Raw genomic sequence first — 57,671 nt, 5'->3', positions numbered from 1 at the left:
GGGCGCAGACCGGAGGGAAATCAGAATATATATCGATATCGCCGATATATCCTTTATTGTTTAATTGATAGTCGCCATTATAGTCGAAGTTCCAGGTGCCATCCATGACGCCTTGCTCTGTTTTGTTGGCTTCTGTAACTGTACTGCTAATTGGAACACCCTGCGCCCCATAAACAATATCAAAATCAGGAAGTGCAGGCGTTACATTATCAAATGATGTTCTGATAACATTGGACGATGCCCATATCATTTGCTCTTTATTGGCACTATTCACCATACCGTTCATATACCCATAATCTACTCCGCCAGCTGCATTGGTTTGGGTCAAAAAAGAGCCAACAAAAAACTCTTTGTTCAGTGTCCAGCTGGATCCGCTTTTTACATATTCCAAAGGCCGGGAAGAGTGTGCCCGTTCTACCCAATCCCATATCATTGACTTTCCTGACATGAGCATCTTGCCATCAGATGAAAACTCAATGTCTGTGATTGGATCCGCCACCCAGGCAGTGCCATTACCACCATTTCGGGCCGTATAACCATTAACAAATGGGACAGTAATTTCTAATTTATCACTACCCGCAACAAAATCACCCGAGGCATTCAGGGCGACAGAGCGAATAGTATTTTGGGTGGTAGAGCCGATCTCCTGATTCCAAACCGCATAGTATACACGGTTATCAATATGATTATAGCCAATGCCCCAGATCCTTTCTCCCAAAGGTGCATAACCGGCAAGGCCATCATCAGCCGACATTGGATCAAAATTGCTTAAAATGGTGCCTGATGTGCTGATACGATAAATTTTGCCATCCTCAAGGTTAGTTACAAATAGTTGATTATGAATATAATCGTAATCGATATTGCCTAGACCCGGACCTGTTTTGTTCGTTTGATGATAGTACCAAACGACGGTTGATCGTCCGTAAGGGTCCGTAAACGGGGTTCCCGCTCCACAGCAAGCAACTGAGCTTGCCGGGTCAAATAAAGGAATGGACGCACTTTGAGGGAGTGTGGCCAATACGGTAACGGCTTCTGTGTTTGCGTCAATCTTATAAATAGCACCTGGTCCTCCTTTTCCTGGATTGTCCGAACCTTTGGGGTAGAAACCATCAGTAGGACGGGGATAAGAAGCTTTCACCGTTGCGGCCCCAGCGGCCCCACCAGTCGCCCATACACCCCATCCAGAATAGTGGGTTGTATAGATATTTTTTTGTTTATCATAAGTAATGCCAAAAACAGTACCCAGTTTATCGGTCCTGCCGGTTGCGTCATTTACGGTACCATATAACCAGTCTGAAGCCATGTAAGCACTAGGTTCAAACGGAGCCGGGCTTGCTGAAGGAAGGCTTCTAACATCCTTGATACCGATTACAGGATCATTAGGGTTTGATGGCTTAATCGTATATACATCACCAGTACCGCAGGTAACGATCGATTGCCCCTCGACCAAAGGAAGCTGGGCATATGTTTCCTGCTTTATAGTAGTTATTAAGACCATACCAACAGAAAAAATAATAGTCCTGAAGATCCATCGGAACAAAGATTGATCCAAGTGGATTTTCGTTCCCTGGGTCTGAAGGGAAATCAACTGAAGGTGATAGAGAAGCGTCATAGTTACAGTGAATAAAAATGCTTACAGGGTAAATAGTGGAGTGCCAGCCCGTAGCCTTAAAGGGTCCGTGCCAGTTTGAAAATTCAGTGCTCCTGAATGAAAAGTGACCAAGGGAGAGCGCTGACTCTACCATCGTTAATAGTCAGAGCAGGCATAAATCGGCATCTAGGCACTCCTTAACCGCACTTGATCGATAAGCAGTAGTAAATGGTGGTACCGTGAGTAGAAATAGTCATAGATTTTGATTAAATTCTGTCCGCTGAGGGTATTAATCAAGATGTATGCCTTGGCGATGAAAAAAAATGTGCTAAGCTTTTAAGGCTTCTATAAACTATAGAAAATGGTATGAAAATACTTTTTAGCACTATGAAACCATCGCTCGTCTCATGCGAAAGCTGACCTGGAAAAGCAAATAAATTACAATTGGATAGCAATTTGCTTATGACAGTGGGCGAGTGTGGGTCAAGGAAGTATTTATCCTTAATCGTTTGATGAACACGAGCTCGATTTATCCGTGGTTGGATAAGACATCAATTCAGTCATGTCTCTTAACACGTGACTTCTGGAATAGCAGGCTTAAAACTGACATTGGTTGGCGCTGAGCTAAAGTGATTACCTGATCAGTAGTAGATAATGGCAAAAAGGCTGATTTGGGCGATTCTAAGATTGCTACGATGCTCTTCTTGTTAAGATAAACAAGCCGCCAATTCCTTCCTAAGGAGTTCTAAAAAGGTTATGAATCAAATTCGATAGCTGAGAAACAGTCGTCACAGGCCGTTACCGACTAGTTGCGAGTCAGGGCAGTAGATTTAATCTCCAGATCGTGAATTGATGCTCACCATTTAATTAGCATCAATTTCGATTATAGTTTCATATGGCGCTGAAAGAAGGCTACCGTTTTAGCCATACTATCCTTATTATTAGTCTCACTAAAGCCATGGCCATCCAGATATTCGTAATATTCATTAGGTACTTTCTTTGCTATTAATTTTGCCTTGAGCCACTGGCTCTGGTAAATGGGTACAATCATATCCAGCGTGCCATGAAATACTATCGTCGGTTTGTCCTCCGTATTCAATTGAGTGTAAGGGCTATTGGCATGATAAAGCGCCACATTTTTTTCCCAGGTAAATCCATTATACTGGGTAAGAACATCTTTAATCTTGAGGCCAAGAAAAGCGTTAAAACTATTGTACCAATCCAAATCATCGATCACGCAGGGGGCATATAGATCTGATACACATTTAACATAGTCATTGTTGTTCTGAGTGTAGGTATATAACAAGGCAAGTTGGGCTCCTGCACTAGCTCCTACCATACCCATTGTATCCGAGATCTGGAAGGATACTTTATTGGTAGCTATGAAGTTTACCGCGGCTTTAATATCGGACATGATCTCTTCACTATGAACATTATTACTGTTAGCCAGCCGATAATTGATATTGGCTACTGCGCAATCAGGCCACTTGGCTCTAAAGGCTGCTATCAGGTTATTCATTTCCGTTTTATCCCCGCCGATCCAAGCCCCGCCGTGAATCATTACCACCAGTTTAGTAGCAGCCGTCCGGTTTGCGGGTAAATACAGGTCCAACTTTTGACTGACATGCGTGCCATAAGCGGTATTCAACATAATACGCTCGGGCAGAGTAGATGTTGCTGAAGTGGTTGGCGTTGATGTGGTAGTAGGGTTACACGCATTAAAAAGGGAAAGCAAAACCAGTGCCCATAGGGGCACATAGAAGGTATTTTTTTTCATAAGAGTTGTTAGTCGAACTAGCACGTGAAGAGCAAATTATACCTGAGTTGTAGCCTGTTCAATGCTGTACCCTGCGAATTAGATAAATTCCCTCATCGCTATAATTCTTTTTTAACAACCAGGGGAAATAGCTCTCGTACAAACTCACGATAGTGCAGGCCAATGGGAATCCGCGTATTCTCAATCCAGACTGCCTTAGCGTCCAGCATAGAAACTTTGGTGAGATTAATGATAAACGATTTTTGTATTCGCTGAAATTGCCAGACAGGCAACTGTGCTTCTAAGGCCGAAATGGGTGAGTTGACAATGATTGTTTGTCCAGGCATATGGATTTTGGTACTTGCACCAAAAGCTTCGAAAAAGAGCAGATCATCCAGAGTGAATTTATGTAACTTTCGTCCACTATAGAGCAGGATTGATTGATTTGCGTCCTGCTTTTTGTGGTTAACCGGAGATGCCAGGGCCCGAAAAATAGCCCTAAATAATCGAGGCAAAGTAATAGGTTTAAGCAGGAAATCGGCAATAGGTAAGTCGAAACATTCGACCGCATAGTGAGCATCAGTACTGATGACGATAGTTACGGGAGGAGCGGGTAACTGGTGAAACCAGCTAAGTCCAGACTGGTCGGCTAAATGTGTATCTAAAAATACAACATCATACTGATTAGCCTGGATTAACTCGATTGCTTCTCCAATAGTATGTCTGCAATGGATCTTATTCGTGAGAGGAACCTGGGTCAACAATTGGTTTAAATGTTGTAGATCGGCCTGATTATTACCCAGAAGCAAATAATTATAATTTACCATACCGCTGTACTAATCTACGTGGATTAGCAACGTTTTTCAAGTTAAGTTAACAGTGGTTCACAATCGAATAGAACTCAATAAAGCAGTCGTTCGACTGATAGTAGCTTAGTTATATCTACGTTTTAGCCTGCTACTTGTGCTATCCGATTGGAATGATAAGCATTAGACGAATGGCATTTTCTATAGTAACAAACCGGCTAGTAAGTACACAAGGAATTTTTGTATAGGAGCCAACCTAATCATCAAACAACAATTTAGCTTATGCAGAATAATATGCTAACGGTACACAGTATACGTATTCAATAGAATAGGCCTATATTGGCGGAAAATTTGAATCAGAAATAGTAAGTGAGATTATATGTAAGGTGAAAGCCTGAATCATAGGCAAGCTTTTTACAAATCTAGGCTAATTAAAAGTTTTAAATTGAGGTAATCTTGTTTGTTATTTAGTACCTCCTGATCGTTTATAATACTAATTACTCTTAATAGCTAGGCCCTTTACAAACCAATGTATATATCCTTACTATTGTTAAAATCAAATTTTCAGCCATTGTTCTTATACTTTTAAATTTTAGTTTAATTCTTCAAAAATTCAACATATAATCTAGTATTAAAAGCGCATTTATCCGCGTTATAACCTCATCTAGGCCCCTTAGCACTTATTAAAATTTAATGGCGGTAGGTAAGACGGTTTGAAAAGCAGGCATAATTGCAAAGCGGGATTGTTACAGTTAAGCTAAAACGACGTATAATTGACGACTGACAACAAAAAGTAGCTTATATAAAAGTAGTTATAGAAGGTAATTAACAGAAAGAAAAGTAATTAACTATTTATAATTAATAAGAAAGTGTATCTTCGTATTAGTAAACCAAACGAAAGTTATAATCAACTGTTTTGCTGAAATAACCTGTAGGATTGATGGATAAACCAAATATTTTGGTTGAGAAGACAATGGAAAAAGTCTCCGATAGTTATTTGTTAGAACAGTTAAGGGCTGGTGATCAAAAAGCATTTGACTTACTTTTTGTGAAGTACTATAAGCTGCTTTTGGCTAGTGCATATTCATTGCTTTTAGATGAGAACGAAGCTAAGGATATTGTTCAGAATTTCTTTGTTGACCTTTGGGAGAGAAAAATTTACTTGGATTTGCAGGGCAGCGCTAAAGGTTATTTCTTCAAAAGTATACATAATCGCTGTATCAATAATCATTCTAAAACAACATTAAATAAGAAAAGACCAACGCAGCTAGTTGAAGTTATAGTAAAGAATGAGGATGAAAATGGTTTTTCTGAGCAACTTCACATCAATTTGGAAAGCGCTATGGCAGTGTTACCTGCCCAAAAAAGAGAAGCATTGAAGCTTGTTTATATGCAGGATAAAAAATATGTAGATGCAGCTCAGGCTATGGGGATAAGTGTTAATTCCCTTAAAACGCATTTAAAATCAGGTCTTAAAATATTGAGAAAAAAGCTAAAGGGAAATTAGGTCACTCGACTTTATCCTGAATTTAATATAGATGGAAGCAGATTATAAAAAAATGAGGCAATTGTATCTAGAAAAGATAACAGGCTTATTAGAGCCAGAAGTTGAACAAAAGTTACTTGCATTGTTGAAAATTGATCCGAATGCGCGAGATTATTGGGAGTCACTCGAAGCCGAAAATGAGTCCATTGGTCTTTCTAAAGTAATTGATTCGATAGATGTAAATTCAGAACTTGAGACTTTTAAAAATATTGAATTAACCCCTTTTACAGAACACAGTGTAAATTGGAAATACTATTTTGCTGCTGCTTCAATAATTTTAATGATATCCCTTTTTCTAATATACCTGAATTTGGATACTGTAAGCAAGCGTAAATCAGCTCATATTTTCAATGTAGTTGATATGGAAAAAGAAGAAATTCTGTTATCCGTGGCAGGATGTAAACGGTTTAAGTTATCTACGATAAGCCCTCAACAAATAATTATTGGTACAGTTAAACTTAATAATACTGGGAAAAAACTCGTTTTTTCCGGAAACATACAAAATGCGACTGCATTTAATGAGCTTTCGGTACCAGCTAAGAAATACTATGAGATCATACTTCCTGATGGGACTAAAGTTTCGATCAATTCGGTAACTAAATTAAAATTCCCTTTTATTTTCTCAGGTTTTTATCGCGAAGTTTACCTGGAAGGCGAAGCTTATTTTGAAGTAACTAAAAATGTCAGAAATCCATTTGTTGTTCACACTAAAAATGTAGATATATTGGTGAAAGGTACGCATTTTAATGTGAATACTTATAACACTAAAAATACAGAAACATCACTATTAGAAGGAAGCGTAGAATTGACAGCAAGGGGTAAAAATACTGCAGCATTAACTCCTGGAATGCAAGCTCTTTATTCAGATGAAACAGGTTTTTCATTTAGATCGTTTGAGTCAGATGAAATAACTTCATGGCGACGTGGAGCATTCTATTTGAACCATACGTCGCTTGGTGAATTAAAAGATTTATTTTTAAGGTGGTATGGAGTTATACTTGTTTTTGATAACAGGTCAATAGCAAACCATCAGGTTAGCGGGATTATGGAAAGAGACAAACTTAACGACTTCCTTGCTAATCTAAGATTATCCACAGGTTTTAAGGCAAGATTTGAAGGAAATACATTGCATTTAACTGATTGAAACATTGTGGTTAAAGCTAATTATTTACTTAATAATCTTTTCCCTCAGCACTTCTTTTAACCGAAGCTTCCCAGATATTCCAATCCAATATCAGTTTATTGAATAATTCTGGGTATTCTGTTGATATATTTTTAGTTTCGCCTGGATCTGACAGAAGATCAAACATTTGCCAGGCGGAATCAGTATTAGGCCGGTAAATTTTGTATCTCATACCAATATGTGCAGCCTGACCTTCCAACAAAAAGGAAAGATAACGATCAGATTTAGGTTTAGCCCCATTGGCCTGTATTAATTCAAGAATATTTGTACCATCATAAGGTCTATTGTATTTATTAATATCAACATTCAATATTGTAGCGATTGTTGGAAAGTAATCTGAAGTAAAAACAGGAGTATTCTCTACACTTCCAGGCTCTATTTTTCCAGGCCAAAGCATAATGCCCGGAACTCTTATTCCACCTTCTTTTAAACTTCTTTTTCTACCATCCAGCCCATAAGTTTGCCCTTGTGTCCTTTTAATTGGCGCTTTCCCTTCGGGACCATTATCACTGGTAAACGTAATGATCGTGTTTTTATCGATTCCCAATTGCTCTAGATGATTTCGTAACCTACCAATTTGCTCATCCATGGCTGTGATTGCTCCATAATATTGTCTTTGATCCTCTAAAAGCCCATCGTAAATATTTTTATATTTTTCTCCGGTCAATACTGGCAAGTGCGGAGTATGAAACCATATTACACTGACAAATGGTTTTTTCTCTTTTAAGGCATTGTCAATAAATGGTAATACCCGATCCATAATGATTCTCGAATCGTCTCCTTCCAGGTTCTTTGTTTCCACTTTCCCTGCACCAACCCAATAACTCGTTCCCCAGGAACTCCCTTGCTTTTTCCTGTCGACATCCATTGACAAAGTATCTGGAGTTAGCATTGGATTCCAGGTAGGCACTTTTGATTCTGTAACAAAACTTACGTCGACTCCATGCTCCCAAGGAGGAGCATAATCCAGTTCAAACTGGGGATTTCCTCCCCGGTTGGCATCAAGTGTTGCTTTTGTGAGAGTGCCCAGATGCCATTTTCCAAAATGTCCTGTTGTATAGCCCTGCGGTTTAACCATTTCATATATTGAGATTTCCTCTTTTTTTAAATGTCCGCAATTCGCGTTGCATACGCCAAACCTTTCAGGATTTCTACCTGTTAAAAAACTTGCGCGTGTAGGGGAGCAGACTGCAGAACCGGCATAGGATCGGGTAAACCTTACACCATCTTTTACCATACGATTTAAGTTTGGTGTTTTCAAATAAGGATGCCCGTTGTATGACACATCACCCCAACCTTGATCATCTGCCATTATTAGTATAAAATTTGGCTTTTCCTGGCCAAAAATAGCAGGCTTATAAATGATCGGTATGCCAAAAATTAACGTGAAGAGACATATATATATTTTCATAATCTGTACGAGTAAATTATTGAACTAAAAGCTGAGATGATTTATCCTATATAATAATCACCAACCCGGATTTTGAATCAGATTTGGATTGAGAATGATTTGTGTATTTGGAATTGGGAATAATAACATATAATCCTCAATAATAGCGCCTTGTGCCCGCATAGTTTTCAGAAACAGACCTCTTCTTTTCAAATCCCAGGCTCTTTCTCCTTCAAAAGCCAATTCGAACCTACGCTCTGATAATACTGCAGTTCTGAATTCATCTTGAGAAAGATTGGCTAGATCTGGCAAATCATCTTTGATTCCATTGCGAGCGCGCTCTCTTATTTGATTAATCCATTTATACTTATCGGCATTTTGAGGATCAATCTCATTTATCGATTCGGCAGCAATTAGCAGGATATCTGCATAGCGTATGACATTAAAGTTTTCCCCGGATTGTAATTCAGAGGCCCTGTCGTCGAACTTGCTGATGTAGTAAGGAAATTTCCCTTTGTACACTTCATTCATTGTTATTACTTTTCCCGTGCCATTTATATCTAGATAGCTATTCGCTATTGTAACACTTTTTCGATAAGACTTGGGGTTTTCATTTACAAATGATTGTTCTGGTTCATAATTTCCTGAAACAGATGTTTTGGCCCAAAATGTACCATTATATGGACCAGCGGGTGATCTTGGTCCAAACGCGCCAGGAATCCCCGAATTTTGCTCACCAGACAAATATTGTATTTGAAAGATATGCTCAATGCCATTTTTTTTATCTGGCTTAAAAGCATCTGTATAATCATTGAAAAGTTTATACTTACCACTATCGATGATTCTCTTTGCACTAGCGAAGGCATTTTTAAAGTCGCTTCGGAATAAGTAAATTCTTGCTAAAAGCGCCGTTGCAATATTGGAATTAATCCGCCCGGCTATACTTGATCGTGGTAGCACATTCTCGGCATTTTTTAAATCTTCCACTATTAGCGTATACACCTCTTCTTGCGTTGACCTTGGATTATTAATATTTTCGAATCCTAAGGTGGGTGTCTTGTATATTGGGACTCCTCCCATGGCGCGAACAAGATTAAAATAATAAATTGCCCGCAATGCTCGTGCTTCAGCAATTATAATCGCTTTTTTATCTGCAGGAGCTTTAATTCTATCTGTGTAATAAATAACTTCGTTGGCTAAATTTACGCCACTAAAAGAATTTTGCCAGAATGAAGCAGTTGATTCATTACTAATAGAAAACATATCAAAAATGTTGCCTGTATTTACGTAAGAGCCTTTAAGGTTATCGGCATTTAATTCACCGTATTCTATATACGAATTATTGTATATGTTATACAATTGCGAATATGCGCCGTACAATCCAGATAAAGCGTCAGCTTCATTTTTGTAAAAATTAACACTACTTATATTGCTTGACGGGTTTTCAATCAATATATGCTCGCAACCTGTAAGTAAAATTATATTAATTAGCGACAAAAAGCGTTTGGCACTTTGCAGTTTCATGATATTTCTGTGATTAAAATCCTAATTTTATTCCAATTCTTATGCTTTTCGATGAGGGGTAGGCCCCATTGTCTACACCAAGCTGGACATTACTTGACGAATAGAGATCTACTTCAGGATCAAACCCTGAATACTTGGTTATTGTAAACAAATTATCAATAGCGATATAGATTTGCGAACGTTTGAGCCATTCAAACCCAAAATTGTTTTTTGAAAAATCATAAGATAAACTCAAGGTTTTGAATCGTAAATAAGAGCCATCTAAAACGTCTCGGTCGCTAAAGTTCTTCCATTCTGCTCCGTGAGAAATTGGAGCTTCAATAGTGTTACTTGTTCCAGGTCCTTTCCATCGTTGATCAAAATATTCCTGCAATACATTGTGTTTTTGAGGTTGTGCTAATAACCCCATTCTATTTAAATTAGCGATTTCATTGCCATAGCTACCATTTATGAAGATCAGCAAATTCCAATTTTTATAGGCGAGTGAATTCGAGAAACCAAAAATGAATTTGGGATTAGGGTTGCCAATAACTTCTCTGTCGTCGGTATTTTGTTTGAAACCATCACCGTTCAAATCTTTATACCGTACCATACCTGGATTGAAAAGTCCGCCCACTTTATATCCGGCGGCTATTATTTCTTCCTTTGTTTGCCATATTCCATCAAAACGGTATCCATAAAACATGCCCAATGGTTTGCCAATTTCGGCAATAGAAAAGCCCGCCGATTCGCCTTGTCCAATATCGAAAATGAGTTTATTAGGTCCCGTCGCCAGGACCAGTACTTTATTCCGATTAAGTGAAATATTGACGTTAGATGTCCATTTAACACTTCTAAATTGATTATTCAATCCTAAACTGAATTCAAAACCTTTATTGGCGATTACCCCGATGTTTTGTACGGAAGATCCATACCCTGACTGATTAGGTATCGAAACATTTAGTAGAAGATCTGCCGTTTTTTTGTAATAATACTCTGCGGTAAAAGTAACCTTACCGTTAAAGGCTTCCAGGTCGAGGCCAACATTAAACTGCGAAGTTTTTTCCCATTTCAAATTTGGGTTAGGAATCCTATTAGGAGCTAATCCTACTACTGGAATCCCACCAATAATAGGTTTGGACGTGTTATATAAAGCTAGTGAAGAATATGCACCAATACTTTCATTCCCTGTGAACCCATAGCTTGATCGTAACTTCAGGTCATTGATAGCTGAGATGTTGGCCATAAATGGCTCTTTATTAATGCGCCAGGCTAAAGCAGCTGATGGAAAGACCCCCCATTTATTGTTAATTGCAAACTTTGAAGAGCCGTCTCTCCGGATAGTTCCTGTAAAAATATACTTGTCGCGATTAATAAAAGTTAGCCTACCTATATACGATAAGAGCCCTGTTTCAACCGCACTGCTACTGGATGGCCTTATATTTGCCCCGATCCCTAAGTTGTTATATGATAACGTGTTGGTAAAGAAGTCCTGGACGGTAGTTAGTGAATTTTCTGTTTTTCTTTCCTGATAAGTATATCCCCCCATTGCTGTAATCCTATTATTATCACCAATAGAGCCTGAATAGGTAAGCGTGTATTCAGCCAGTGCATTTAGGCTTTGTAGAGCACCTATCGATGCAATTCCCAAATTAGGAAGGGCCTGTGTTTGAGCGGTATTAGGAACGTAAGTATTTCTTTTTGAATTTATTAGATCGGTACCGAATTTTACCCTGAAAACCAAATTTTTCAAGATATCAAAATCTACAAATGCTGTTCCCAGGGTTCTATTAATAGTCGTAATGTCGGTTCTGGTCTTTGCAATTGAAACCGGGTTTTCTAAAATTTTAAAGGTTTCAATGTGATTATGTACATAATTCCCGGCCTCATCGACAACAGGTATAACAGGTGTTGTAGCCAACGCATTCCACAAAGGAGAATCATTCTGAAAGCCACTACCATCACTCGGAATCGCATGATTGATGGATCGATTGAGGTTTAAGCTTATTCCGGCTCTAATTCTTTTGCCAAAATTTTGATCCAGGTTAAATTTTAATCCCCCTCGTTTGAAGTTGGATTCTATAATGATTCCATCCTCATTCAGATAGTTACCCGAAATCAAATATTTGGTAGTAGGAGTTCCTCCCGATACTGATAAATTATAGGTGTTAGTTTGGGCAGTTCTAAAAATTTGATCCTGCCAGTCAGTGCCTTCCCCAAGTTTAATAGGTAGTGGTTTGTTAATGCCATCATAGATCAGTGGCACATTTGTATTGGTTGCCCATTCATTAGTTAGTATTGCCAATTCCTCTGCATTGGCCAAATCAAGCTTCTTTCTTACTCTGGCAATTTTTAAACTATAGTCGAATTCTACAGTTGGTTTACCTTCGGTTCCTCTTTTTGTTGTAATAATAACTACACCATTGGCCCCCCTGGCACCATAAATAGCCGTTGCCGAAGCATCTTTAAGGATTTCGACGGAGGCAATTGAACTAGGGCTTATCGATGATAATGGATCGGCTGGCTGTGCCGTACTACCAGCCGCATCAGGTGATGTACTAATATTGTCAATAGGAAAACCATCTATAACATACAGGGGCTGACTCGAAGCATTAATTGAGTTTGTGCCTCTTATTCTAATTCTCATGCCCCCACCCGGTGCATTGGAAGCAGCACGAATGTCAACACCACTGGCCCTGCCTTGCATAGACTGAATTAGGGTATTCGAGGGCGTACTAGTTAAATCATTACCCTTAATGGATGAAATTGCTCCTGAAATATCACTTTTTTTCTGAGTACCATAGCCTACTACAACCGCTTCATCCAAAACGTTTAGACTTGATTCCAGAACAACATTTATTGTTGTTCTGGAATCGACGGGTACATCCAATGACTTAAAGCCTACAAAGGAAAAAGTGAGTATATTGCTGGAACTATTTACGGAAATACTAAACTTGCCATCCTTATCAGTGATTGTACCTTTAGTTGTACCCCTAATCACGATGCTTACCCCAATAAGTGCTTCCCCTTTTGAATCAGAAACAGAACCTGTTATCAATATCTCATTCACTTGCAGAATAATAACTTGTGTTTCTTCGCGTTTTTTTTCAGGCAGTTTTGTTAGGGTGATAACATTACTGCTCGTTACTTTATAGCCAATATTCTTATCATGCAAAATATAGTCAAGAACCTTGCTGACCGTCTGATTCTTAAAATCGATATTCACTTTTGCTTTATCATTTAGTAGCTCATTACTGTAAAAGATTGTCAGGCCAGTCTTTCGTTTAATTGTTTGAAATACCTTCTGAATATTGATGTTATTGCCGGAAATTGTCAACTTTTGCTCCAATTCATTGGCCTGAACGTTTGCATAGCAACATACTAGACTCATCAAAAAAAACATTCGAGTTAATTTTTTCCAATGGATAAGTATCCAATTTGTAGAGATTTTGAAATTATTCATATAGTACAATAATTACGGCTCTTATTCACATAGTACTACAAGTGATTTATCAAAATGGGTGAATAAATGTTTATTTAAAATTAATTTTTATTTATTATTTAATAGACTACTATGTCTATAAAGAATCGTTGCATTGACAGTATGCAGTAGATTGAAATGGAAAATGTACCCTTTTATAGATAAATACCTTTTCCGATTTTGGGTATTATGGAAGGCTTAACTTCTGTAATACTGTTCTTCAACGTGCGTATAGATTCAGCATAAAGTTGAGAGAGTTGCCTATGTTAATTCACAACTTGTTGTGTAACGGAGCTACTTATACGTCGTTCGCTTGGTGGTTTTAATCCGGTTTATTTGCTCATTCTTTTGCAATAATCGCAGGGGCTGGCCTTGAGTTTTCAAAGCTCTATTTGGAGTTCAAGGCGGCTTAAAGTAAAAAGTAACGTTGTGATAAAACAAACGGATCTAAGAAAGACCTAGATCCGTAAAATAGCAACTGAATGCGCAATGAGTGGGTCGGACAAGCTATAGCAGTAATTATACCAGTTTAAATTTGGGTAAATGCATATGCGCCTGGCATTGGCAGTTATCACATTCGACCATCCACAAATCTACCAGCCTAGTGCCAGCGGAGCGCGTTAATATTATGGCCTATTTTAGCACCTTCAGCCAAGCCAACTTCATTATCGTATCGGGTATGGATACCACCTAACAATCGCGAATCGGCACACTCCTGAGCAGCCGCCCAAAACGAAGTGTAGTGGCGGGCTTCAAACTTTAATGTATGCGTGGAAAAGTTTGGAAGTAGATAGATATTATTGGTAGGATTTGGATTATCGGGCAACGGCCCCTGAATATAATACGTCAGTTGGGGGCGGTGAGAATGTGTATTATCAGTAAATGAAAAACCAGGACCATACAATTCGGTCAGAACCGTGGCTGTGGCAGCCGATTGTACCGCATGGCCCGAATAAAAGGAAGGAAAAGGGGGTTCCAGAAAAAAAGGTAACCACGAATACCGCTTGTTCGTAGTGGTAGAAATCCGGGCTTTAATAAAGGAAGAAGGACGTTCTACCATAAAGGTAAATTTAGCTTTCCAGCAGCAGATAAACGCATCAGCAACGGCCATTCCCACTCGTGCATAGGTTTCGGCGGCTTTTACCAGACCGGCATCACTGTTGCGAATCGCAATCGTAGCCAGATTGTACGAGTGACCAGGAGGAGAGCAAGTCTCAATTGGGTCATCGCCCCACCACATCACAATAGCTCGGTCTGAATCCGTAAGCGACTTATGTCGATCAAATACTTCTTTGTATTGCCGAAAATACTTACTCGTCGTATCAGTCGAATAGACCAGTGGTTTAGGCAATGGCAGTTGGGCATTGCGGAAAGAAAACGGTCGATTCTTACCCCAGGTAGGGTGCATTGGAATTTTGGTATTTGACTGGCCAATTACAGGGGGTACCCACAGGCCTGGACCCTGGGCGCGTTCGTAATCTTTAGGGAAATTGTAAAGGTATCCTTCATGTCCCCCATCGCTCTTCGACCATTCGTAAATCTTTGTGGCGATGGCTTTGCCAAATTGTTCCGATCGATCAACTACCTCTGGTGTAAGGCTTGCTGCATAGCGATGGCGGATAGCTTCTTCCAGCGAGTCAATCGATAGCGTTCTATTCGTATAGGCATAAAAGGCTTTTAGCATATAAGCTTGCCCGGCATTGAGGGCGAGTTCCCAGCAGTAGGCTTTCTGAAGATCGGGTTTTGGTAACGTAAGCGTGTCAGCCAATTTTCGCATCACTGAGCGATGCTTCGGAGAGGAATAGACCACTGTTTCGTACATGGTCAGGCCCAGATAGCCAATGGCTCTGGACCCGTACGTTGGTGTGTTTTTAGGTGCTTTTGTCATGATCCGCACGGTCATATCGGCCCAATCTGTAGCGATTGACGTAGCTGGCTGATTGCTGATGGGTTGTTGGGCTTGCGAGTAGCCACTTAATAACAAACAGATCTGTAGAAGCAGACTTCTGGATAAGTTGTTTATCATTTTTCTTGTAACTAGTTGATAGATGCACAGTTAAGCTAGAACCCTCTTGCTCCAAATCGAAATCGATCAGGTGACGACAATAAATCAGTAAATACTTTATAACCGCTAATCTTCTTCAGGGGTAGCTGTAGATCATATGGTTAATGAGTTGTTATACTCACAAATTGCTTTACGTATTCAAAAGCGATGATTGTTACCCCTAAATGAAGAAAGTGAAAAAGGTATTTTGCTGATAATCAGGGACTAAATCGGAAAAAATCCAATCGGTATTAGCACTTAGAACGTTCTGGTACTGATAGTTTGACGGAATGAAAACAATTCTGATGCCACACAATTTTGATAATCGCTATTTATCTCAAAAAGCAGCAAATGGCTAACCAAATGGTCGAATACCTATATGAAATGAATTGTCTAGTTGAAGGGTAGAAATTATCAGCCAAAACCCGGCATATAGTTTGCTGACCAACTATATGCAATAGCCATATTTCATTTCCGAGCCAATAAATTTACTGCCTGCCAAATGTTCGTTGTCAGAAACCTTGTTCGTTGGTTGGTCTTTTATGCAGCAGATGTTACAGGATTATATTAACTGGGGAACAACAGCTCAAAACTTTGAATGGCAATTTCCAACTCTTCGTTGGTTGGAATGACTAAAATTTTGACTGCAGCACCAGCGCGGCTAACATCCCGAATCTCACTCGAACTAGTGCTGTTTTTGGAGGAATCAAGATGGATATTCAGTACATCCAGGGAACTGCAAACCTGTTCACGCATGGCGCTGTCATTTTCACCGACGCCTGCCGTAAATAGCAAGGCATCCAGACCATTCAGAACGGCGGCATAAGCGCCAATGTATTTCCGGATTCGGTAGGCATAGATATCAAGGGCAAGGGCGGCTGCCCGATTACCAGCTTCCAGCGCTTTCCGAATATCGCGCATGTCATTCAGTCCTGTAAGCCCCTGCATGCCCGACTGTTTATTGAGCAGATCATTCACCTCGTCAGGGCTGTAGCCATTTGAAACTAAATGGAAAATAATGGCGGGGTCAATATCGCCCGAACGGGTTCCCATAACTAAGCCAGCCAATGGGCTAAATCCCATGCTGGTGTCGATCGATTTGCCTGCCTGAACAGCGGTAATACTACAGCCATTTCCCAAGTGCAGGCTGATAAGTTTAGCATCAGGTTTGCCTAACCAGGCCGATGCTTTCTCGCTGACATATTTATGACTGGTGCCATGAAATCCATAAACCCGGATGCCATCTTCTGCGTACAATTCTTCCGGAATCGCATAGCGGAAAGCGTATGCAGGCATCGTCTGGTGAAAAGCTGTGTCGAAAATCGCAATTTGTCGGGCATTGGGAAATGTCTTTTCTGCGATTTCGATGCACTTGTAATTGACAGGATTGTGGAGCGGAGCCAGCGGAAACAAAGCTTTTATCGCTTCTTTAACGGCCGGTGTGATCAGTGTAGCGCCAGCAAAGCGTTCTCCCCCATGAACGACCCGATGGCCAACGGCCTGAATTTCGTCGGCCGAATGAATTATGCCAATCTGAGCATCCGACAACAGGTATACCATCTGCTGAAGCCCGGCTGTATGGTCGGCAATTGTGGCTTTCCGTTCAATGGTTTGCGCAGGAACAGAAGTCAGGATTTTATGCCGGATGAATGCCTCATCCGTACCAATTCGTTCAATGAGCCCCGAACAAAGTGGTTTGTCGGAAGGCATATCAAAGAGCTGGTATTTTAGGGAGCTACTGCCGGCGTTTATAACTAAAATGTACATGCTTGTCTATTTTCTGGCAAGATTAACGCGTTTTCCTGATTCCAATCCTGAACCCTGTTAATCGACTTAAAAATACTACATACTATCCTGACACTGAATGGCTGTGATAACAACCGTATTGAACACATCATCTACCGTGCAGCCCCGGCTCAAGTCATTAATGGGTTTGTTGAGGCCCTGAAGCATGGGGCCAATAGCAAGCGCACCCGTTTCCCGCTGAACCGCTTTGTAGGTGTTGTTGCCCGTATTTAAGTCAGGAAATATCAACACACTGGCCCGACCGGCTACCTCAGAATTCGGTAACTTCTGGCTGCCCACCAGTGGGTCTACGGCTGCATCATATTGAATAGGCCCTTCAATTTTCAAATCCGGTCGTTTTTCCTGAACGATGGCGGTTGCCTGCCGTACTTTCTCTACGTCTTCGCCTTCCCCCGACGTTCCCGACGAATACGAAAGCATGGCAATACGCGGCTCAATGCCAAAACGGGCGCTGCTTTCGGCAGAGGATATCGCAATTTCGGCCAGTTGTGCGGCCGTTGGATTTGGATTCACGGCACAGTCACCAAAAACGGATACGCGGTCGGGCAGACACATGAAAAAGACCGAAGATACCAGTGACACGCCCGGTTTGGTCTTGATAAATTGCAGGGCGGGCCGAATGGTGTGCTGGGTCGTGTGAACCGCCCCCGACACCATGCCATCAGCGTGTCCCTGGTAAACCATCATCGTACCGAAGTACGATACATCCAGCATCATATCCCGCGCCATGTCGAGGTTCACGTTTTTAGCTTTGCGTAGTTCGTACAACGTAGCCGCGTATGAATCGTAGTTTTCCGATAGGGCCGGGTTAATAATAGACACAACACTGGTGTCGAGGGTTAAGCCCAGCCGTTTGGCGGATGCCAAAATTTCGGCCTCATCGCCCAGAATGGTCAGGTCTACGATGTTTTGTGCGACCAGTCGGGCGGCTGCTTTCAGAATTCGGTCGTCATTTCCTTCTGGTAAAACGATGTGTTTTTTCTGGCTTCGGGCCGCTTTGACGAGCTGATACTGAAACATATGCGGGGTAATTCCTTCCGAATGAAAGGTTACCAGCCGGTTATCCAGCGCTTTGGTGTCCACATTCTTCTCGAATACGTCGATCGCCAGTTCGATTTTCTTCCGGTTATCGGCGGTAATGCGGGAATGAATGGCCCCAATGGCTGTTGTTGTACCAAAGGTGCCCTGTTGAACGGCCAGAATGGGAATGACTGTCTGAAGCCCCGCAATCAGGCGGGTAATGGGTTCGTCGGGTTCTGTACCGGCCGTCAGCACAATCCCCGCAACTTTGGGATAATTGGCCGACAGATTTGCCTGCAAAGCCCCGATGATGATATCACCCCGGTCGCCCGGCGTTACGATCAGCACGTTTTCCTTGATGTAATTCAGGAAGTTCGGCAGCATCATGGCACCTGTAACAAAATTATCGACCTGGTTAGTAAGAAGGCTTTCGCCCACGAGTACCCTGGCTCCCAGGGCGTCCCTGATTTCCTTCATGGTCGGACTTTGCAGCTGTTTTTCCCACGGAATGACGGTCAGCATCATGTCGGTGGGTAGCTGCATTCGAAGCAGTTCCCGTACATCCTCCACTTGCTCGGGTTTCACCCGATTGGCAACCAAACCAAGCACCTGTACCTCCCGGCTTTCGAAGCCCTGTAAGGCGCTCAGGGCTGAGCTGATGATCTGTGCGGTAGATTTACTTTCGCCGGTAATGATAATGAGGACGGGTGCGCCCAGGTTTTTGGCAATGGCAGCATTGGACTCAAACTCGAACGCGATGCCTTCACCCAGAAAATCACTCCCTTCGATGACCGTAAAATCACAGCTTTCTTCCAGTTTCTTATACTTGCTGATGATGGTATTGAGCATTTCGCCCCGGCCTTCCGACTCCATATGTTGCAGGGCTTCCTGCTGGGTAAAGGCGTAGGTATCCTCGTAGCTGATCGGTAACGCGAAATAGTCCAGAATGGCTTCAATGTGAATTTCTTTCTGACCAGGCGTTTGCTGCGTAATAATGGGTTTGAAATAGCCCACTTTCTGCGTTTTTCCCAGCAGACTATTTACTAAGCCCAATGCCAGTAATGATTTTCCTGTATACGGCTCTACCGACGCGATGAATATGGATTTCGTCATAATATGCTTTCCAACAGTTTCTTCGGCAGGATTGGCAAATGGTTTCCCCTGCTGTCAATCCTGCCGGAAATTTCCTCAAATACCCCAGGTCCAGTTGCGTACCTCGGGCATATCCTGGCCGTACGTATTGATGTACTGCCGATGTTCAATTAGCTTGTCCTGCATCTGCTGCTTCAGGTAGGCCATCCGATTCCTGAGCTGAGGTAACCGATCGACGACGTCCTGGACAAGGTGATAGCGGTCCAGCTCATTAAGTACGGTCATGTCAAATGGCGTGGTAATGGTGCCTTCCTCCTTGTAGCCCCGAACATGGATATTTCGATGATTGGTCCGTTTGTAAGTCAGTCGGTGAATCAACCATGGATATCCGTGAAAAGCAAAGATTACGGGTTTATTTTCCGTGAAAAGTAAGTCAAAGGCCGTATCGTCCAGGCCATGCGGGTGTTCACTGGCCGATTGGAGCCGCATCAGGTCAACCACGTTCACCACCCGAATTTTTAAATCTGGCAGGTATTGGCGCAGGATGGACACAGCCGCCAGAGTCTCCAGCGTAGGCACATCGCCAGCGCAGGCCATCACCACGTCCGGTTCGTAGCCGGTATCGTTGCTGGCCCAGGTCCATATCCCGATACCCCTCGTGCAATGAGTCACAGCGGAGGGCATATCCAGCCATTGGGGAGCCGGATGCTTACCGGCTACCACCACATTGACATAATGCCGTGACCGCAGGCAATGGTCCATCACCGAGAGCAAACAGTTGGCATCGGGGGGTAAATATACCCGCACAATTTCCGATTTTTTGTTGACCACCAGATCAATAAAGCCTGGGTCCTGATGGGTAAACCCGTTGTGGTCCTGCCGCCAGACGTGCGACGCCAGCAGGTAATTAAGGGAAGCTATGTTGCGTCGCCATGGGATACCTCGTGTTACTTTCAGCCACTTGGCATGTTGATTGAACATCGAATCCACGATATGGATAAATGCTTCATAGCTGTTAAACAGACCATGTCGGCCTGTCAGCAGATAGCCCTCCAGCCAGCCTTCGCACTGGTGTTCGCTGAGCATTTCCATCACGCGACCGTCGGGAGCCAGAAATTCATCCGTTGGAATTTGCTCGCCTTCCCACTGGCGATTGGTGGCTTCAAAAACCGCATTTAGTTTATTCGACAGCGTTTCATCGGGGCCAAACAGCCTGAAATTCCGTTGCGATTCATTGAGCCTGATGATGTCCCGTAAAAAACGTCCCAGCACGGTTGTATCCGATTCATGAATGCTACCCGGTTTTTCAAGCGGAACGGCGTAACTGCGAAAGTCAGGCATGTGCAGATCCTTCAGTAACAGACCTCCATTAGCGTGAGGGTTTGCACCCATCCGTCGATTTTCCAGCGGTGCCAGGGCTTGCAGTTCGGGAATTAATCGACCCGCTTCATCAAACAGCTCTTCAGGACGGTAACTTTTCAGCCAGGATTCTAATTGAGCCAGGTGACCTGGATGGGTAGCCGGGTCGGTAATAGGCACCTGATGCGCCCGAAACGTACCTTCTACGGGCAGACCATTTACCTCTTTGGGGCCCGTCCAGCCTTTTGGTGAACGCAGGATAATCATTGGCCAGCGTGGCCGCTCGATTTTATCCTGCCCGCTTGCTTGTTGTCGAATAGCGTGAATAGACTGGATAACCTCGTCCAGTGTCTTGGCCATTGCCTGGTGCATGATTTTGGGATCGTCACCCTCGACAAAGTAAGGCGTCCATCCGTAGCCGAAAAATAACTGCTGAAGCTCTTCATGGCTAATGCGGGCCAGAACAGCCGGGTTGGCAATTTTGTAGCCGTTCAGGTGAAGAATGGGCAGTACAGTACCATCGGTTACGGGGTTCAAAAACTTGTTCGAATGCCAGGCAGTAGCTAATGGCCCGGTCTCGGCTTCACCGTCACCCACAACGCAGGCGGCAATCAAATCCGGGTTGTCGAAGACGGCCCCAAATGCATGGCTCAGCGAATAACCTAACTCGCCCCCTTCGTGGATAGAGCCTGGACATTCGGGTGATACATGGCTAGGTATGCCTCCCGGAAACGAAAACTGGGTAAACAACTTTTTCATACCCGCTTCATCCTGGGTGATGTTGGAATACACTTCGCTGTAAGTTCCTTCCAGATAGGTGTTGGCCACCAGCGCCGGACCTCCATGCCCTGGGCCGGACAAGTAAATCATATTCAGGTCGTGTTCCCGAATAAGCCGGTTCAGGTGGGCGTAAATGAAATTCTGCCCTGGTGTAGTTCCCCAGTGACCCAGCAGCATTGCTTTAATATGCTCAGGCTTTAGCGGTTCTCTCAGCAACGGATTGTCGCGCAGGTACATCTGTCCCACGGACAGGTAATTAGCCGCCCGCCAGTAAGCGTCAATAGCCTGTAGGCTATCTTCTGTGTGGGTGTAATGGGTTTCGGTTGAGTTCTCAGTCATCGCATTATCAGAGGAAGGTGAATTTATTTGGCGTTGTCGGACCGGCTGCAGTTATTCGTACCGACACGTTTACAATTTACTATTAAGTCAATAAGTATTGGTTGGATCTGCCGTGAACCACCACACACCATAACAGCGTAAGCGACAACAATTTAACAACCTCAAAAAATACATTTGGGTTTTACCGGTCGTGCGAGTTTTGTTGCCGTCACGCGTATCGATACCATGTATCGGTTATTATGGTACCGGCAAAGATGGGGTCAGGTGGAGGCCCGGATTGTGAGAAGGATCAGTCCATGGTCTGATAATCATCAAGGTGTAAGCGTATCAATGGGCTGAAGCAGATGAAAAAACCAGTCAGATGGCAAGCTATTTCGGGGAGCGGAGGGTGGGTTGCCTGACCGTGTAGTAGGCAAATGCGCTAGGCAGATATAAGGTTCTGTCAGAGATTGCCCGAAGGTTATCCTATTGAGCCCAGCTATAGATTAGATTGGTGTGAATGATATGAAACAGAATAAAGTGAGAGTCTACCGAGTGAAAGTACCAGCGATGGAACGAAAAGTTGAGGTAAAATGAATGTTTTAAAAAGCCATCTGGTCGATAAAGCTGAGGGTAAAATGTAAGCTAAACAGCAAGAGTTGCTGTTAGTTAAAGCTCAATAATCCGTTTGGTTCACGTTGAAAGAGTTTATATATTTGTATCGTAAACGATATAATCGTAAACGATTAAAATAGAATTCAATGAAAACTGTATATCAAACAAGGGTTAATGCTACGGGTGGACGGGATGGTCAGGTTGCCAGTGATGATGGTGTCTTAACGCTTGACGTGCGTGTTCCTCAGACAATGGGAGGACCCGCGGGTGCCTTTACCAATCCAGAACAACTCTTTGCGGCTGGGTATGCGGCCTGTTTTGATAGCGCCTTAAATCTGGTAGCCCGGCAACAAAAGCTGAAAATTAATTCTACAGTTTCGGCTACCGTCAGTCTTCAAATGACAGACCCGACAAATTATAATCTGGCAGTATCGTTGGCCGTTCGCATCGAAGGAATCGATCAGATCACCGCTCAGGCGTTACTGGACAAAGCCCATGCAACCTGTCCCTACTCGAAAGCAATCCGGAATAATGTGGAGGTTAACCTGACATTAATTGACGAACTCCTTGATCATGCCCACAACCAATAACACGCAACAAACGACCATCGCTCAGCATATTGGGCGGATAGTACTTGGCCTGGCTCTAAGTTTTGCCGGAACGAGCCATCTAAGCTGGTCACGGGATGAGTTTCAGGCTCAAGTGCCTAACTGGATACCAATAAACAGCGATTTGGTGGTTATTCTGTCAGGTCTTGTCGAGATAACACTGGGCCTGTCATTGCTACTTTGGTCACGGCAGCGGGTTGTTACTGGCTGGGTGGTAGCGGCCTTCTTTGTGTTAATTTTTCCGGGCAACATCGCTCAACTCGTCAATCATACCAATGCCTTTCATTTAAATACCGATCTGGCCCGTACAGTTCGTTTGTTCTTTCAGCCACTTCTGGTCATCTGGGCTTTATGGTCTACGGGGGCCTGGAAAGCATGGCGGAGTAGAAAGCAGCTTACCCATTAATCGATCTGCCTTTAATCGGTATATTTACCACTCAGTTCTGAGCGTTGACGATTTAGCCAATGACATTAAACCAACTTAAGCTACAAAACCAGGTATGCTTTCCCGTGTATACGGCCTCTCGGCTGATCACCAGAGCGTATCAACCCTATCTGGATAAACTGGGCTTAACCTATCCCCAATATCTGGTTCTGCTGGTTCTATGGGAAACCGATGAGATTCCCATTAATTCGATTACTCAACAATTGCTGTTAGATACCAATACGGTAACTCCGTTGCTCAAACGAATGGAAACATTAGGCCTGCTGGAACGGCAGCGCTCAAAAAAGGATGAGCGGAAAGTGATTGTCAAATTAACTGAAAAGGGCCATCAGCTACAGGCTGATGCGGCCTTGATCCCGGAGTCTTTGGTCGGTGGTCTATTATCTGAGGAAATGAAACTAGACGAGCTGATCGGTTTGCGGGATCAATTACAGGGCTTGATCCGTCATTTATCAGCAAAGCATTAAACGGAATAGCTAAAGTATTCAGAAGCTATGGCCGATCTGTTTAAACGTTGTTGTCTCATACCCCGAGACGCCTGTATTTGTCCAAAACTATCTAGTTCATTAATCGCTCTAATGTCTTCTTCCCATTTTGATTGTCGGGGTTCAGCTCGACGGATTTTCGATACATACTGATCGCTTCGGCTTTGTGGCCGTTTTTCAACAGGGCTTCCCCCAGACTGTCATACGCATTCCAACTATCGGGATAGAGCCGAACGATTAGCTTGAACACTTCCAGGGCATGCTGGGCGTTACCCCCGCCATTCATCATCCGGTATCCCCAATCATTCAGATCATTCTCTGTGGGCCAGCTACTTTTGTCCTTCTGTTTTAATTCATCAGCAATGGAAAGAGCCTGTGTAAAGCCACGCGTCTGTAGTTGCATCCGCAATGCCGTGATGGGATCGGCCAACGGAATTGCGGGATTAAAGTACCCCGCCAGTTCGTCCAGAAATTCCTCCGGATAAGACCCCGACCGATTGGTGAGGGCGATGATGGCCAAATCATCCTCAGGGTACACAAAAATAGCGGACACCGATCCGCCGGTGATCGTCACTGCCCTATGGGTTGGGCGAGGCTTGGTTACCCAGCCTAAAGCCCATTGGGTAGGCTTTCCATTGTTGTATGTACCTGCCGTCCATAACGTATTGAGCGCTGCTTTTGTCTTAAAAAGCTTACCCTGTTGGAGGGCTATCACCCAGTGCGCAATATCTTCGGCGGTGCTATTGAGGCCCGAAGCGGTGCGCTTAAAGGGCGGATGTTCGCCGTAGGAATGGATTAGTTTTTCCGAACCAAGGGCCTTTCCATCAAGCCGGGAAACGTACCGATACGATTGCACGATTTTGGGAATGATATCCCGTGAATCGCCAAAGACCGTTGAAGGCATACCGGCCAGGTCAAATTGCCGTTCTTTATAAATCTGGGTAAACGGCTTTCCGGTAAATTTATCGATGATTTTTCCCATTAAGATATAATTCGTCTGGTTGTAGGAAAACTGTTCACCAGTCGGGAAATCCATGGGCATGGTCTGGATTTTTGCCCAGGCAGCTTCTTCGCTATCAATTCCCTGTAGCCCATAGGTGCTGGGATTTAAAATTCGATTCATATCGGGCAGACCCGAAACATGGGTTAATAATTGCCGAATCGTCACCGGCTGCCAGGCTGTGGGCAGCCCATCCAGGTACTGCGAAACCGGAGCGGTCAGATCCACCTTTCCTTCTTCGACCAATTGCATCATGGCTACTCCCGTAAAAGCTTTGGTACAGGAATAAATGGGGAAAATGCTTCGATTGGTAACCGGCAGGGAGTCTTCCACATTCGCCAGACCAAAGGATTTAAGTAGCGCAATTTTTCCGTGCTGAACTACGGCCAGCTGTAACCCCGTAATCCGGCGTTCTTTCATCTTATTTCGCAGAAACTCATCGATGGTCGTTGACGCGGGCGTCGGCTGGCTGTATACAAATGAGCTAACAAGCCGGATAAGCCAGGCTGTCAGGCTGAGCGTAAGAGGAAGTTGTTTGCTGGTCATGAGTTGAAATTTTCCTGGAAACTTCAACTTGTCAGGATGGTTACCGAATGTATAGAAAAATTTGATCCTCTCAATGTAAGCTCAGATGAACGACTTTCTGCCGTCCATCGATAGCATGAGGAATATCAAAACACGCTGGGGGATTTATCCATGTTTTAAACACCGGTTGGCTCTCCATTTTACTGTCCAAACATGGACAGCGATTTGTCCGCTTCTGGACAGTGCTAGCCACCTGATTATGGCTATGAGCACCTCAGTGCTGGTTTTTAGCGATGGCACTAAATTTGATTTATCCCTTTTAAGCTAACTACCTCAAAATTGACCTTCGCAGCTTCTGGAGGAATAAGTCATTCCCGACGATTACTATTCTGGACTTTGCTTTAGGCCTGATCGGTAGTCTGCTGATTTTCCAGGAGTACGTGACGTGCTAATTATGGATCAGGTGAATACGCCGATCGGAATGTAATATACTTCAGGCTGCGTCGCGCGAAGCAGACCTACAGGTTCGATGCCTTCAGGTTCTTCAGAATTTAGCCGTTATAAAGACCAAAATCAGTCAACCTTATTTTCAACTGGATCATGATCGGAAGCTACTTTAAAACATCGGGACGCAACTTAATGCGTAACAAACTGTTCTCGGCCATCAACATTGTTGGCCTTGCCATCAGTATGTCCGTCGGGTTACTGCTGATCGCGTTCGTGCTGGACCTGCGTTCGTACGACAGGTTCAATAAGAATGGAGAGAGGATCTATCGCATCACCAACGTTACGACTACCAAAGGTGAGCAAGGTGGCAAGTTTGGGACAACATCCATAAAGACCGGAAAGCTTATTCGGGAGAAAGTGATTGGCATTGACCGGTTCGCCGGCGCGGAAGTGGCTATTATGCGTAATGACTTTTCGCAGGATGCCAGGGTTGGCTCTACTGTTATTCCTATCAAAGGCTACTGGGCTGACCCATCGCTATTCAGGATTTTTACATTTCCCATGCTGGAAGGCAATCCCGAAACAGCGCTGAAAGATCCTTACTCGATCGTTCTGACGGAGACGGCAGCGAAAAAACTGTTCGGCAACGAATCCGCGATCGGCAAGGCAGTCAGATTCGATACACTCAATTACCAGGTGACTGGTGTCATGAAGGACGTTCCCTTCTTTTCGCATATCAAGTTTGAAGCGTTGGTATCGCTGTCGACAGCCGAACAGCTCAACAGGAACGATAAAAACTTCGAAAAATGGACAAGCATGTGGTCGAACTACGTGTATCTTCTGCTCCCGGAAAACGCCGATGTAGCTTCAATCCAGTCGCAACTCGATGCAATTGCAAAGGAAGAAAACCTCGCCGAAGAAAACACCAAGATCCAGCTTGAGCTTCTTCCTTTATATAAGATTGTGGTAGGAGAGGAGCTCCGTCGGCCCATGGGTCCAGTTGGTCCTCACGTGCCTCCGATAGTTCTTTGGATACTCGGTGGGCTCGCTCTCGTTGTCATACTGTCCGCGTGTTTCAACTATACCAATCTTTCAATAGCACGTTCTATGCGCCGGTTTAAGGAAGTAGGACTTCGCAAAGCGGTCGGTGCCGGAAAGAGACAGGTACAATTACAGTTCCTGGCGGAGGCAATCATGATCTCCCTGGCATCCCTTTTACTTGCCTATTTCCTGTTTCTAGTATTGCGGCCGCAGCTGATCAACATGGCTCCGGAGATGCAGCGCACGGTGAAGCTCGACCTCACTCCATCAATGGTTGTGGCCTTCATCGTCTTTTCGGTCACCGTCGGGGTTATTGCCGGCTTCATGCCAGCCCTGTTCTTTTCGAAAGTCAGTGCGATTAATGCACTCAGGAATGTGTCGTCGGTGAAAGTATTCCAGCACCTATCACTCAGACGAGCGTTGGTGGTGATTCAATACACGGTCACACTGATCTTTATCACAGCAACTGCAGTCGGCTATGTGCAGTATAAAAACATACTGGCCTTCGATCTGGGATTCAATACGGAAAACATTCTGAACATTAATTTGCAGGGTAATAAACCCGATGCATTTCTTAAGGAACTAAGCGAAATGCCGGAAGTAACTGCACTATCCCGGTCGATGATCATCACCAGCGTTGGTAATGCCTGGGGAGGTCATATGAAATACAAAGATTCGCGCGACTCTGCTCTGGTCCTGACTAACAACGTCGACGAAAACTACTTATCACTGCATGGATATAAGCTCATTGCCGGAGGGAATTTTATTGCGCGACCCACAACATCGGAAGCTGTCAGCGAAGTGATCGTTAACCAGACGTTCCTAAAACGATTTAACATCGGTAACAACGACCCCGAAAAAGCAATCGGACAAGAGATCACATTCAGTAATTTTAAAGTGAATGGACGCAGGATGACCATTGTTGGCGTGATGAAAGACTTTCACTATGGGAAGGTCGATAACCTCATCGGGCCAGTAGCATTCATGTCCTGGACACCCGAAGACAGGGCGATCATCAATGCCAAAATACAAAGCACTGACATGCCGGCAACCATGGCGAAGATCGAATCAACATGGAAGAAGATCGATCGTGTCCATCCATTTAGCGCTGAATTCTATGATGAAGCAATAGAAGAGGCCTACAGCGAATTTTCCGCGATGATCAAGATCATTGGCTTCCTTTCATTCCTCGCCATTTCCATCGCATCGATGGGATTGTTCGGCATGGTGGCATTCACTACTGAAACCAGGCTGAAGGAAATCAGCATCCGCAAAGTGATGGGCGCAAGTTCCGGCAACCTGGTCTACTTACTGAGCCGCGGTTTTCTAATACAGCTGTCGCTGTCGGCACTCATCGCTCTGCCCGTAACGTACCTGTTCTTCGAAAATGTCGTGCTCACAAATTTCCCCTACCATACACCCGTACAGATCGTCGAGCTATTCGTCGGCTTGCTGGCGGTCTTACTGATCGCATTCATTCTGATCGGATCGCAGACGATGAAAGCAGCGAAGAGTAATCCTGCGGAAATCCTGAAGAGCGAATAGGGGTTACGGATTATTAAAAAAAGAGTAAGTACGAGCCTATTGGTTCCGATAAGGTAGCCCTGTCACATGATGAGCTGGGCTACCGTACAACGGACCACAACCACAATTTTTTTGACAATTGACCAGAATTTTTAAGCGGCTAATCCGCATTGAATTCGTGGCCAGATACCGTTCGGTAAGAATGCCTGTCTTTTTCCCGTACCTGTTGGGCGAGTAGTTCCTCATTAAGCTTGACCAGCAGATCCCAGTGTTTCAACCGAGAGGCCTGATTGCTGACCAACCGGATCAGTTCGGTTAATTCGTCGACGGTAAATGACATATGAGACGAATCCCCACGGGCCCGTCGCAGTTCAGTCAGACACATCTGATCGATGTATTTTCGCTCATAGGTCAGGTACTGAGTAAATGAACGGTCTTCGTTCTGTGACGTATAGGCAACGGACGAAGTCGTAAATACCCGAATCCGTATAATATCAATGGTCGGCTGAATTTGGCCTAACCGGACCAATTCATCATAAAACTCATTCCAGCTCTGAAAATTGACGGGCAACTTGGTGTCATACATGGTTTGTTGCTTAAGAAGATGCATAACTGACTGTATTTCGTTTTAAAGAGTGAATGATGGGAAATTAAAGAGAGGTCGTTCAGTGGGTTTTCCAGGACTTGCGCAAGCCCAGATAGCCCCCAATCTGCTCGGCACTAGCCAGTAACTGGCCCTGATCATAGCCTGCGGCAAACAACAGCGAAGAACCACCAAACCAGCGAATTGACCGGGTTAATGAGGTCATCATCGATAGCTGCATCGTCTCGGCTGGAAACGGGATCGCGAACATGCCGTAATTCTGGCTATAGGACGCTTTAAGCAGATAGTGCCAATCGGAGCCGAGCCAGCCCGAAACGGCCCCATATAGTGCTCTGACCCGGTTGTTATTGATGCCATGAACGCCTTCGATCAACGTATTGTCGAGCGTGTAACCCGAAAAGGGCAGTCGCGGTAAATCTGCTCGTGTATCGCTGGCCTGGCTGATAAAGGGTGTGCCCAGCGTGCGCCCCTGATACGACCAACTCTCGGGATATTGGCCATTGGTGAAGTAATTCTCCGCTTCCCCACCCAGACTTTTGCCAAACTGAAGCACGCCCTGATTCCCCGAATTGAACAGCTCCAATACGACTTCCTCAAAAAAGGGCCGGGCCTTGTGATTCACCAGACGTAGCCCATACAGGCCATCTTCAATGTTGCGCAGGTTATATAACTTCCGGCCCAGATCATAGAAATGCTGCTGATAGGCATAGAGGGACGTCTGCCCCAACTTAATTTCCAGCGATAACTCCGCAGAACCCCGGTGATCGCCCACCCGGTTCTGATCGAAAGTGGTAAACTTGGCCCGGTTCTTCAGCGCATCCGTTTTCATCGGTAACACAACATTGAGGTAGGCTTCCATACTTTGGGCTAACTGTCCATCAAAGGAGCTGGTTGGGTCCCGTTCGAGAAATGGAGCAAACCCGCCCCACTGAGCCAGATGGGTAAAGGCTCCATAGAGTCTGACCCTGGCGGTGGGTTTACCCAGCCGCAAATAGATTGCTTTCTGATGCAGGAACGATTTCTGCACGTAAGGGCCGTTGCCAAACCAGCCATGGGAATAAAGCCCTTTAAGGGCAATAAAGCCCCGACTAAAGCCTAACGGAATGTAATCGGGTATACTGAGCTGCACTTGCGGGACAGGCAGGGCATTCCCCGACCAGATGTAGGAACCCGAAGACAGTGAGCTTTCGGCCAGCCCAATGATCTGTCGGCGTCGCCCCGCCATCACTTCTATCTTGCCCAGTCGCCCCTTCAGATAGCCCTCTGACAGTAAAGCCTGGTTTAGGGTTCCTGTCCAGCCAACCACTTCGACACCATAGCCCCAATCCACTTTAGGGATTTTGCTGCTTGTAGCTGCCTGGTACTCCCGGTGAACGGTCACTTTCATAAGACCTGTCGGCGCTAGCTTGGGCACGGTACCAAACTGATTGGTCTGAAGCCAGAAAGGGACAGTGCCGGAAGAGGATGCGAAGCCGCCTGCTTCCGCCTGCCAGCTCGTTCGATCGGTAAACCCGGTTTTCTTTAACCAGGGTGCTGCTTCAGATCCAGGCAAGGTTCGGGGCAAGGAGTCTAGAGACGTATTCGGTAAGCGCTGCCCAGGGCATGTGTGAACGATCAGCACGAGTCCACTGAGTACTTGAATTAAGGATGACCAACGATGAGTCAGAGAGTGAGTTGAGAAAAACATAGCAATCGAAACCAGAAAAGAAATAGAGATTTGCAGCCTGATCGTCCTATCGCCTAAGTAAAGAGGATAGCCATGCCCAACAGCCATAGCCTAAGAGCTACCTGCTGCGCCAATTGATGGGTAAGCGTTGCCTAACGATCAGTCATGTACGTGCATACCGACAGCGCTGAAAAGGCTCAGGCATAGCAAAGCTGCCGTCGCTCATTCAGGACAGGATTCGACTGACTGAGAACCTGAAGGCCCCCTGCAGTTTACAGGTAAAAACGAGATTGGCTACCCCTGGAGTCGGGACGGGAAAGAGAAGTGTGCTAAGTGCTCATAGACGCCAGACAGCGTTCAGCACATGCAGTGACCTGTGTTTATGCCGTCTATGTATATAAAAAGCCAGCAGCGGCAGGGAGGGAATAATTGACCAATAGGCAGGAAAAGCGAACAGTGGTTTAACGGGCTGCACAACAGCCACAATTGACTCACTTTTGCGTTCATGAATAACCGTTACCGGATTTGGATTGCCAAGTGGTTTACTGTGAACATACGTATCGAAGACATCCCCAAAGCCATCGCCGGTTTCCCCCGGATCAACTTCCAGCACGGCTAACGAGTAAAAAACGCCGATGAACATCACCAGCAGTTGAAGGCCAAGCTGACGGAGACGGCTGTATTGAACTACGCCTGACTCCTGAATCAACGAAATACGTCGATTTTTTTTTAATCGCGAACAGGCAGTTTGCATGGTCGTAAGGATACTGTAAAATGACCGACTTTATTGGCAAAAGGACTTCAGGTAGATTCGTAGCACTTCCCACTGGGTAACGGCTATTGTTTGACTAGCCTTGATGCAGTGAATCCTGAATAGTCGATGCATCCAGGGAAATTAGTTGGATAGGTCGGTGCGGGACATTTAAAGAGGAGGAGGCCGGATGTCGTTCCGCAGTATGGACTAAACGGGCATTAGTCCTGGTAGCCCTAACAGGGGTGGCTGGTTTAGTAGTCGAATAGGCTTCCAGTGAAGGGAGCCACATCAAACCAATCAGGCTGGCGATAGCCAGAGAAAAAAGGAAAGCAGGGGAGTTATTGAACAGGGGCGTCATCAATAGAATTCTACCCGTAAGTCCTGTATGGGGGTGGGGCTGGATGAGCGCATACGTCAGTAGTAAACTGACAAAAAAAAGTAATGTGAGAACCAGCGGTGCCCAGGAGCCGTAGATGCGCGAAATACTGAGCTTGCGTGAGCGACGCTGTCGATCTTTGGTGTCTGATGAGCTACGCTGTCGGTCCTCTCCGGTCAGAGAGTTTTCCTGTTGATCCTTGGTTTTCATAACTGTTGCAGGCCTAAAAATGGTAGTAAAGCTTAGCCAGGGATAGTATCTCCGCTAGTACATGTCAAACATAACCATAAGCCAATCGTTTTATTTTTATGATCAAGCGGTTATAATCATTGACAATGTCAACTAAAAGCCTTTCATTATTGGCCTGATTTACAGCGTAATTAATGGCCTAAGGGCCTTAAAATGGTTAAGCTTTGTGATTTGCTAAATTCGAGCGCTTCTTCGACTTCTACCGCTCTACTTTTAAACTGAAAGGAATAGTATAACAGCTACGCCCTGATTTCTGGTAGTCCAGCTGCCTGTCTACCCATTTTTTCTAGACGATATTATTCTAACGAGAAGCCCTGCTAATACACTCTGTGGCCATTGGTACATCGTTTATTTTCCGTAAAAAGAAATTTATAACCCGAACTGATATTGTTTGAAACATTACTTTTGGCTTTTCGTTGACCTTATTGATAATGTATCTAAATAAAGAGGCAATACATTGCCATGACTTTTGACCCAACCCAAGGCAATTTACTGATCGTCGCAAACAATTTTGACACGTTACAGCTCTTAAATAAGGTTTTACCTATGGCCTTACCGGAGGTAAAGTATGTTTTTGCTGCCCTTACTTCAACCGGTATGAGTTTTCTAGACGCTTTAACTAGGGAGGGAATGGTGCCTCGGTTGATTTTGCTGGACTTATACCTACCCACCCGAGCAGACAGCATCGACTTCCTCCGTCTGTTGAAACAACCCGGTTCAGTTTATCAATCTATTCCGGTTGTGATGATGAGTTCGACCGAACGAATGGAAGATATCCTTGAGGTAACCCAATTAGGGGCGGAGGCTTACTGGGTTAAACCCACTACAACAGAGACATGGATAAAAAATCTGGAAGGTTTACGGGGCTACTGGCAAGCCTAAATGAGCCTGATTATTAAATTTATTTTGTCTAAATAAGTGAGCTGAAAAATGAGTAATTATGTATTGGTAACTGCTTTAACCCATTGATAACATGTTACTTATAAATTAAAGCTTAAGAAAAACAGCGATGATCACACCACAAAACGAAAAAAAAATTTTGGTAAAACCATTAGTACAAATACTCAATATTGCCAGAGATACCTATTCATCGCAAGGGCATGGAAGTAGGGAAGTAGGCAAGGGAGGGGGCGCTAATCAAACTAAAGATATACCCTCCTGAGGAATGTAGTCTTATAGTATACTGGACGAACTTTACTAGGCTGTGTCAGGCTAGTTCATTTATTGGAAGGACTACTATATTTGCCCACCTGCGTTACAGAAAATCATCGTTTTGTGAACGCAGGTGGGCATTAGCTATTTTTAAAAGCCATTTATCCTTTCTCGAAAAACACCCTTGCCTGCGGTCCGTCGCACGATTACACACCAAATTTAGAGTGAAACAAAGCAGCGGTTTGACTCCCAATGAACCAGGTCCGAGCCCTGAAAACTCAATGATTCAAACGTTTGAGGGTTTGGCGGAGCTGGCAAAATAAGCCAAAAGTAGTTGTGTTACAGGCCGTTTTTTTCCTTTTGCCAGGGCGATTCGCGAGTAAAATTCGATTTTTGGGCAATTATCAAAATAAGCATAAATACTTATTGATTTAGCTCTTGACAGTAGACTATACGCCACCGTTTAAATTTACCGGAAAAACATGAAATTACTCCTGCTTACCGGGTTCGCCTGGTTGGTCGCGCTGTCCTGTATAGCTCAAACGAAAACAACAACGACGTTGGAAACCGAAGCTGTATTGAAAAAGAAAATCGCTCTGGCCTGCAGGCTCACGGACAAAGATCAGATCAAGCGAATGAATGAACTGCACCAAACCCTTTTTAAAAAGGTGACTCGTGCCGTTGAACATCCGGCGAGCTACGAGCTGGTGTTCGAGAATTCAGATAATACCATCATTGGTGATCTGGCCGAATTTGTCAAATTCGAGCGACTATGTTGCCCGTGGCTGGTGTTTCACCTGACTTTCCAGTCCGAAGAGGGCCCAATTTCTCTGGAAATGGGTGATTCCACCGAAACGAAGGAAATGGTTTATCTGGTGATGGAACTCAACAAACTCCAACAACCGGCATCTAAGTAAGCTTTACTTAGTTTCGTGGGGTGTAGTAACTAATACAAACGCCGATCTAAGCTTTGGCTCCTGTACTCTCTTTACTACCGTGCTCAAAATTAGGTGATTGGGCTATGATTTACTTGATTTTCTAAACGGAAACTTGCCAGGATAACGCGTAAATGTATGCGCTCATTTCGGGTGTTTGATAGAGGATGGCATCTGTAAACCAAATTATTTACGTCGTGTTTACGTTAATCGGGTATGGAAACGACACTGCAAACCCCCGTCGATAAACGATGGACTATTGCAACTGGCCTGGCTTTATTCACCGTCCTTTATAACATTGGGGAAGGCATTGTATCGCTTTACTTTGGTGTCCATGATGAGGCTTTAACGCTGGCCGGGTTCGGCATAGATAGCTTTATTGAAGTAGTATCTGGTTTAGGTATTTTGGCCATGATTGCCCGGTTGCGCCGTTTCGGGAGCAAGAACCGGGGAAACTTCGAGCGGTTAGCCCTTCAGATTACGGGCGGTTGTTTCTATGTGCTGGTTGCTGGCCTGATTCTGGGAGCTATATTCAGCGTTTGGGAAAATCAGAAACCCGAAACGACCGTGGCTGGAATTGTGGTCTCAGTGCTTTCGATTGCCATCATGCGCGTTCTGGCCTGGTGGAAAATTCGCACGGGTGAACAACTCCAATCAGCGCCAGTTATCGCCGATGCGAAATGTACAATGGTTTGTGTTTACATGTCGGTCGTTCTGCTGGTTTCAAGCGTGCTCTATGAATGGCTGCATTTTCCCTTTATCGACGCTGTAGGCATGATAGGACTCGCCTGGTTTGCCTTTAAAGAAGGTCAGGAAAGTTTCGAGAAAGCCAACGGTATCGAAACTTGCTGCGGTCACTGTTGATCTTATTGAGAGCAGACAACATCGACTTCCTCCGCCAACTGAAACAAACTGGTTCATCCTACCAATCAATTCGGGTTGTAATAATGAGTTCGACTGAACAAATGGAGGTTGTGCCCTAGGTAACCCAACTTTGGGTGGATGTTTATTAGGTTAGGCCAACCACAACAGAGTCATGGATAAAAAATCGGAAAGGATTTTCAGAATAATTAGCAAGTAGAAAAGAAGAAAATAATAAGGTATATTCTTTCTAAATTAAATAAATATAGGTAATTGTTTGTGAATAAAAGCTTTAGACTAATAAAATAAATAACTTCACTAAATCTTCATAGGAACAGTAATGGATACATCTAAAAAAATTGAAAAGAAAGTTTGGGTAAAACCTGAAGTGCAGCAACTCAATATTAACAAAGATACCTACTCATCGCAGGGAAATGGAACTAAAGAAGTAGGTCAGGGAGGGGGGCTAATCAAAATAAAGACATACCCTCTTAAGGAAAGCAAGCTTGCTGAGATTCGACTAAAGTTTTGAATTGATGAGGTATAGAAACGAAACGCCTGGCCATTGGTCGGGCGTTTCTGATTGATAGGCTGCCTAGAATTGTGTATACCCTGTAAACGCTGAAGGACTACTGGGATTTATGGTGTCTTTGGTTATAGGCATCACATCGATATTATTCACGATTACAGGGTAGTATCGATGTGATGCAAACTATTGGCTTAGTCCTACTGCTTATAAAATCAGAAGCGAACATTCATTTTTACAAACATGAGCTATAAGGGTGGGTCATCCCCTTCTTTTTCAGTCTTATAAAGTCCATATGTGCCATATACATTTAATTATTCGGTTAATAATTGTTGCTTTGTAAATAAAAACACGTTTGATAAGCTACCGTACGAATTGGCACAGTCATCAACGTCTCTCGTCGAAGAACAGGAACTTTGGCATCGTTTCCGACACGGCGACGAAGAGGCATTTTCTATACTGGCTAATCGACATTACCGTAAGTTATTGCATTACGGGCAGAAGTTTTCGTCTAATACCCAATTCGTTGAAGATGCCCTTCAGGAGTTGCTAATTCATTTATGGCTTCACAGGGCCACTCTAAACGATACTCCGTCCGTTACATTTTACCTACTGAAAGCGTTTCGTCATCAGTTAATCAAAGCCTTAAAAAGACGGGCGTACGAACAACTGCTCGATGGACAGGCAGATGCAATCTCATTTGACTTCTCAATCGAGCAGAACTACATCCAGCAGGAAACCCATAATCTGCTGGAACGTACTGTTGAAGCGGCACTTGCCCAATTGCCAGCCAGGCAAAAAGAAGTCATTTACCTCCGCTATTATCAGGGTCTTCGGCCAGAAGAAATTGCTTCTCTCTTAGATATTAAACCCCAGTCAGTCAGTAATATACTACAGCGGGCTTTAACCAGGCTTCGCGAAAACTGGCCTTCGATTCTGCTGATTGGTCTGCTATTTTTATATAAGTAGTAAAAAAAATGTCTTCTACTGAGTATCTGCAGCCAGCTTCAGGGATAATAGCACCGGAAGTGTTCTATCTATTCTATGAGTAATCGTACCGATGCCTTGCACGAGCTGCTGGAAGACCCTCGCTTTATTGCCTGGGCAACCGGTAATGCTGATGACTTGGAGGACTACTGGAACAACTGGGCAGCCGATAATCTGGCGCGCCGGGAAACGCTTGACCAGGCCCGTAGTCTGGTAAAAGCAATGGAGGGGAAGCCCATACCAGTTTCGGACACGCACATCAAGCGGTCAGTTGAGCGGGCGCTTCAGGAGGCTAAACGGCAGGAGATAGCCCAACCCCAATGGCAACGTCCGGTTATTATTCGCCCTTTATATCAACGATGGTGGGCCATAGCTGCCAGTGTGCTCCTCATAATCGGACTGGGTTGGTGGACCTTTACGACCCGAACACCCCGTTCGATTTATGACCAAAAAGTAGCCCAGGTAAATCATACGGGCAGATTGATGATTGAGGTTAGGAATGATTCTCGGCCAATTCAACACGTACAATTGCCAGATGGGAGTTCGGTATTGCTTCAGAAGAACAGCCGGATCAGTTTTCCTCAGAAATTCAGGCTGGATAAACGGGAGGTCTACCTGACAGGCGAAGCGTTCTTTGAAGTAATGAAAAATCCTACACAGCCCTTTCTGGTCTATGCAGATGAACTGGTCACCAAGGTGCTGGGAACCAGTTTTGGTGTGAAAGCCTACGCCAATGACTCGGCTATTACGGTAGTCGTAAAAACCGGGAAAGTATCTGTGTTTACGCAGTCAGACCGCCAGTTCACACACTTAGAGGACAGTCGAACGCTGACGGGGCTGGTACTCTCGCCAAATGAACAGGTAACCTATGAACGAAAAGAAAGTCGCCTGACCCGTGCCCTGGTTGAGAAACCGACCTTACTGAACATTCCGATTGAAAAGCAGCTATTTATCTATCAGGAGACGCCCATCGCGACCGTATTTGCCGATCTTGAAAAGGCGTATGATGTTGATATTGTCTTCGATGCGGATGTAATGGCGCACTGTAGCATCACCGCAACCCTGGGCGATGATCCACTTATGCAGAAACTAACGTGGATTTGTAAGGTGCTGGAGGCATCCTATGAACTTAAGGAAGGCCGAATCATTGTGTCGGGCAAATCCTGCCAATAATCCTAACTTTTTACCCTTTAACCCTCACTAACCATGAATTAATGCAGAGATAAAAAAAGGTGAACGATGTTCCAGCATCGTTCACCCCTGAAGTTAAATCCCTTTTATATCGTGGCTAAACGAACGTCCTGAAAAGGATGAAGGGATCTGTTTTGCCAATTTTTCCCAACTAGCAAACATTCAAAAGTATGAAATTTATTATACCCTCGCCTTTACTTCTGCGAAGAATTATGAGAATCGGGCTTCTTCAATTTATTCTGTGCGTTTTTGTCGTCAGCATTGCGCTGGCTCATGATGGCCAGGCGCAGGAAGTTCTCAACCGGAGTGTGACCCTTCAGTGCAGGGATCAGGCAGTAAAAGTAGTCCTCGACCGAGTAGAAAAAGCCGCTGGTGTTCGCTTTATTTATAGTCCTGAGCTGATTCAGTCCTATCGAAAAGTGTCATTGGATTTTCGGGACAAACGGCTCGCCGATATTTTAAATACACTGTTGCTGCCACTGAAAATTTCCTATGAAGTGGTTGGTAATCAGATACTTCTCAAGCGAATTCCTGCTTCTTCAGGCATTAGTCAGTCTGACCTGATTAAACCCGAAACGTTTAGTGTGGATCAATCTGCCGATCAGACTGTAACCGGTACGGTTAGTGATGAAAATGGGGGATCGCTGCCTGGAGTGAGCGTAGTGGTTAAAAACACGACGCGTGGTACCACTACCGATGCCAGGGGAATATACCAACTCACAATACCCGATAATGTATCTGCGGCTGTACTGATTTTTTCCTTTGTCGGCTATAAGAGCCAGGAAATAACGATTGGAAATCGCACCACTTTAGATATTCAACTGGCGACTGATAATAAGTCGCTGGACGAAGTGGTGGTGGTGGGCTATGGTATGGTGAAGAAAAGCGATTTGACGGGTTCGGTGGCTAGAATTGATGAATCAATGATCAAGGCTACGCCCATCGTTTCCCTTGATCGGGCCATGCAGGGCCGGATAGCGGGCGTACAGGTAACCTCGAACTCGGCTGCGCCGGGCGGCTCGACGACGATCCGAATCAGAGGGACGGGTTCCGTCAATGCGGGAAATGATCCCTTGTACGTAATCGATGGATTTCCTACGGGCGATCTTAACTCGATCAACCCAAACGATATAGAGTCGATTGAAATCCTGAAAGATGCTTCAGCAACAGCCATTTATGGTTCGAGAGGGTCCAATGGCGTTGTGCTGGTAACGACTAAACGGGGAAAAGCTGGCCAGTCGAGTATCAATTTTGAGTCATACTATGGCGTTCAGTCAGTCCGGCATAAAATTCCTTTACTGAATGCCCGTGAGTATGCCACATTCATTAACGAAGCCCGAATCAATGGGGGTGGAGCGGCTTATTTCGACGGCTCGACAGCTGCCCGTCCGCTACCCGAATCACTAGGGGAAGGTACCGATTGGCAGGATGAGGTTTTTCGAACGGCGCCTATTCAAAATTACCAGCTATCCTTTACGGGTGGAGAGGCCAAAACCCGGTATGCCATCTCCGGGAACTACTATGATCAGCAGGGGATTATTCTGAACTCCTATTTCAAACGGTTTTCTCTGCGGGCTAATCTGGATCGGGAAGTAAAACCCTGGCTGACCATTGGCCTATCGATGCAGGGCGCACACACCCGCTCGAACAGTAGCCGCACAGCCACCGACGGCGGGGCAGCTGGTGGAGTTACCAATGCCGCCCTGAACTATGCCCCCGTTTTCCCCATTTATGCATCGCCGGGCATTTATTACCGCGATCAAAGTACGCTGAACGGTAGCCTGGTCGACAATCCTGTCGGGTTGGCTAAAGAAGTGACGAATCTGTATTATACGCTTCGGTTGTTGACTAATTTTTACGCTGATTTCAAGATAGGTCCGCACCTCACTTTCCGCACGACCTGGGGCGCTGATTTACTATCGACTAAGCAAAACAACTACGCTACCCGCCTTATTCAACTGGGAGCCAGTACCAACGGATCGGCTTCAGTGGCCAGTGCATTGAACATCAATTACCTGAATGAAAATACACTGACCTATAATCGAACTTTTGCCACAAAGCACAATCTGACGGCATTACTGGGCTATACGTCACAAGCGTACAACATCGAAACCGTAACGGCCAACGCCATCAATTTCAACGATGATTTTGCGCTATACAACAACCTGGGAGCCGGAGCCACCTTGCAAAATCCAGGATCGGGAGCCGCCGATTGGGCATTGATTTCGTATCTGGCCCGGATAAATTACGGATTCGATAGTCGTTTTTTACTGACCTTAACCGCTCGTCGGGATGGATCGTCGCGGTTTGGCCCCAATAATAAGTATGGCTTCTTTCCGTCTGGAGCCTTCGCCTGGCGAGTGATTAACGAGAAGTTTCTACAAAACCACAAGTCATTATCCGATTTAAAATTGCGACTGAGTTATGGCGTCGCGGGTAATCAGGGCATAGGTGATTATTCGTATCTGTCGAATATCGTCATTACCCAGGGTGTATTGGGTGGAGCGACCCCCACGATTCAGTCAGGGGGCGTACCCGCTACGATTAGTAATTACGATTTACGATGGGAGAAAAGTACGCAGTTTGATGCGGGTCTGGACATCGGTTTGTTCAACAACCGAATCCGATTGACGACAGACTACTACCAGAAAATAACCTCCGATTTGTTGTTCTCAGTTAATGTACCGCAAACAACGGGTTATAGCTCCATACAACAGAACATTGGCAAAGTGTCAAATCAGGGCTGGGAGTTTGCGCTGTCGACCGTAAACATCGATACAAAAGACTTTAAGTGGAATAGCGATTTCAATATTTCGTTCAACCAAAATAAAATACTGACGCTGGATGGCCGGCCGGAGTTTACAGCGGGTACAGGAAGCGGCCACCTGCAAGTTTTCAACACCGCTTTACTGAAAGTCGGGGAGCCGCTGGGAAACTTTTACGGACGCGTCACCGATGGTCTTTTTCAGACGCAGGAAGAAGTAAACGCATCCGCTCAGAAAACCGAAAAGCCCGGTGATTTGAAATACAAAGACCTGAATGGGGATGGCATAATCAATGATCTGGATCGCACCATCATTGGGAATGGCAATCCCAAATTCTTTGGCGGATTCAACAATACGTTTACATACAAAGGCTTCGATCTGACCCTCTTTTTACAAGGCAGTTCAGGGAATAGTATTCTGAATTTCGGGCGCTTCGGGTTGTATAACCTGAATGGCAACAACAATCAGTCGAAAGACGTACTCAACCGTTGGACGCCTACCAATACCAACACCGACATTCCAAGGGCAAACTCAGCGGGTGGACAGCGTATTTTGTCCACCTTCCACATCGAAGATGGTTCCTACCTGCGCCTGAAAAACATTTCGCTGGGCTATACCTTACCGCAGGCTGTATCGAAAAAGCTGGCGCTTCAGCAGTTGAAAATCTATGTGTCGGCCCAAAACTGGCTGACGATCACCAACTTCAAAGGCTACGATCCTGAGGTCAACTTTGCCGGTGGAAGTCCCATTAGTCAGGGGATAGATTATGGAAGTTATCCGACGGCTAAAACCTTTCTGGCTGGCCTCAACGTGAAATTCTAACCGCTTAACTCCGACATTCCGTGAAAAAATATAGCATCTTTTCCGTATTCATGATCCTGAGCGGCTGTGTCCCGGATCTCGATTTAGCTTCTAAAAGCAATGTTTCGGTCGGAACCTATTACCAAACCCCTTCCGACGCCAAAGCCGCCGTTGTGTCCATGTACAGTATGCTCCGCTCGATGTACAGAGACGAAGTGCTGATGACGCCCAATGTTGTGGCTGCCGACGATGGTATCCCATTTCTGACGGGCAATGCCGACCGAGTGGCCTTGTGGAATTATAACCTGGTACCGACCAATACGTTTCCGGGGGCTATATGGTCGAATGCCTACACGGGTATTCAGCGTTCGAATATCATTTTGAATCGGATACCTCCAATCAGCATGGATGAGACGACCAAAAAGGGATATGTTGGCGAAGCTAAATTCCTCCGGGCTATGCACTACTTTACGCTGGTTCAGTGCTTTGGCGGAGTGCCCCTTGTGCTGAACGAAACAACCAGCCTGGCGGAGGCAACTATCGCTCGTGCCACCAAAGATGAGGTTTATAAACAGATTGAAACGGATTTGAAAGAGGCCGAAACGGTATTGCCTAAAATCTATACAGGAGCCGATGTCGGCAAAGCAACCCAGGGAGCTGCTAAAGGGCTCCTTGCGAAAGTATACCTGACCTGGGCGGGTACCGATGCCGCTTCGCCCTATTGGGCGCTGGCGGCTGCTAAAGCAAAAGAGGCTATGGATTTGGGACTGTATAGCCTGTGGGACAATTATTCGGATGTGTTCAGCCTGGCTAATCGGGGTGGAAAGGAATCGTTATTTGAGGTGCTCTATATCACCGACTTAGCAGGAAATAACTTTACAACTGGCTATGCTCCTCGGGGAGCACCCATAGTTCCGGGAAACGGAAGCGGTATTTTTCGGGTTAGCCAAAGCCTGTTTAATAGCTACCCGGCGAATGACAAACGGAAGCCAGTTTCGTTTCTGACTTCCTTTGTGCATCCGACTACAAAAGTGACTACACCTTTATCGGTGACGGATACTGATCCAGCCAAAGGAGTTTCGTTCTGGAAACTGGCGGACCTGACGTCTACCGTTGCTGGAAATGGAGGAAAGAGTGCCCCGATTCTTCGGTATGCCGAGGTGTTGTTAATGTATGCCGAGGCTCTCAATGAAGCTGGCAAAGGCCCAAACGCTCAGGCTTATGAAGCCATCAATAAAGTACGCGCCCGCGCCGGACTGGACCCACTTTCGGGATTGACGTATCAGGCATTTAAAGAAGCAGTATGGCTGGAGCGTAGGCTTGAACTCTGTTTTGAAGGACAGCGCTGGTTTGATCTGGTTCGAACAGGCAGGCTATTGAGCGCGGTGAAAGCCGAAACCAGTTTTGGCCGGGCGACAACCATACAGACTTATCATACGCTGATGCCGATTCCCCAGCGGGAGATTGACGCAAATCCGGCCTTAAAACAGAACGAGGGTTATTGATTCCTGACCAGCAATGAGAAACTACCTGATTTTACTCTTATTTCTGATTCCTCGGGTACTGTGTGCCCAACCCGTTTATGATGTAGTTGTGTACGGTGGCACGCCGGCTGGGGTTATGGCGGCTATTCAGGTTGCCCGAATGGGGCAGACAGTCGCGCTACTGGAACCTGGGCGACATCTGGGTGGCATTATGGTTGAAGGACTCGGAGGTACTGATATCGATAACCATCAGGAATTCCAGAACAGCCCGGCTGTAGGCGGACTCGCTCTTGAGTTTTATCGACGAATCGCCAAAGCCTATGGACGTTCCGGCGAATTTGAACAAGTTCTCCAAAATGGCTCTAAAAAACCTGATATCTGGCGATTTGAGCCACACGTAGCCGAACGGGTAATTCTCGAATGGGTCGCATCGTATCCGATTAAGGTTCGCTATGGGAGTCGATTGCTGGAGATGAAAAATGCGGTTCTCAAAAAAGGAACGGCTATTCAGCAGATCAAACTAGAGAATGGGCAAACATATCGGGCAAAAGTCTTCATCGATGCCACGATCGAAGGTGATTTGCTGAACGCTGCTGGTATCAGTACGGTTATTGGTCGGGAATCAAATGCTACGTATGGGGAGTCCAAAAATGGCATTCAAGCCATTACGGATCATGCTCAGTTTTTAGTTAAAGTCGATCCGTATCAGGTTATGGGTGATCCGACGAGTGGCGTGATTCCGACGATCCAAAACGAACCGCTCGGAACGCCTGGTGAAGGCGATCAGCACCTCCAGGCGTATTGTTTTCGCATGTGTTTGACCAAAAATCCCACCAATCGAATCCCATTTCCGAAGCCGGAAGTCTACCAACGTGAGCAGTACGAGATTTACCTTCGTTACCTGAAAGCAGGGGGTAAGCTCTATAGGCCGAGAGTCGATATTCCTAATGGAAAAACGGATTTGGGCGCCTGGCACGATCTATCGCATAATTTATACGGCATGAATATGGCTTATCCCGGTGGGAATTATGCAGCCCGACAAGCTGTGTTTACCCAGCACAGGCAATTCACCCAGGGGTTATTTTATTTCCTGGCGAATGACGAAGAAGTTGGTCGGCTGGCTCCTGACTTGCAAAAAGAATGGGCATTGTGGGGGCTTAGTAAAGACGAATTTACCGACAACGGCGGCTGGCCACGTCAGTTCTACGTGCGCGATGCCCGACGAATGGTTTCCGACTATGTGATTACTGAACATCAGGTAAGAAAAGGCAATCCACCGACCGTTTCAGACCCAGTTGCCGTTGCTTATTGGCCTCCCGATGTACATAGCGTTCGACGAATCGTGAAAGACGGGTATGCCTATAATGAGGGATCGGTATTTAGAGACAATACCTGGCAACCGTTTGGTATTTCGTACCGGGCGCTGATACCGAAAGCATCTGAGTGTACAAATTTGCTAACGGCATCCTGCCCATCGTCGAGCCATATTGCCTACGGGGCTATTCGGATCGAGTTTACGTTCATGGCGTTAGGACAGGCTTGTGGTACAGCGGCTGTGTTAGCTAACCAGAAACGGGTAACGGTTCAAGCGGTGAACCAGAAAGAATTGAAAGACAAATTATTGGCCGATGGGCAGGTTCTGTCGCTAAACAACTAGTGTGCCTTTCGGAGAATTTAAAATTAATTCAAGTCCTACTTATTAGTTGTCAATCAATTCGAAGGTCAGGCTGGACTTTATCAGCGGGCGTTGAATTATAAAAAAGCACCGTAACAACACGGTGCTTTTTTATAGTCGCCATGACCTCGATTGACGACAGTCTGCAGTTGTGTGGGCCATCTGTGCTTTATTCTGTACGCAGGCTTTTTACCGGATCGAGCATCGCGGCTTTGATAGCCTGGAAGCTGACGGTCAATAGCGTAATGAATAAAGCCCCGACGATGGCCACCGCAAAAATCCACCAGGAAAGTTCAACGCGGTAGGTGTAGTGCTGCAACCAGCTGTTCATAAAATAATAAGCGATCGGTATCGTGATCAGGCAGGCCACGATGACCAATACCAAAAAATCTTTGGAAAGTAACTGCCATAGGTTTGTCACCGACGCCCCCAGCACTTTACGGATACCAATCTCTTTCGTCCGTTGCTCAGCCATGAACGAAGATAGCCCGAATAAACCTAAGCACGAGATGAAAATGGCCAGGGAGGCAAAGAAGCCAGCCAGTTTACCAATTCGCTCTTCTGTAGAAAACTTGGCCGCATATTCCTGATCTACGAATCGATACTGAAACGGTAGATTAGGGAAGTTTTTTTTGTAAATCCGTTCGACGGTAGCGATGCTCTCGCGGGCATTTTGGGCTGGATTAAGCCGCAGGTTATAAAAGCGGGCTGAACCTTTGTTGAATTCATACACCGACGGTTGGACGGGATCGTAGGGAGATTCCATAACCATGTCGTCGACGACGCCAATAACTGTTAACGGCTGGCCGGAATTATCTGTATTGTCCTCACGAAGTAGGGTGCCTACGGGATCTTTGAGCCCCATGTAATCGACGGCGGTTTTGTTGAGGAGTATCGCGTTGGAGTCAGAGGGGAAGTCGGGAGAAAAATCGCGTCCGGCAATGATTCGCATACCCAGCGATTTGACATAGTCGGGCGATACCCATATCCATGCAAAACTAGCCCTGAAATCAGCAGGCTTACCCTCCCAGAGGAAACCGCCACGACCATAAGCTACATCCGTAGTCGGATTGCTGGTGGCCGACATGGCCACGACTGCCCCCGAACCCATGAGTTCGTTCCGGATAAATTCGTACTTGCCATCAAACTCTCCTTCGGTCAACGGAATGGATACCAGTCCTGCCCGGTCGTAGCCGACGGGTCGATTTTTGGTGTGCTGAACCTGACGGAAAACAATGATCGTGCCAATGATCAGCGATACGGACACCGTGAATTGTAATACAACCAGTAGCTGACGGGGCAAGGCAGCGAAACGTCCTACCCGAAACCGTAACGAAGGGCCGGCACCCTTCAACACCTGCACCGGCAGAAAAGAAGAGAGATACAAGGCTGGGTAACTGCCCGCCAACAGGGCCGTACATAAGATAAAGATGAGCGTGGCTCCCCAGAAATAGACGTTCATCCAGGGAAATGCGATCTGCTTGCTGGCCAGTGTATTGAAGGCTGGCATCGTGACGAAAACGAGCGTCATGGCGATTAGAAAAGCCAGGGCGACCACAAGGAACGACTCGCTTAAAAACTGACCGATCAATTGAGAACGCACCGAACCCACCGACTTCCGAACACCAACCTCCTTGGCGCGTTTCTGGGAACGGGCGGTGCTAAGATTCATGAAATTGATGCAGGCCAGCAGCAGGACGAAGCCGCCTATACAGCCAAACAGCCATACTGTATCAATGCGCCCGCCGGATTGTATGCCATTCTCAAAATTGCTTCGCAGGTACCAGTCGTTCATGGGCAACAGCAGGAATTGCGGATTGTTCTTCGCGTATTCCGCCCGGTTCACGTTCAGTTTAATATCCTTGATTTTAGCCGTTACCTGTTCCATCGTGGTGTTGTCAGCGATCTGCACATACAGCCGAAAGGAGTTATTACCCCACGAATTGGCAGCCTCCTTAACCCAGGGCGTGTTAGCCACCATATGCTCCCAGGGAATGATGAAGGTTGTGGTGTTGAACGAATTACTAAACGGAATGTCGGCGTAGATGCCCGTAACCTTCAGATTGTAGTGGTTATCGAATTTGATGATCCTGCCAATCGGATTTTCCGTTCCAAAAAGACTCTTCGCTGTCGAAGCAGCCAGCATGATCGAATTGGGCTCGCGTAGCCCTTCTTTTTGCCCGGCCAGCATATCCAGACTTAGCATGTTAGGGGCATCAGGCTGCATGTAATTGCCTTCTTTAACCACCTTCCTGTTGCCGTACGAAAGGACCCCGTCCAGTGTCCAGCTACTCATCACGATGTGTTTAAAGCTATTGGCATATACGTTTCGGAGCGCTGTTTCTAACGGACGGGGTACGGTAAATCGGGTTTTTATTTCTCCATTTTTGACGCTGCTTTGCCAGATCTGGGCAATCTGGTCGTGGTTTTTGTGGTAATGATTGTAAGTCAGTTCGTCATATACCCACAAACCAATCATGACGGCAACAGCCATACCGATGGCCAGTCCACCAATGTTAATGGCTGAATAGCCAATATTCCTGGTCAGGTTGCGCCAGGCGATTTTAAGATAGTTACGAATCATCGCTGGATGTAAAATAAAGAAATGAGAAATTTCATGCGGTTGTTTGGTCATTGACCAGCTTAAAGGGCGAATCAACCGCAGAACGGCCAGTGCATACCGCCAGCGGGCACCCCTCAAACCAGTAGTCTTCACCCAGTAGATATACATCTCCAACAGATCACCTTGTAGCTCATCTTCCAGTCCAGAAGGGCTGAATCGGCTCAGTAACCAGTCGGCCCAGCGGGGCGGCCTGGAATCTGGTGGCCCTGGGAAGCGGCCTTCCCCATTGGTTAAGCCTCCCATAGCAGTAGTACCTGGGTTGAAATCTGCCGGATCGCCGGACCGTCCCACAAGTGGGCTCGAATTTGCCGAACGTCGGCCCGGCGATACTCGATAAGGAACCGCTGAGCAGCTGTTGTTAGAGTGAAGAGCCTTTTCTGTCGCCCTCCCTGTTGGGCAGTGGCTCCGCTCATCGGGGAGAAGAGTAAACCACTCTTCTGGAGCTGTTGCAAGGTGGTGTGAACGGTGGGGAAGCTAATGCTGCGGGCCATCTGCTGATCGATGGTTTGAGTAATCGATGCACAGTATGCCGATTCTTGCAGAACGGCCACTGTCAAAAGAACGACTTCTTCGAGTTCACCTAAACAGGCTCGTTTCATAGCGGAAAGTGATGAGAACGGTCATGGACGAATTGGTTCGATTTAATAACGTTTGCCGTTAAGGTCGGGACGCCGAAGCGAATAGTATTAGTATAGGCTTTGTCGTACAAATACCCGGCCAAAATTCTAAAATTGGCCTGAAAGCATAGAAAGCGCATTTTTATGTACACAGCTAAGGATAGTTTGTCCATTTTTGGACAAATCAAGTACAGAAATGGACAGGACTTTTCCTGATCGAATCCTGGTTTGAGTGACCAATGGCTCGACAAACTTGCTGACTAAACGACGTTTTCATTTAGATGCTATTTATTGCTTAGCTCAGTAGGGCAGAGTCGATAGAGGAAGAAAACAGGTAACCATTTTATTTTCCAAAAGTAAAAAGAGCTAACGTGTCATTCTCAGGAATTTAAAATTCTGTGCGCTGTTGTCTTTTTGAAAAAAGGCTATACCCGCGAATCAAGGTTTAATTTTGTCAGGCTGGCAAGCCAGTAAGAAAATCAACTCCATTGCCTCTTTATTCTATGAACAAGTTTATCTGGTCTTTGTGCATCGTACTTATTAGTTCTATTCCAACAGTCAAAAGCCAGACTCTGGGCAGCTTCTCCGGAACAATTACCGATCAGCAATCGCTTGGCATCCGTGACGCTTATGTGTATCTGTTAAACACTAACCTGGGAACGCCAACCGACAATCAGGGGAAATTCAGCATCCCAAATGTACCACCAGGTCGATATACACTGAAGGTGAGTGCACTGGGGTTTGCCACGGCTACCAGATCGGTTACGATTACCGCTGAGAATCAGACCCTGACGATCCAGCTCGCAGAATCAGCACGACGATTAGATGAAGTAACGGTGTCGGCCCAAAAAGTAGAAGAAGATCCGCAAAAACTGCCATTCAGCGTATCAACACTTTCGTCGAAGCAGGTTCAGGACTATCGATTGTGGACGAGTAAAGACCTTACCACTCTAATTCCCAATTTGTATTCAGCCAATCCCGGTGACGGGCGCAACGTAACATCCATCAGGGGCATTGCCACGACGTCCTACGATCCAACCGTTGCTACGTATATCGATGGGGTCAACCAGTTTAGTTTGGATACCTATGTGTCGCAACTGCTTGACATTGAGCGAATAGAGGTGTTGCGGGGCCCGCAGGGAACCCTGTATGGCCGTAATGCAATGGGCGGAGTCATTAACATTATTACCAGGCAACCCGATAACAAAACGCGGGGATTTGTCGAACTTAATTATGGTAGTTATGGTCAACAGCGATATAGTGCCGGGTTGCGGACACCCTTAGTGAAGGATCGTTTGTTTCTGGGCATTTCGGCATTATACGGGCAGCAGGATGGTTTTTATCGGAATGCATTTAATCAATCAGGATTCGACCGGGCAAATTACTTCATGGGGAATTATTATTTGAAGTTTCTGGCCAGTTCGCGCTGGTCGCTGACTCTCAATGTAAAGCACAATATGAACCGAAATGACGGTGCTTTTCCCTTGGCTTCCAGTCCGCAGGAAGCGTTAAGTGATCCATTCACAGTGAATCAGAATGCTGTCGGCCGACTTATGGATCGGGTAATCAATACGTCTTTATCGGCAAATTATGCCGGGAAAGGGTTTACGTTTACGTCGCAAACGGCCTACCAGTCCAATTACCGGTATTATACACAGCCACTCGATGGTGATTTTTCACCCATCGATGGGGTTACCATTGTTGATGATTACGGTAAAAAGTGGAACAATGTACGGGTCGGTACGCAGGAATTTCGGTTTACTTCCCCGGCCAGTTCAACGTCCCGTTTCAACTGGATTGCTGGTATCTATGGCTTTTATCAGAATAATCCGGTGAAGCAGGGAACTCATTTCGGCAATGATGCCGCGTTGGTTGGTGCCCCTTTTCCTAACTTCACCAGTATCAGTACCAATACGGGAAAGAGTTTTGGGCTGGCCGTTTATGGACAGGGAACGTATGCAATCAATCCCAGACTGAAACTAACGCTTGGCCTGCGGTATGATTACGAGCACAAAAAGCAATCCGTACTGGGTGAGTTCCAGCAGGATGGCGACATAGCCATGGTCACCCAGCCCGATACGTCGACGACGGCCAGGTTTACCGCTATCTCACCGAAAGCCAGTCTGGGGTATCAATGGGCTGAAAATCACCAGGTATATGCGACCTATAGTCGGGGATACCGCGCGGGTGGCATCTCCCAGCTTTCGTCCGATCCCTCGCAGCCACCCCTGTATGCCTACAAACCTGAATACAGTAACAATGTTGAAATTGGTTTGAAGAACACATTCTGGAACAACCAACTGCGTGTGAATGTCGCTGCTTTCTATACCCAGGTGCAGAATGCCCAGGTGCCCACATTGATTTTGCCTGATGCCATAACGGTTACCCGAAATGCGGGCCAGTTGACTAGTAAAGGGGTAGAGCTCGAGGTGCAGGCAACACCCGCAAAAGGACTGGAATTGACGTATCAGGCTGGCTATACGAATGCTAAATATTCGTCGCTCAATTTGGCCTCAAACGGTGAAACGGTTAACCTAAAGGATAACCGTCAGATATTTACACCCGACATTACCTCCATGCTGGCGGTGCAATATGGCTATGCACTGGGTGGAGCTCAACAATTTAGACTAATTGCACGCGGAGAATGGAGTTATCTGGGGAAACAGTATTTCGATCTGGCCAATCAGATTTCCCAACAGGGCTACAGTTTATTGAATGCTCGATTAGGCATCTCGTCACGACGTGCTGAATTGTTTTTCTGGGGACGTAACCTGAGCAACAAGACTTTTATTGACTATGCTTATAATTTCGGGGCGGCTCACTTAGGCAACCCGAGGACGTATGGTGCTACGTTGAGAGTGAATTTTTAGAACTGCCAGCGACAGTTACGGACTGTGTTTGATTAATACTGTACAGGTATTAAACTGGCTGCCCGCTGGGTCGGTTTGATAAACGTACACCAAATTACCACATCGACTGCTTTACCGGCAGATTCACGGATCAATCATGCAGTTAAGTAATCCATTGAATGGCATGACTATATTTTCTGATGCCTACACTGTTACTAACTAATCGCAAAAATTGATTCATAATACTGGTTACTTTTTACATCGGTAATGCCTTATCGATCGCCTAATTCGTCAAAAGTTTCTTACCTTAGTGCTAATTCCTGATTAACGTGGGAAAGCTTGCTGTACGGTAAAAGCTTACTTTACTAGCACAAACAGCCAGAAAATCCTACAATCCTGTTGCCTACAGTAGTAGAGATTATTGAAAGAATTTGCCGATGATCAACCGTTGCTTGTCGAATCAAAGAACGGCAGATGGCTTCGTTTCGCGTAAAACAGATACCGTCTGATCAAGCAAAGAAAGTTCATCCTAAAGGAGCCGAAAACACTTTTGATAAGTAGCGTATTGACCATGAGTAAAACCATTCGTAGTGATGACGATCTATGGCGATTAATCAGGGAGGATCAAGAGTCGGCATTTACTCAGTTGATGGAACGTCTCTTTGCTTCATTGATACACTACGGACGTAAGTTTTCGAGCGATAAAGAACTGGTTCAGGACTGCGTGCAGGATGTGCTGGTTGATCTTTGGATGCGCCGTACCCTGACCCAGCCAATCCAGTCGATTCGTACCTACCTGTTCGCATCCGTTCGTCACTCAGTATGTCGGCGAGCCCGTCAGAATCAGCGTTTTGGATCACTTCCCAGTGACGTTGAGGATATGCCTTTTACCATTTCCTTTTCGGTCGAAGAAACCTGGATTGCCGATGAAATTGACCGGGAGCGATTGCACCAGCTCAATCTTCTGATGAATCAGCTGCCACCCCGCCAGAAGGAAATCATCTATTTGCGGTATTATCAAGGCTTAGAAAAAGACCAGATTGCTTCAATTCTGGATATTAACTACCAATCCGTCTCTAATCTCCTGCACCGGGCATTGACTAATCTGCGCAGTCAGTTTCCTACCTCATTACCAGTATTATTTTGGCTATATTTTAGCTTTCTGGAAAACTAAATACAAAATTTTCAAAAATTTTTCCTCTTTAGTGAGTACGTTTTAAACGTTGTTGACCCTTCATGAAAAAGCCCAACGGACCATGAAGGGATGGATAACGTTTACGACTGCTGATGAATTTGCAACAGACCCTACCTTTCGGGATTGGGTGTCATCTGGGCAGTTTGGCCGGCCGGATCATGACTTTACACAGTTTCTGACTGCCCACCCCCAACTGCATTCGCTGGCGCAGCAGGCCGCTGATCTGCTGCGGGTAACCGCTATTCCGGTCGACTATTTATCACCCCAGGAACTGAATGAACAGATTGAGGCTACCTGGAAGAAGGTTAGAAGGGTAGAAGAGGAACGTGACGTTCCGATTAGATCGCTGCACCGATCCTGGTTCTGGCGGGCGGCCGCGGTGCTGCTACTGGTAGGAGGAGTTAGCTGGTGGGCCAGTCGCCCGGTTGCCCCGACCAATCTATCTGCAATACATACCTGGCAGGTGGTTACCAATCAGCAAGCCACAAAGAAGCCAGTGAGCTTGGTCGATGGAAGTGTGGTTTGGTTGTTTCCCGGAAGTACGCTTCGTTACCCGACTATGTTTGCGGCTAATCGACGGGAAGTGACCCTGACGGGGGAAGCTTTTTTTGAGGTTCACAAAAATGCCAGGCAACCGTTTTACGTAAAAACCAGCCAGCTGATCACCCGAGTAGTAGGTACTAGCTTTCTGGTCAAGGTGTTGCCGCAAAATAAAGGGACTTTAATCCAGGTGCGCACTGGGAATGTGCTGGTATACCGGAACTCAGCCGCTGCCTCCACTGAACGTCCCATTTCGCTGCGGGCGAATGAAGAGCTACGGGTGGTTCGCAGTCAGGAGCCGTTCATTACCCAACGGATCAAACAACCTTCAGCACTTTCTGAACGGCTCAATGAACAACAATTTGAGTTCAGCGAAGTGCCCGTATCCGACGTACTTGATGCACTGGCCAAAGCATATGATATGCCCATCGATTTCGATCCGGCTGCGTTTCGAAACTGCCTGATTACGACAAGTTTATCCGATGAACCCCTAACAGAGAAGCTGACCATTTTAGCCGAAACCATTGGGCCCGATACGCGAGCGGAGTTAATCGGTAATCGCATTCGACTGACGGGCTCCGGCTGTCCCTAACTTAACCTATAACCCTCTAAAAATGCAATAAATCCTGATAAAAAAGAAGCCACCGATGTTGCTGCACCGATGGCTTCGGGTCCCCACTGAGTTGCTGCTCAATTGCGTTCCGGGAGGGAATGCTGGGACTGGTTTCGCTAGGCTACAAACCTTTACAAAACATGAACAAGTCTACAAAAAATTACCGACGAATCGTCGGCACAGGATTTTATTTGATGAAAATTTCGGCATTGCCCCTCTTGTTGTTGGGCTGGTTTGCTTCCGTATCAGTGGCTTATCCGCAACGCGGGCTGGAGCTGTTGACCCGCCGGATCAATCTGCGGGCGGAGAAAATACTCCTGCGTGAGGTTTTACGCCAGATCAGTCAGCAGGCCGATGTCCGTTTCTCCTATAACAACCGATATATCCCTGTGGAGAGTCGGGTGAATGTCGTATCGGTCAATGAACCTCTGGGTGAACTGCTCGACCGACTCCTTCAGCCCCTTAGCGTTGGGTATACTGTTTATTCCCGGCTGATTGTTCTCAAACCGTTACCCACGTTGGAAACCTCATCGGCCGAAGGGGCGCTGGATGGGTCGGCCATGATTCTGGATATGACCATCACGGGCCGGGTAACGGATGAAAACAATTCGCCCATGCCGGGTGTCAATGTGGTGCTGAAAGGAACAACCCGTGGAACAACGACCGATGTAGATGGACGCTACCGACTGACTGTACCTGAAGGGGCTACCAACACGATGGTATTTTCGTTGGTGGGCTATGCATCACAGGAAGTAGTTGTCGGCGCGCAAAGTTCACTGGATATCAAGCTATTGCCCGATAATAAAACGCTTAGTGAAGTTGTGGTTGTCGGGTACAACACGGTAAAACGAACCGATGTAACATCTTCTGTGGTGAGCGTAAGTGCCGAAGATATTCGGTCAAGGCCGGTCGCGAATGCGTTGCAGGCTATTCAGGGCAAAGCCGCCGGGGTTGATATTACCTCCAATGAGCGACCCGGTGAAATGGGCAGCATTCGAATCCGGGGTAATCGCTCGTTGACGGCCACCAACAATCCACTCTACGTGGTGGATGGCATACCACTATCGTCGGGTGGTATTGAGTTTATCAATCCGAATGATATTGAGGCCATAGACATTTTGAAGGATGCTTCGGCAACCGCCATTTACGGGTCCCGTGGAGCTAATGGCGTAGTTGTCGTCACGACCAAACGGGGTAAAAGTGGACGTTTAGCCCTTGAATACGTCGGCACTTCCACCTTTGAGCAGATTCAGGACCGGCAACAGATGATGAATGCGGCTCAATACATCGACCTAAGAAGAGATGCCTATCGCCGGATCAACTACATCAACACATTGGCGGGGAAAACAACCCCTGCGGGCACCGGTTACCCGGATGGACCCAGTCAGGTAGACGATCAGCGTATTTTTGGCGGTGACGCCTACGCGCTGGCTAATGTCAACAAAGGGTGGGTCAACGGGACCTGGAACGGTGACCTGGTTCCCACAACAGACTGGACGGGCTTAGTAAAACGTACGGGTATCACGCAGGATCACATCATCAGCGCCAGTGGCGGAACCGACAAAATCAAAGCCTACGGGTCATTCGGGTATTTGCGCCAGGAAGGCACCCAACTCGGGCAGGACTACACCCGCTACAGTGCGAAAGTAAGCGTTGACGTCAATCCGGTAAAGTGGTTTAAAATGGGCGGAACGCTGGACGGAACGTTCAGTAAACAGAATTACGGCTTTTCCTCGACCAGTACATCAGGAGCTGGCAGTCTGTATGCAGCCGCCAAAGGGATGTTGCCATTTGCCCAGCCTTTTGACGCCAATGGCAAGCGGATCAATCTACCCGGCGGTGATATTACCATCCTCAATCCGATCGGGGAAGACGAATACAACATCAATTTGCGAAAGGTAACCCGGGCTGTGGCTTCTCTCTACGGAGAGGTTACAATTATGGATGGACTTCGTTATCGGGTAAACTTCGGTCCTGATTTTTATTACAACAATAACGGCCGTTGGATGGACCAGAACTCGATCAACCGGGGAGGAGGTGAGCCGGGGTCTACCAATTACGCCCAGCTCAACAATACCAATAATTTTTCCTGGTCGCTGGATCACCTGCTTTACTTCGACAAGACGTTTGGTCAACACAGCATCGGCCTGACCTTTTTGCACAATGCCACCTCATACCGGCAGGAAACCTCGTCGATGACGGCTACTAAATTGCCCTATAACAGCCAGTTGTGGTATCAATTGAACTCGGTGAGTGCGTTGGATGGATTCGGTAGTAACCTGGTTCAATCCTCACTGCTTTCTTACATGGCCCGGGCGAATTACAGCTTCAACAGTAAGTACATCGTAACCGCATTTGGTCGATGGGATGGTGCATCCCAACTGGCGCCGGGGCATAAGTGGGATTTCTTCCCCTCGCTATCGGTAGCCTGGCGTCTGGATCAGGAGAACTTCATGAAAACCGTTCCCTGGGTCGACGAACTGAAAGTACGCGTAGGCGTTGGTGAGACCGGGAATGCCGCTATCAGCCCTTATTCGACGCAGGGTGTCCTGCAAACCCTGTACTATACCTTTGGCAGTTCCGTGCAGGCGGGCTATGTTTCGTCGGATGCCACGCTGGCCACTCCCATCTCCTTTCCCAACCCCCAACTGGGCTGGGAGCATACCCGGCAATATAACCTGGGAATCGATTTCAATTTGTTCAAAGGCCGTGTCAATGGTGCGTTGGATCTCTATACCTCCCGAACGACCGATCTACTGCTGCTGCGGAATATTCTTTCGATTAACGGCTACACGACTTCCCTGGCCAATGTTGGTGAGACTTCTAACCGGGGCGTTGAACTGACAGTAAACACGACCAATATTAAGTCGCGTCAGTTCGAATGGAACACAACCATCAACTTCGCCACCAATAAAGATCGCATTGTCAGCCTGGCCAATGGACCCGTAGATGACATCAATAACCTCTGGTTTATTGGGCAGCGGCTGAGCGTTTACTATGATTACGCGAAAGAACGGATCTGGCAGAACACGCCCCAGGACCTGGAAGAAATCCAGAAATATGCCGCCAATGGACAAACATTCCGTCCCGGCGATATCAAGGTGGTTGACCAGAACAAAGATTATAAAATTGATGCCAATAACGATCGGGTAATCCGGGGCAGCAGTAGCCCAAGCTGGACAGGAGGCATCACGAATACGATTACCTATAAAGGGATTCAATTATCGGCGTTCATTTTCTCGCGCTGGAAATTTATGGTTCAGTCGGGGGGACAAACGTTGCAGGGACGGTATGCCCAGCAACTGGTAAACTACTGGACGCCTACGAACCCGACCAACGACTATCCTGCCCCCAATTACAATAGTGCCGCAGGTGATGCTTTCGTGAATTCCCTGAATTATCAGGATGGTTCGTTTATCAAGATCCGGAACATCACCTTAGGCTATTTCATCCCGACGAATGCGGTTCAAAAAATTGGGCTATCGCGGGTAAAGGTCTACGCCCAGTTGCTGAATCCCGGATTGATCTACTCGAAAATCAGTTGGCTCGATCCCGATACGGGACTTTCCAATTTCAACCGAGGGCTTGTCTTCGGCCTAAACGTAGGATTTTAACCCCTTAAGCGAACTTTCATGAATCTTCGATATATCTATAAAATAGTCCTGACAGCAGGTTTGCTGACCGGGGCAACCGCCTGCAAAGAAACCTTTCTGGAAGAAAACCAGATTACGCTGTTAACGACCCAGAACTTTCAGACGGCCAGCGGCCTGGACGGACTGTCGATTGGCATGTACCAGAGCTTACGCTTTCATTTTAATTACGAGTGGGCCTACTCGACGACCAATTATGGTACCGACGAATTTACCGTTGGTGGCGATCGTACTGAGCAAATGTTCAACTCGTATGATGCTAATCTCAACTCCCAGAATGGCGACATATCCACGGTGTGGGATAATATGTACGAGAATATCAACTCGGCCAACATCATGATTCAGAATGTGCCTACCTATTACGGAGGAGGTGCCAATGCCAATACCCGGTCAGGCGAAGGCTACTTTATGCGCGCATTCGACTATTTTAAGCTGGTCAGGCAATTTGGGGGTGTACCCTTAAAACTGGTTCCTTCGACCAGTATTGAAGAGGAGTTTGCCAGAGCAACAACCCAGCAGGTTTATGATCAGATCGTTGCCGACTTTACCCAGGCATATGATTTACTCCCAGCCTCGGTCAGTGAAGCCGGACGACTCACCAAATGGGCGGCCGCTCATTTTCTGGCGAAGGCCTATCTGTACCGGGCCAGCGAAATCAACAGCGACTGGAACAGCAACACGAAGAATGCTGACTTACAAAACGCCATCAAATACGCCGATCTCGTCATCAACACCAGTGGTCACACGTTGGCAACGAACTTTAGCGACTTATGGAATTTCAGCGCGATAGACGGTCCGAACGAAACCAATAAGGAAATCATTTTGTCCGCTCAGTTTTCCGGTAATACGGCTACGCAAGGCCGATATGGCAATCAGGTGCATTTGTACTATCCGTCGATCTACCAGACTCTGCCGGGTATGCAACGGGATATTCCCGGCGATCGGGAGTTCCAGCGGTTACGCACGACCGATTACGCGACCGATGTTTTCGACCGGGTGAACGATTCCCGTTTTTGGAAAAGCTTTAAAACCCGCTATCTATGTAATCGGCCTTCTTCGGCCCCAACCTGGACGGCCGCAACCGCTCCCAATCCGAGTTTGGTTGGCAAGCCCAAATTTGCCGGTGGTGAAGAGGCTGTTTTGTATATAGTGAATTCGGCTGGCGATTCGCGCTATACGGCTACAGGCATTAC

The 57,671-nt window shown here is 45.8% G+C and carries 37 protein-coding genes (2 of these 37 running past the window's edge); 20 read left to right on the top strand and 17 right to left on the bottom strand.

Translation table 11 applies throughout. The annotated features are described in order from the left end of the window. The 3 genes from G8759_RS21835 to G8759_RS21825 form a co-directional block, all read right to left on the bottom strand. On the bottom strand, positions 1 to 1,498 hold the beginning of the coding sequence (locus G8759_RS21835) for an SdrD B-like domain-containing protein (RefSeq protein WP_167212409.1). Its footprint begins 5,624 nt before the window's first position; only the first 1,498 of its 7,122 coding nucleotides appear in the window; it begins with the start codon at positions 1,496 to 1,498; its stop codon lies beyond the left edge, outside the window. 976 nt (positions 1,499 to 2,474) lie between these two features. After that, complete coding sequence (locus G8759_RS21830; RefSeq protein ID WP_167212406.1) at positions 2,475 to 3,368, bottom strand: alpha/beta hydrolase; 894 nt, start codon at positions 3,366 to 3,368, stop codon at positions 2,475 to 2,477. 98 nt (positions 3,369 to 3,466) lie between these two features. Then, entirely contained in the window at positions 3,467 to 4,174 is a 708-nt protein-coding gene (locus G8759_RS21825; RefSeq protein ID WP_167212403.1) for a LytR/AlgR family response regulator transcription factor, read from the bottom strand. A 919-nt stretch (positions 4,175 to 5,093) separates the two neighbouring features. Here G8759_RS21825 and G8759_RS21820 point away from each other — a divergent pair. Further along, positions 5,094 to 5,660: an RNA polymerase sigma factor gene (locus G8759_RS21820; protein ID WP_167212400.1), complete on the top strand. Its 567-nt coding sequence runs from the start codon at positions 5,094 to 5,096 to the stop codon at positions 5,658 to 5,660. Positions 5,661 to 5,691: 31 nt separating this feature from the next. Next, on the top strand, positions 5,692 to 6,843 hold the full coding sequence (locus G8759_RS21815; RefSeq protein WP_167212397.1) for a FecR family protein: 1,152 nt from the start codon (positions 5,692 to 5,694) through the stop codon (positions 6,841 to 6,843). Positions 6,844 to 6,871: 28 nt separating this feature from the next. Here G8759_RS21815 and G8759_RS21810 read toward each other — a convergent pair whose 3' ends face one another. From G8759_RS21810 to G8759_RS21780, 7 genes are all read right to left on the bottom strand, one after another. Next, entirely contained in the window at positions 6,872 to 8,293 is a 1,422-nt protein-coding gene (locus G8759_RS21810; RefSeq protein ID WP_167212394.1) for a sulfatase family protein, read from the bottom strand. A gap of 57 nt (positions 8,294 to 8,350) precedes the next feature. Continuing rightward, positions 8,351 to 9,796, bottom strand: a complete 1,446-nt coding sequence (locus G8759_RS21805) for a RagB/SusD family nutrient uptake outer membrane protein (protein ID WP_167212389.1) — start codon at positions 9,794 to 9,796, stop codon at positions 8,351 to 8,353. Positions 9,797 to 9,809: 13 nt separating this feature from the next. After that, the gene (locus G8759_RS21800) at positions 9,810 to 13,238 is read right to left on the bottom strand and encodes a SusC/RagA family TonB-linked outer membrane protein (protein ID WP_167212384.1); all 3,429 of its coding nucleotides are present in this window, start codon (positions 13,236 to 13,238) and stop codon (positions 9,810 to 9,812) included. A 619-nt stretch (positions 13,239 to 13,857) separates the two neighbouring features. Beyond that, positions 13,858 to 15,282 (bottom strand): vanadium-dependent haloperoxidase, encoded by a 1,425-nt coding sequence (locus G8759_RS21795; RefSeq protein WP_167212381.1) that lies wholly within the window; start codon positions 15,280 to 15,282, stop codon positions 13,858 to 13,860. 585 nt (positions 15,283 to 15,867) lie between these two features. Further along, positions 15,868 to 17,067, bottom strand: coding sequence for an acetate/propionate family kinase (locus tag G8759_RS21790; protein WP_167212379.1), 1,200 nt, complete (start codon positions 17,065 to 17,067; stop codon positions 15,868 to 15,870). A gap of 75 nt (positions 17,068 to 17,142) precedes the next feature. Continuing rightward, positions 17,143 to 19,239 (bottom strand): phosphate acetyltransferase, encoded by a 2,097-nt coding sequence (gene pta, locus G8759_RS21785; protein ID WP_167212376.1) that lies wholly within the window; start codon positions 19,237 to 19,239, stop codon positions 17,143 to 17,145. Positions 19,240 to 19,314: 75 nt separating this feature from the next. Then, on the bottom strand, positions 19,315 to 21,696 hold the full coding sequence (locus G8759_RS21780) for a phosphoketolase family protein (protein WP_167212372.1): 2,382 nt from the start codon (positions 21,694 to 21,696) through the stop codon (positions 19,315 to 19,317). Between the two features lie 740 nt (positions 21,697 to 22,436). On the opposite strand from G8759_RS21780, the gene G8759_RS21775 reads away from it, so the two are divergent. Genes G8759_RS21775 through G8759_RS21765 form a run of 3 tightly spaced genes read left to right on the top strand, consistent with a single transcriptional unit; the run spans position 22,437 to position 23,810 of the window. Beyond that, positions 22,437 to 22,880, top strand: a complete 444-nt coding sequence (locus G8759_RS21775) for an organic hydroperoxide resistance protein (protein WP_167212369.1) — start codon at positions 22,437 to 22,439, stop codon at positions 22,878 to 22,880. Next, positions 22,864 to 23,304, top strand: a complete 441-nt coding sequence (locus tag G8759_RS21770; protein WP_167212366.1) for a DoxX family protein — start codon at positions 22,864 to 22,866, stop codon at positions 23,302 to 23,304. Before G8759_RS21775 ends, G8759_RS21770 begins: the two co-directional genes overlap by 17 nt. A 59-nt stretch (positions 23,305 to 23,363) precedes the next feature. Beyond that, on the top strand, positions 23,364 to 23,810 hold the full coding sequence (locus G8759_RS21765; RefSeq protein WP_167212363.1) for a MarR family winged helix-turn-helix transcriptional regulator: 447 nt from the start codon (positions 23,364 to 23,366) through the stop codon (positions 23,808 to 23,810). A 91-nt stretch (positions 23,811 to 23,901) separates the two neighbouring features. Here G8759_RS21765 and G8759_RS21760 read toward each other — a convergent pair whose 3' ends face one another. Then, complete coding sequence (locus tag G8759_RS21760) at positions 23,902 to 25,374, bottom strand: serine hydrolase (protein WP_167212360.1); 1,473 nt, start codon at positions 25,372 to 25,374, stop codon at positions 23,902 to 23,904. Positions 25,375 to 25,953: 579 nt separating this feature from the next. On the opposite strand from G8759_RS21760, the gene G8759_RS21755 reads away from it, so the two are divergent. Then, positions 25,954 to 28,386: an ABC transporter permease gene (locus tag G8759_RS21755; protein ID WP_167212357.1), complete on the top strand. Its 2,433-nt coding sequence runs from the start codon at positions 25,954 to 25,956 to the stop codon at positions 28,384 to 28,386. Positions 28,387 to 28,525: 139 nt separating this feature from the next. Here the strand turns inward: G8759_RS21755 and G8759_RS21750 are convergent, their stop codons facing one another. The 4 genes from G8759_RS21750 to G8759_RS21735 form a co-directional block, all read right to left on the bottom strand. Continuing rightward, positions 28,526 to 28,975: a hypothetical protein gene (locus G8759_RS21750; RefSeq protein ID WP_167212355.1), complete on the bottom strand. Its 450-nt coding sequence runs from the start codon at positions 28,973 to 28,975 to the stop codon at positions 28,526 to 28,528. 55 nt (positions 28,976 to 29,030) lie between these two features. Further along, on the bottom strand, positions 29,031 to 30,533 hold the full coding sequence (locus G8759_RS21745; RefSeq protein WP_232073897.1) for a capsule assembly Wzi family protein: 1,503 nt from the start codon (positions 30,531 to 30,533) through the stop codon (positions 29,031 to 29,033). Positions 30,534 to 30,972: 439 nt separating this feature from the next. Further along, complete coding sequence (locus tag G8759_RS21740) at positions 30,973 to 31,389, bottom strand: hypothetical protein (RefSeq protein WP_167212349.1); 417 nt, start codon at positions 31,387 to 31,389, stop codon at positions 30,973 to 30,975. 94 nt (positions 31,390 to 31,483) lie between these two features. Further along, complete coding sequence (locus G8759_RS21735) at positions 31,484 to 31,975, bottom strand: hypothetical protein (protein ID WP_167212347.1); 492 nt, start codon at positions 31,973 to 31,975, stop codon at positions 31,484 to 31,486. Positions 31,976 to 32,476: 501 nt separating this feature from the next. Between G8759_RS21735 and G8759_RS21730 the strand changes: the two genes are divergently transcribed. From G8759_RS21730 to G8759_RS21690, 9 genes are all read left to right on the top strand, one after another. Next, the gene (locus G8759_RS21730; RefSeq protein WP_167212344.1) at positions 32,477 to 32,896 is read left to right on the top strand and encodes a response regulator; all 420 of its coding nucleotides are present in this window, start codon (positions 32,477 to 32,479) and stop codon (positions 32,894 to 32,896) included. 752 nt (positions 32,897 to 33,648) lie between these two features. Next, positions 33,649 to 34,083 (top strand): hypothetical protein, encoded by a 435-nt coding sequence (locus G8759_RS21725; protein WP_167212341.1) that lies wholly within the window; start codon positions 33,649 to 33,651, stop codon positions 34,081 to 34,083. A gap of 234 nt (positions 34,084 to 34,317) precedes the next feature. Next, a complete protein-coding gene (locus G8759_RS21720; RefSeq protein ID WP_167212338.1) occupies positions 34,318 to 34,965 on the top strand; it encodes a cation transporter in 648 nt (215 codons plus the stop codon). A gap of 337 nt (positions 34,966 to 35,302) precedes the next feature. After that, a complete protein-coding gene (locus G8759_RS21715; protein ID WP_167212335.1) occupies positions 35,303 to 35,494 on the top strand; it encodes a hypothetical protein in 192 nt (63 codons plus the stop codon). A 369-nt stretch (positions 35,495 to 35,863) separates the two neighbouring features. Next, the gene (locus G8759_RS21710) at positions 35,864 to 36,457 is read left to right on the top strand and encodes an RNA polymerase sigma factor (protein WP_167212332.1); all 594 of its coding nucleotides are present in this window, start codon (positions 35,864 to 35,866) and stop codon (positions 36,455 to 36,457) included. Positions 36,458 to 36,532: 75 nt separating this feature from the next. Continuing rightward, on the top strand, positions 36,533 to 37,648 hold the full coding sequence (locus G8759_RS21705) for a FecR family protein (RefSeq protein WP_167212329.1): 1,116 nt from the start codon (positions 36,533 to 36,535) through the stop codon (positions 37,646 to 37,648). Positions 37,649 to 37,878: 230 nt separating this feature from the next. Further along, complete coding sequence (locus G8759_RS21700) at positions 37,879 to 41,253, top strand: TonB-dependent receptor (RefSeq protein WP_167212326.1); 3,375 nt, start codon at positions 37,879 to 37,881, stop codon at positions 41,251 to 41,253. Positions 41,254 to 41,273: 20 nt separating this feature from the next. Further along, positions 41,274 to 42,737 carry a RagB/SusD family nutrient uptake outer membrane protein gene (locus G8759_RS21695; protein ID WP_232073896.1) on the top strand — a complete coding sequence of 488 codons (1,464 nt, stop codon included), beginning with the start codon at positions 41,274 to 41,276 and terminating at the stop codon, positions 42,735 to 42,737. A gap of 13 nt (positions 42,738 to 42,750) precedes the next feature. Then, positions 42,751 to 44,373, top strand: coding sequence for an FAD-dependent oxidoreductase (locus tag G8759_RS21690; protein ID WP_167212323.1), 1,623 nt, complete (start codon positions 42,751 to 42,753; stop codon positions 44,371 to 44,373). A gap of 187 nt (positions 44,374 to 44,560) precedes the next feature. Here the strand turns inward: G8759_RS21690 and G8759_RS21685 are convergent, their stop codons facing one another. Beyond that, positions 44,561 to 47,257: an ABC transporter permease gene (locus tag G8759_RS21685; RefSeq protein ID WP_232073895.1), complete on the bottom strand. Its 2,697-nt coding sequence runs from the start codon at positions 47,255 to 47,257 to the stop codon at positions 44,561 to 44,563. After that, complete coding sequence (locus tag G8759_RS21680) at positions 47,245 to 47,613, bottom strand: PadR family transcriptional regulator (protein WP_167212320.1); 369 nt, start codon at positions 47,611 to 47,613, stop codon at positions 47,245 to 47,247. The genes G8759_RS21685 and G8759_RS21680 overlap by 13 nt, the downstream gene beginning before the upstream one ends. Positions 47,614 to 48,134: 521 nt before the next feature. Here G8759_RS21680 and G8759_RS21675 point away from each other — a divergent pair. The 5 genes from G8759_RS21675 to G8759_RS21655 all read left to right on the top strand — a co-directional run. Next, complete coding sequence (locus G8759_RS21675; protein ID WP_167212317.1) at positions 48,135 to 50,501, top strand: TonB-dependent receptor; 2,367 nt, start codon at positions 48,135 to 48,137, stop codon at positions 50,499 to 50,501. A gap of 550 nt (positions 50,502 to 51,051) precedes the next feature. Beyond that, the gene (locus tag G8759_RS21670) at positions 51,052 to 51,654 is read left to right on the top strand and encodes an RNA polymerase sigma factor (protein ID WP_167212314.1); all 603 of its coding nucleotides are present in this window, start codon (positions 51,052 to 51,054) and stop codon (positions 51,652 to 51,654) included. A gap of 82 nt (positions 51,655 to 51,736) precedes the next feature. Then, the gene (locus G8759_RS21665; RefSeq protein WP_167212311.1) at positions 51,737 to 52,807 is read left to right on the top strand and encodes a FecR family protein; all 1,071 of its coding nucleotides are present in this window, start codon (positions 51,737 to 51,739) and stop codon (positions 52,805 to 52,807) included. A gap of 161 nt (positions 52,808 to 52,968) precedes the next feature. Further along, entirely contained in the window at positions 52,969 to 56,442 is a 3,474-nt protein-coding gene (locus tag G8759_RS21660; RefSeq protein WP_167212308.1) for a SusC/RagA family TonB-linked outer membrane protein, read from the top strand. 18 nt (positions 56,443 to 56,460) lie between these two features. Then, positions 56,461 to 57,671, top strand: the 5' portion of a protein-coding gene (locus G8759_RS21655) for a RagB/SusD family nutrient uptake outer membrane protein (protein WP_167212305.1). Its footprint extends 757 nt past the window's final position; 1,211 of the gene's 1,968 nt are visible here — the first part of the coding sequence; it begins with the start codon at positions 56,461 to 56,463; its stop codon lies off the right edge, out of view.

Origin of the sequence: Spirosoma aureum (assembly GCF_011604685.1) — a bacterium.
Classification (GTDB): domain Bacteria; phylum Bacteroidota; class Bacteroidia; order Cytophagales; family Spirosomataceae; genus Spirosoma; species Spirosoma aureum.
The sequence above is the reverse complement of the archived record's forward strand: the minus strand, read 5'-3'. Positions and strand labels throughout refer to the sequence as shown.

Bases quoted from the DNA above. Each gene is read 5' to 3' on its own strand.
- G8759_RS21755 (WP_167212357.1), top strand. From the start codon at position 25,954: ATGATCGGAAGCTACTTTAAAACATCGGGACGCAACTTAATGCGTAAC.
- G8759_RS21670 (WP_167212314.1), top strand. From the start codon at position 51,052: ATGAGTAAAACCATTCGTAGTGATGACGATCTATGGCGATTAATCAGG.
- G8759_RS21700 (WP_167212326.1), top strand. From the start codon at position 37,879: ATGAGAATCGGGCTTCTTCAATTTATTCTGTGCGTTTTTGTCGTCAGC.
- G8759_RS21825 (WP_167212403.1), bottom strand. From the start codon at position 4,174: ATGGTAAATTATAATTATTTGCTTCTGGGTAATAATCAGGCCGATCTA.
- G8759_RS21815 (WP_167212397.1), top strand. From the start codon at position 5,692: ATGGAAGCAGATTATAAAAAAATGAGGCAATTGTATCTAGAAAAGATA.
- G8759_RS21675 (WP_167212317.1), top strand. From the start codon at position 48,135: ATGAACAAGTTTATCTGGTCTTTGTGCATCGTACTTATTAGTTCTATT.
- G8759_RS21790 (WP_167212379.1), bottom strand. From the start codon at position 17,067: ATGTACATTTTAGTTATAAACGCCGGCAGTAGCTCCCTAAAATACCAG.
- G8759_RS21730 (WP_167212344.1), top strand. From the start codon at position 32,477: ATGACTTTTGACCCAACCCAAGGCAATTTACTGATCGTCGCAAACAAT.
- G8759_RS21805 (WP_167212389.1), bottom strand. From the start codon at position 9,796: ATGAAACTGCAAAGTGCCAAACGCTTTTTGTCGCTAATTAATATAATT.
- G8759_RS21690 (WP_167212323.1), top strand. From the start codon at position 42,751: ATGAGAAACTACCTGATTTTACTCTTATTTCTGATTCCTCGGGTACTG.
- G8759_RS21665 (WP_167212311.1), top strand. From the start codon at position 51,737: ATGAAGGGATGGATAACGTTTACGACTGCTGATGAATTTGCAACAGAC.
- G8759_RS21735 (WP_167212347.1), bottom strand. From the start codon at position 31,975: ATGAAAACCAAGGATCAACAGGAAAACTCTCTGACCGGAGAGGACCGA.
- G8759_RS21685 (WP_232073895.1), bottom strand. From the start codon at position 47,257: ATGGGAGGCTTAACCAATGGGGAAGGCCGCTTCCCAGGGCCACCAGAT.
- G8759_RS21680 (WP_167212320.1), bottom strand. From the start codon at position 47,613: ATGAAACGAGCCTGTTTAGGTGAACTCGAAGAAGTCGTTCTTTTGACA.
- G8759_RS21765 (WP_167212363.1), top strand. From the start codon at position 23,364: ATGACATTAAACCAACTTAAGCTACAAAACCAGGTATGCTTTCCCGTG.
- G8759_RS21770 (WP_167212366.1), top strand. From the start codon at position 22,864: ATGCCCACAACCAATAACACGCAACAAACGACCATCGCTCAGCATATT.
- G8759_RS21775 (WP_167212369.1), top strand. From the start codon at position 22,437: ATGAAAACTGTATATCAAACAAGGGTTAATGCTACGGGTGGACGGGAT.
- G8759_RS21715 (WP_167212335.1), top strand. From the start codon at position 35,303: ATGGATACATCTAAAAAAATTGAAAAGAAAGTTTGGGTAAAACCTGAA.
- G8759_RS21660 (WP_167212308.1), top strand. From the start codon at position 52,969: ATGAACAAGTCTACAAAAAATTACCGACGAATCGTCGGCACAGGATTT.
- pta (WP_167212376.1), bottom strand. From the start codon at position 19,239: ATGACGAAATCCATATTCATCGCGTCGGTAGAGCCGTATACAGGAAAA.
- G8759_RS21820 (WP_167212400.1), top strand. From the start codon at position 5,094: ATGGATAAACCAAATATTTTGGTTGAGAAGACAATGGAAAAAGTCTCC.
- G8759_RS21725 (WP_167212341.1), top strand. From the start codon at position 33,649: ATGAAATTACTCCTGCTTACCGGGTTCGCCTGGTTGGTCGCGCTGTCC.
- G8759_RS21750 (WP_167212355.1), bottom strand. From the start codon at position 28,975: ATGCATCTTCTTAAGCAACAAACCATGTATGACACCAAGTTGCCCGTC.
- G8759_RS21705 (WP_167212329.1), top strand. From the start codon at position 36,533: ATGAGTAATCGTACCGATGCCTTGCACGAGCTGCTGGAAGACCCTCGC.
- G8759_RS21760 (WP_167212360.1), bottom strand. From the start codon at position 25,374: ATGACCAGCAAACAACTTCCTCTTACGCTCAGCCTGACAGCCTGGCTT.
- G8759_RS21830 (WP_167212406.1), bottom strand. From the start codon at position 3,368: ATGAAAAAAAATACCTTCTATGTGCCCCTATGGGCACTGGTTTTGCTT.
- G8759_RS21810 (WP_167212394.1), bottom strand. From the start codon at position 8,293: ATGAAAATATATATATGTCTCTTCACGTTAATTTTTGGCATACCGATC.
- G8759_RS21740 (WP_167212349.1), bottom strand. From the start codon at position 31,389: ATGCAAACTGCCTGTTCGCGATTAAAAAAAAATCGACGTATTTCGTTG.
- G8759_RS21720 (WP_167212338.1), top strand. From the start codon at position 34,318: ATGGAAACGACACTGCAAACCCCCGTCGATAAACGATGGACTATTGCA.
- G8759_RS21780 (WP_167212372.1), bottom strand. From the start codon at position 21,696: ATGACTGAGAACTCAACCGAAACCCATTACACCCACACAGAAGATAGC.
- G8759_RS21800 (WP_167212384.1), bottom strand. From the start codon at position 13,238: ATGAATAATTTCAAAATCTCTACAAATTGGATACTTATCCATTGGAAA.
- G8759_RS21795 (WP_167212381.1), bottom strand. From the start codon at position 15,282: ATGATAAACAACTTATCCAGAAGTCTGCTTCTACAGATCTGTTTGTTA.